General features: G+C 53.0%; 48 protein-coding genes (1 of these 48 only partly in view). 7 read left to right on the top strand and 41 right to left on the bottom strand.

The window, feature by feature from the left end; translation table 11 throughout:
* Window positions 1-131: 131 nt before the first annotated feature.
* From DNH61_RS24120 to DNH61_RS24075, 10 genes are all read right to left on the bottom strand, one after another.
* The gene (locus tag DNH61_RS24120; protein ID WP_111145368.1) at window positions 132-1,583 is read right to left on the bottom strand and encodes an IS1182 family transposase; all 1,452 of its coding nucleotides are present in this window, start codon (window positions 1,581-1,583) and stop codon (window positions 132-134) included.
* A 161-nt stretch (window positions 1,584-1,744) separates the two neighbouring features.
* A complete protein-coding gene (locus DNH61_RS24115; RefSeq protein ID WP_111149371.1) occupies window positions 1,745-4,051 on the bottom strand; it encodes a thiamine pyrophosphate-dependent enzyme in 2,307 nt (768 codons plus the stop codon).
* 45 nt (window positions 4,052-4,096) lie between these two features.
* A complete protein-coding gene (locus DNH61_RS24110) occupies window positions 4,097-5,098 on the bottom strand; it encodes a 2-oxoacid:acceptor oxidoreductase family protein (protein WP_111149370.1) in 1,002 nt (333 codons plus the stop codon).
* A 126-nt stretch (window positions 5,099-5,224) separates the two neighbouring features.
* Entirely contained in the window at window positions 5,225-6,283 is a 1,059-nt protein-coding gene (locus DNH61_RS24105; RefSeq protein ID WP_111149369.1) for a phosphotransferase, read from the bottom strand.
* Complete coding sequence (locus tag DNH61_RS24100; protein WP_111149368.1) at window positions 6,280-7,029, bottom strand: SDR family NAD(P)-dependent oxidoreductase; 750 nt, start codon at window positions 7,027-7,029, stop codon at window positions 6,280-6,282. Before DNH61_RS24100 ends, DNH61_RS24105 begins: the two co-directional genes overlap by 4 nt.
* 212 nt (window positions 7,030-7,241) lie before the next feature.
* Window positions 7,242-8,882 carry an APC family permease gene (locus tag DNH61_RS24095; protein WP_181438846.1) on the bottom strand — a complete coding sequence of 547 codons (1,641 nt, stop codon included), beginning with the start codon at window positions 8,880-8,882 and terminating at the stop codon, window positions 7,242-7,244.
* A 99-nt stretch (window positions 8,883-8,981) separates the two neighbouring features.
* Complete coding sequence (locus DNH61_RS24090; RefSeq protein WP_111149366.1) at window positions 8,982-9,275, bottom strand: hypothetical protein; 294 nt, start codon at window positions 9,273-9,275, stop codon at window positions 8,982-8,984.
* 45 nt (window positions 9,276-9,320) lie between these two features.
* Entirely contained in the window at window positions 9,321-9,881 is a 561-nt protein-coding gene (locus DNH61_RS24085; protein WP_245948308.1) for a response regulator, read from the bottom strand.
* 64 nt (window positions 9,882-9,945) lie between these two features.
* Window positions 9,946-10,452, bottom strand: coding sequence for a GNAT family N-acetyltransferase (locus DNH61_RS24080; RefSeq protein WP_111149365.1), 507 nt, complete (start codon window positions 10,450-10,452; stop codon window positions 9,946-9,948).
* On the bottom strand, window positions 10,449-11,174 hold the full coding sequence (locus DNH61_RS24075) for a phosphonate ABC transporter ATP-binding protein (RefSeq protein WP_111149364.1): 726 nt from the start codon (window positions 11,172-11,174) through the stop codon (window positions 10,449-10,451). Before DNH61_RS24075 ends, DNH61_RS24080 begins: the two co-directional genes overlap by 4 nt.
* Window positions 11,175-11,321: 147 nt before the next feature.
* On the opposite strand from DNH61_RS24075, the gene DNH61_RS24070 reads away from it, so the two are divergent.
* Window positions 11,322-11,543 carry a hypothetical protein gene (locus tag DNH61_RS24070; RefSeq protein WP_111149363.1) on the top strand — a complete coding sequence of 74 codons (222 nt, stop codon included), beginning with the start codon at window positions 11,322-11,324 and terminating at the stop codon, window positions 11,541-11,543.
* Between the two features lie 77 nt (window positions 11,544-11,620).
* On the opposite strand, the gene DNH61_RS26535 is transcribed toward DNH61_RS24070, so the two are convergent.
* Window positions 11,621-11,758 (bottom strand): hypothetical protein, encoded by a 138-nt coding sequence (locus DNH61_RS26535; protein ID WP_181438845.1) that lies wholly within the window; start codon window positions 11,756-11,758, stop codon window positions 11,621-11,623.
* Window positions 11,759-11,885: 127 nt separating this feature from the next.
* On the opposite strand from DNH61_RS26535, the gene DNH61_RS24065 reads away from it, so the two are divergent.
* Window positions 11,886-12,620: an HAD family hydrolase gene (locus DNH61_RS24065; RefSeq protein ID WP_111149362.1), complete on the top strand. Its 735-nt coding sequence runs from the start codon at window positions 11,886-11,888 to the stop codon at window positions 12,618-12,620.
* A 52-nt stretch (window positions 12,621-12,672) separates the two neighbouring features.
* Here DNH61_RS24065 and DNH61_RS24060 read toward each other — a convergent pair whose 3' ends face one another.
* The 13 genes from DNH61_RS24060 to pdhA form a co-directional block, all read right to left on the bottom strand.
* Window positions 12,673-13,554, bottom strand: coding sequence for a pentapeptide repeat-containing protein (locus DNH61_RS24060; protein ID WP_245948307.1), 882 nt, complete (start codon window positions 13,552-13,554; stop codon window positions 12,673-12,675).
* A 62-nt stretch (window positions 13,555-13,616) separates the two neighbouring features.
* Window positions 13,617-15,917, bottom strand: a complete 2,301-nt coding sequence (locus tag DNH61_RS24055; RefSeq protein WP_111149360.1) for a type IA DNA topoisomerase — start codon at window positions 15,915-15,917, stop codon at window positions 13,617-13,619.
* Window positions 15,918-16,051: 134 nt separating this feature from the next.
* The gene (locus DNH61_RS24050; protein WP_111149359.1) at window positions 16,052-17,041 is read right to left on the bottom strand and encodes a hypothetical protein; all 990 of its coding nucleotides are present in this window, start codon (window positions 17,039-17,041) and stop codon (window positions 16,052-16,054) included.
* Between the two features lie 288 nt (window positions 17,042-17,329).
* Entirely contained in the window at window positions 17,330-18,478 is a 1,149-nt protein-coding gene (locus DNH61_RS24045; protein ID WP_111149358.1) for a glucosaminidase domain-containing protein, read from the bottom strand.
* A gap of 61 nt (window positions 18,479-18,539) precedes the next feature.
* Window positions 18,540-18,872: a hypothetical protein gene (locus tag DNH61_RS24040; protein WP_111149357.1), complete on the bottom strand. Its 333-nt coding sequence runs from the start codon at window positions 18,870-18,872 to the stop codon at window positions 18,540-18,542.
* A gap of 111 nt (window positions 18,873-18,983) precedes the next feature.
* On the bottom strand, window positions 18,984-20,471 hold the full coding sequence (locus DNH61_RS24035; RefSeq protein ID WP_111149356.1) for a glutamate synthase subunit beta: 1,488 nt from the start codon (window positions 20,469-20,471) through the stop codon (window positions 18,984-18,986).
* Window positions 20,472-20,826: 355 nt separating this feature from the next.
* Window positions 20,827-21,321, bottom strand: a complete 495-nt coding sequence (locus DNH61_RS24030) for a dihydrofolate reductase (RefSeq protein WP_111149355.1) — start codon at window positions 21,319-21,321, stop codon at window positions 20,827-20,829.
* Window positions 21,322-21,342: 21 nt separating this feature from the next.
* Window positions 21,343-22,137, bottom strand: coding sequence for a thymidylate synthase (gene thyA / locus DNH61_RS24025; RefSeq protein ID WP_111149354.1), 795 nt, complete (start codon window positions 22,135-22,137; stop codon window positions 21,343-21,345).
* Between the two features lie 42 nt (window positions 22,138-22,179).
* The gene (locus DNH61_RS24020) at window positions 22,180-22,686 is read right to left on the bottom strand and encodes an acyl-CoA thioesterase (protein ID WP_425452309.1); all 507 of its coding nucleotides are present in this window, start codon (window positions 22,684-22,686) and stop codon (window positions 22,180-22,182) included.
* Window positions 22,687-22,821: 135 nt separating this feature from the next.
* On the bottom strand, window positions 22,822-24,237 hold the full coding sequence (gene lpdA / locus DNH61_RS24015) for a dihydrolipoyl dehydrogenase (protein WP_111149353.1): 1,416 nt from the start codon (window positions 24,235-24,237) through the stop codon (window positions 22,822-22,824).
* Window positions 24,238-24,241: 4 nt separating this feature from the next.
* The gene (locus tag DNH61_RS24010; RefSeq protein ID WP_111149352.1) at window positions 24,242-25,558 is read right to left on the bottom strand and encodes a dihydrolipoamide acetyltransferase family protein; all 1,317 of its coding nucleotides are present in this window, start codon (window positions 25,556-25,558) and stop codon (window positions 24,242-24,244) included.
* A gap of 51 nt (window positions 25,559-25,609) precedes the next feature.
* Entirely contained in the window at window positions 25,610-26,587 is a 978-nt protein-coding gene (locus DNH61_RS24005) for an alpha-ketoacid dehydrogenase subunit beta (protein WP_111149351.1), read from the bottom strand.
* Between the two features lie 20 nt (window positions 26,588-26,607).
* On the bottom strand, window positions 26,608-27,675 hold the full coding sequence (pdhA, locus tag DNH61_RS24000) for a pyruvate dehydrogenase (acetyl-transferring) E1 component subunit alpha (RefSeq protein WP_111149350.1): 1,068 nt from the start codon (window positions 27,673-27,675) through the stop codon (window positions 26,608-26,610).
* A gap of 280 nt (window positions 27,676-27,955) precedes the next feature.
* Here pdhA and DNH61_RS23995 point away from each other — a divergent pair, with 280 nt between their 5' ends.
* Entirely contained in the window at window positions 27,956-28,696 is a 741-nt protein-coding gene (locus DNH61_RS23995) for an alpha/beta hydrolase (RefSeq protein WP_111149349.1), read from the top strand.
* Window positions 28,697-28,720: 24 nt separating this feature from the next.
* Here the strand turns inward: DNH61_RS23995 and DNH61_RS23990 are convergent, their stop codons facing one another.
* Window positions 28,721-29,200 (bottom strand): low molecular weight protein-tyrosine-phosphatase, encoded by a 480-nt coding sequence (locus DNH61_RS23990; protein ID WP_111149348.1) that lies wholly within the window; start codon window positions 29,198-29,200, stop codon window positions 28,721-28,723.
* Complete coding sequence (locus tag DNH61_RS23985; protein WP_111149347.1) at window positions 29,197-29,898, bottom strand: trimeric intracellular cation channel family protein; 702 nt, start codon at window positions 29,896-29,898, stop codon at window positions 29,197-29,199. Before DNH61_RS23985 ends, DNH61_RS23990 begins: the two co-directional genes overlap by 4 nt.
* A gap of 168 nt (window positions 29,899-30,066) precedes the next feature.
* Here DNH61_RS23985 and DNH61_RS23980 point away from each other — a divergent pair, with 168 nt between their 5' ends.
* Window positions 30,067-30,705, top strand: coding sequence for a thiamine diphosphokinase (locus tag DNH61_RS23980; RefSeq protein ID WP_111149346.1), 639 nt, complete (start codon window positions 30,067-30,069; stop codon window positions 30,703-30,705).
* 46 nt (window positions 30,706-30,751) lie between these two features.
* On the opposite strand, the gene DNH61_RS23975 is transcribed toward DNH61_RS23980, so the two are convergent.
* Window positions 30,752-32,746 (bottom strand): endonuclease MutS2, encoded by a 1,995-nt coding sequence (locus DNH61_RS23975; protein ID WP_111149345.1) that lies wholly within the window; start codon window positions 32,744-32,746, stop codon window positions 30,752-30,754.
* 482 nt (window positions 32,747-33,228) lie between these two features.
* Here DNH61_RS23975 and DNH61_RS23970 point away from each other — a divergent pair, with 482 nt between their 5' ends.
* Together DNH61_RS23970 and DNH61_RS23965 are read left to right on the top strand one after the other, a co-directional pair.
* The gene (locus tag DNH61_RS23970) at window positions 33,229-33,711 is read left to right on the top strand and encodes a PH domain-containing protein (RefSeq protein WP_111149344.1); all 483 of its coding nucleotides are present in this window, start codon (window positions 33,229-33,231) and stop codon (window positions 33,709-33,711) included.
* Window positions 33,698-35,275, top strand: a complete 1,578-nt coding sequence (locus DNH61_RS23965) for a PH domain-containing protein (RefSeq protein WP_111149343.1) — start codon at window positions 33,698-33,700, stop codon at window positions 35,273-35,275. The genes DNH61_RS23970 and DNH61_RS23965 overlap by 14 nt, the downstream gene beginning before the upstream one ends.
* On the opposite strand, the gene DNH61_RS23960 is transcribed toward DNH61_RS23965, so the two are convergent.
* Window positions 35,240-36,019, bottom strand: coding sequence for an MBL fold metallo-hydrolase (locus DNH61_RS23960; RefSeq protein ID WP_111149342.1), 780 nt, complete (start codon window positions 36,017-36,019; stop codon window positions 35,240-35,242). The two genes, DNH61_RS23965 and DNH61_RS23960, sit on opposite strands and share 36 nt — an antisense overlap.
* A gap of 197 nt (window positions 36,020-36,216) precedes the next feature.
* Here DNH61_RS23960 and DNH61_RS23955 point away from each other — a divergent pair, with 197 nt between their 5' ends.
* Entirely contained in the window at window positions 36,217-36,708 is a 492-nt protein-coding gene (locus tag DNH61_RS23955) for a C40 family peptidase (protein ID WP_111149341.1), read from the top strand.
* A 40-nt stretch (window positions 36,709-36,748) separates the two neighbouring features.
* Here DNH61_RS23955 and DNH61_RS23950 read toward each other — a convergent pair whose 3' ends face one another.
* The 13 genes from DNH61_RS23950 to DNH61_RS23890 all read right to left on the bottom strand — a co-directional run.
* Window positions 36,749-38,107 carry a HAMP domain-containing sensor histidine kinase gene (locus DNH61_RS23950; RefSeq protein ID WP_111149340.1) on the bottom strand — a complete coding sequence of 453 codons (1,359 nt, stop codon included), beginning with the start codon at window positions 38,105-38,107 and terminating at the stop codon, window positions 36,749-36,751.
* The gene (locus DNH61_RS23945) at window positions 38,104-38,802 is read right to left on the bottom strand and encodes a response regulator transcription factor (protein ID WP_111149339.1); all 699 of its coding nucleotides are present in this window, start codon (window positions 38,800-38,802) and stop codon (window positions 38,104-38,106) included. The genes DNH61_RS23950 and DNH61_RS23945 overlap by 4 nt, the downstream gene beginning before the upstream one ends.
* A gap of 96 nt (window positions 38,803-38,898) precedes the next feature.
* The gene (locus DNH61_RS23940) at window positions 38,899-40,455 is read right to left on the bottom strand and encodes an ABC-F family ATP-binding cassette domain-containing protein (protein WP_111149338.1); all 1,557 of its coding nucleotides are present in this window, start codon (window positions 40,453-40,455) and stop codon (window positions 38,899-38,901) included.
* Between the two features lie 154 nt (window positions 40,456-40,609).
* Window positions 40,610-42,268 (bottom strand): serine/threonine-protein kinase, encoded by a 1,659-nt coding sequence (locus DNH61_RS23935; protein WP_111149337.1) that lies wholly within the window; start codon window positions 42,266-42,268, stop codon window positions 40,610-40,612.
* A gap of 99 nt (window positions 42,269-42,367) precedes the next feature.
* On the bottom strand, window positions 42,368-43,384 hold the full coding sequence (locus tag DNH61_RS23930; protein ID WP_342771479.1) for an SAM-dependent methyltransferase: 1,017 nt from the start codon (window positions 43,382-43,384) through the stop codon (window positions 42,368-42,370).
* Window positions 43,384-44,166 (bottom strand): ABC transporter ATP-binding protein, encoded by a 783-nt coding sequence (locus tag DNH61_RS23925; RefSeq protein WP_111149335.1) that lies wholly within the window; start codon window positions 44,164-44,166, stop codon window positions 43,384-43,386. The genes DNH61_RS23930 and DNH61_RS23925 overlap by 1 nt, the downstream gene beginning before the upstream one ends.
* A gap of 19 nt (window positions 44,167-44,185) precedes the next feature.
* Window positions 44,186-44,530: a cyclic-phosphate processing receiver domain-containing protein gene (locus tag DNH61_RS23920; protein WP_111149334.1), complete on the bottom strand. Its 345-nt coding sequence runs from the start codon at window positions 44,528-44,530 to the stop codon at window positions 44,186-44,188.
* A 28-nt stretch (window positions 44,531-44,558) separates the two neighbouring features.
* Window positions 44,559-45,404: a deoxyribonuclease IV gene (locus DNH61_RS23915; protein ID WP_245948306.1), complete on the bottom strand. Its 846-nt coding sequence runs from the start codon at window positions 45,402-45,404 to the stop codon at window positions 44,559-44,561.
* A 7-nt stretch (window positions 45,405-45,411) separates the two neighbouring features.
* The gene (gene mutM, locus DNH61_RS23910; protein WP_111149333.1) at window positions 45,412-46,230 is read right to left on the bottom strand and encodes a DNA-formamidopyrimidine glycosylase; all 819 of its coding nucleotides are present in this window, start codon (window positions 46,228-46,230) and stop codon (window positions 45,412-45,414) included.
* Between the two features lie 52 nt (window positions 46,231-46,282).
* Window positions 46,283-47,113 carry a TIGR01457 family HAD-type hydrolase gene (locus DNH61_RS23905; RefSeq protein ID WP_111149332.1) on the bottom strand — a complete coding sequence of 277 codons (831 nt, stop codon included), beginning with the start codon at window positions 47,111-47,113 and terminating at the stop codon, window positions 46,283-46,285.
* Window positions 47,113-48,198 (bottom strand): Gfo/Idh/MocA family protein, encoded by a 1,086-nt coding sequence (locus DNH61_RS23900; RefSeq protein ID WP_111149331.1) that lies wholly within the window; start codon window positions 48,196-48,198, stop codon window positions 47,113-47,115. The genes DNH61_RS23905 and DNH61_RS23900 overlap by 1 nt, the downstream gene beginning before the upstream one ends.
* Window positions 48,195-49,478 (bottom strand): ribonuclease H-like domain-containing protein, encoded by a 1,284-nt coding sequence (locus DNH61_RS23895; protein ID WP_111149330.1) that lies wholly within the window; start codon window positions 49,476-49,478, stop codon window positions 48,195-48,197. Before DNH61_RS23895 ends, DNH61_RS23900 begins: the two co-directional genes overlap by 4 nt.
* A protein-coding gene (locus tag DNH61_RS23890) for a DEAD/DEAH box helicase (protein ID WP_111149329.1) crosses the window boundary here: on the bottom strand, window positions 49,475-51,023 show its 3' portion. It continues 737 nt past the right edge of the window; 1,549 of the gene's 2,286 nt are visible here — the last part of the coding sequence; its start codon lies off the right edge, out of view; its stop codon occupies window positions 49,475-49,477. The genes DNH61_RS23895 and DNH61_RS23890 overlap by 4 nt, the downstream gene beginning before the upstream one ends.

The following is a 51,023-nucleotide window of genomic DNA, read 5'->3' as shown; positions in this document are numbered from 1 at the left end:
GGAGGGCACTGAAAAACCAAGCAATTTTCTTCACGCGGCCACATTTAGGTGTACAAAGAAGGCATCTGTCCGAAAATTCGGTGCAGATGCCTTCTTCTTTAATCTGTTTGTCTGGGATTTACGAGGCATCCTCAGTCCGCTAACTTCAATATCCGTTTGAGGTTTACGGCAAATATGGTCATAGCCCCTTGCAGCTGCATGCCAAGCAGACCCGAGGATGTGGCGACATCAAACCCGTGTCTATGTTTAAGTTCACTATTCTTTGCTTCAATCTTGTAGCGTTCCTTGGCTTTTGCTTTGAAATACTCTGTCTCTTGAAAGGCCATCTGTTCGGCGTGTTCATCAGATTTCAGGCTGACAGAGTAGGTTTTTGTCTTTGCTCCCTCTTTGTAGCAGCCTTCCCTGAGCGGGCAGCGCTTGCAGCGCTCGACATCGAAGTAGTAAGTATCCACCTGATTTTTGCCTACACCTTTCTTGCCTTGCCGAGCTTTGCGGACTGCCATATGCCCTGCCGTGCAGACATACATGCTGGCATCTTTGTTGAACAGAAATTCGTCTTCTTTCTTTCGGTTCCCCTGCGTAATGAGCGGGTTGAGTTTCGACACGAGCGCAATCTCGTTGCTCTTGGCATAGACCAGGTTGTCCTTCTCGGAATAGGCGGCATCGCCGATGACGGTGCTCACCTGCATGCCGGCCGCTTGGCTTTTCTCAATCAGGGTTTGTAATTGCTTGCCGTCATTCTTCTCGCCAGTCGTAATCACCGCTGCCGTAATAATTCTTTCTTCAGTCAAGGCCAGATGCGTTTTGTAACCGAAGAAGGCGGAGTCTGCACTCTTGTGGCCTATGCGTGCATCCGGATCTGCCGCCAGACGAAGCTGCTCGACATCATCGTCCACGGTCTCTTTCAGGAGATTCAGAGGTTCCGTAATCTTCGGCAGCTGCGCAATTCCTGACTCTGTCTCGACGAAGGCAATAAGTTTGTTACAGTAGGCAATTTCATCTTCCAGCACATCGTTTGTGTTCTTGGCCGGCATGCGGACTTTAACCGTTTCGTCCACAGCATACACGGCCTTCCGCAGCTTCTTGGCCCGATCTTGCAGGATTTCACGCGGCGATTTCTGGTTGTAGCGTGCTTTCGTGTGGGTGGCGTCTACGATAATGGACTTGCTCTTCAGGATTCCCTTCTCGATGGCAAGCTCTACTGTCTTGCCGATCAGCATGTCCAGCAGGTTCATGTCCTTCAAGCGCAGCTTGCGGAACTTCGTCAGGGAACTGGACTCAATGATCGGATCTTCCGGCGCCATATCTAGAAAGAACTTGAACGAAAGGTCGTACCGTGAACGTTCCACAATGTCTACATCTGACAGCTCGAAGATCGCCTTGAGTAGCAGATATTTAAACATACGGATCGGATCTATGGCATTTCGACCGTTGTTCTGACAGTACTTGTCTTTCAGTTCCTCGTATATAAACGCGAAGTCCACCAATTCGTTGATCTGACGCAGCATATTGTCTTTGGGGATCAACATATCGTACAGCTTGGCATATGGACTAAGCATCAACGTTTGTTGCTGCCGAATCATTCGCTCACCCGCTCTCTGTGATACCTTAATTATAAACGAGAAAAGGTACAGTCTCCTCAATTTCTTGAGTGTGACTGTACCTTTTCTATAAAACGGACTTTTTCAGTGCCCTCCATAGCAGGGCGGGTTTTCTATTGCTGTTTATTTTACCATGTTAACGATTATAAATCCGGATGCTCATGTCTCGCCTTCAGCCGCCGCCAGCGGCGTTCCACCTCTGTCTCGAATGCCTTCAAGGTGTCCGCATGCTCCGGCTTGGTCAGATGCCTGGTCTTGCCCATATGCTTCAGCCAGTCAGCAAGCGGTATCCGCTTGTTCTTGTCCTCAGGATCATAGGTAATGGCTGTAATCCCATGCTCCACCTCGTAGAGCGGGAAGAAGCAGCTGTTAACCGCCTGATCAATCAAAGTCTGGCCAATCTGCTCCTCGGAGAGCCAGTTGAGCGGGCAGGCAATGAGCAGCTTGCCGTATACCAGGCCTTCATGCTGGGCATAGTACTGGGCTTTCGCCGCCTTCTTAAGCAGATCCTGGGGTGCGGACTCCGCCCCGGTAAATACATAAGGGATATTCGTCGCAGCCATGATCTGCGCCGTATCCTTATGCTGGAAAGCCTTGCCCCCCTGCTGTGCGCCAACATTCGAAGTGGAGGTCCGATGACCGATGGGGGTGGAATAAGACAGCTGGGCTCCTGTATTCATATAGCCTTCATTGTCATATTCCAGAATGATCATCCGATGATTGCGGAGCGCAGAACCGATGGCTGAACCCATGCCAATATCCATGCCGCCGTCGCCTGTTACCATTACGAAGGTAAAGTCATCCTTCAGGCCCAGACCATCCAGCTCGCCCCGCCGTTTGCGTTCCCAGAACATCTCCACGACCCCAGACAATGTAGCCGCACCATTCTGGAACAGGTTATGAATGTAGGTTGCCTTGTGCGACGAATATGGAAAGCCGGTCGTGACCACCATTGCACAGCCGGTCTGGTACAGCGCAACAATATCTCCTTCAATCCCCTTGAAGAACAGCTCAAGTCCAGAGAATATCCCGCAGCCCGGGCATGCGCCATGGCCCGGAGCCAGCCGTTTCGGCTTATTAGTCAACTGACGGACCGGCGGCACCTTCACCTTCAGCCTGCCGCTCTCTTCTTCAGTGCTGACTGTAATAAGGCCGGTATTCAGATCTTCCGGCCTCAAGGGTTCCAGCAGCCGCTTTGGCGCCTTCTCCCAATTCCCTGCCGTGTGTCCATAATAGTCAAAGGGGCGTTCCACATAGCCGCTCTTCGCCGCATCCATCGCCAGCTTGAAGAACTCATGACCATCCTCGGCGTAGAAGTCCTTGCCTCCCAATCCGTATACCCGGCTGATAACGAGTGTGGTACGGTTGCCGTGCGTAAAGAGAGCTGCTTTAATTTCATGCGTCATGTTGCCGCCATGCCCCCCGTAGGAGTCAGCGCGGTCTCCTACGGTTACAGCCTTGACGTTACGGAGCGCCTCGGCAATCTCCTTCTCAGGAAAAGGACGAATCATATTGGGCGCGATGGACCCCGCCTTAATGCCGCGGGCGCGCAGCTGATCCACGACATCCTTCATAATCTCGGAGGCGGAATTCATCATGAACACCGCGACCTCGGCATCGTCCATCCGGTACAGATCAAGGACCGGGTAATCGCGGCCGGTAAGCATCCGGTATTCACGGCGGATACGGTCGAACACTTCACCGGCTTTATACATGGCAACTGACTGCTGATAGCAGTTGTTAATATAGTCCGGCTCATTCATATAAGGCCCGACGGTTATCGGATTGTTCCGGTCCAGCACATGAGCGAAGCCCAGCGGCGGCTGTTCACCGACAAACCGCTGCACATCCTCACGGCTCGCGAACGTCTGTACCCGGCGCTTCTGATGGGAAGTGAAGAAGCCGTCAGAGGCAACCAGAACAGGAAGTCTGACCTCGGGATCTTCAGCCAGCTTGAGCGCGATCAGATTCATATCATAGACAGCCTGAGGGTCCCGGCACATCAGAACCGGCCAGCCGGTATTCAGCGCGTAGTAGAGATCGGAATGATCGCCGTGAATGTTGAGCGGCCCGGATACCGAGCGGCACACCAGGTTCATCACCATCGGAAACCGGGTTCCCGATTGAACCGGCATCTGCTCCAGCATGTATAAATAGCCGTTCGAGCTTGTTGCGTTGAAGACTCGTCCGCCGGCTGCAGAAGCCCCGTAGCAGATGCCTGCGGAGCTGTGCTCCCCATCAGACGGAATAAGCTTGATATCATGCTTGCCTGCCGCCTTCATAAGATCCAGATACTGCGCTACTTCTGTTGAAGGCGATATCGGAAAGTAACCCATGACATGATAATTAATCTGCTGAGCGGCATAAGCCGCCATCTCGTTGCCTGATTCATAAACCATCCGCTGCTCCACGGTCCCTGCCGAAACCTCGCGTTCAATCTCCATGGCCATATGACCCACCCCGTTTCCTCATTATGCCTGCCAATTGAATCCGCCTCATGCGTAACGAAACCGCTGCAATGTCCGGTTCGCAAGCGCGTAGTCCCCGACTTCACGCCGGGAGCTCAGTGCATCTGTCGGACAGGCTGTTACACATTTGAGGCAGCCCTTGCAGTATTGGTAGTCGATCCCCTGCAGGAACATCTGCGGCCGGCCCTTCTTGTCCGGCTGCTCCTTCCAGACGAAGCAGAGGTCCGGACAGGCGGTATCACAAGCTGCACAGTGAATACAAGCGGAAGCATCAAAATGCGGAAGCATGCCTTGGCGGGATATGCTCAAATCCTTAAACAGACTGTTCCCAGGGTTCGTAATCATGCCGCCAAGCGGCAGCGTATTATAGCCAAGAACCGGAATATCCCATCTTACCGGCTCAGGCATCGCCTCACCTGCCGCGAGCGAGAAGACGGTCGTGGTCACCTCGTCGTAGCCCCTGTTAAAGGTACGCAGAGCAGCCTCCACCGCTTGCGGGTATTTTTTCTCGAGCGATTTGCGGATGATGCCCCGCATATGGTCCGCATCGAGAAAGGAGCAGAGCCTGAACAAAGCCCCCAGCATGGCCATGTTCACCTTGTTGCGCTCTTCCAGGGCGATCCCCGTCGCATCAACAACAGCCATGCGGCCGGCTGCCAGCTTCAGATTCTCCTTTAGCTGAGCAGCAGCTTGGGCACTATTGACCAGCACAATGCTGTCCGGATAAGCGCCGCTTACAACATTAACTGTCTTGGCCAGATTCTCGTGAAAGACAGCCACAATATGCGGACGCTCAACCGGAGTCGTATCCCTGATGTTGACGTCCAATTCACAGAAACGGATATGCGCCTTAACAGGCGACCCCTTCTTCTCCGATCCGTAAGAAGAAAAGCTCACCCCATTGTATCCGCTTCCAACAACACCTGCTTCAGCCAGCATTTTACCGGCCAGGTTGGCGCCCAGCCCGCCGATCGATTCCAGTCTGATTTCGAAGAAACCAAGCTCATTCGTTACAGGCAGCTTTGTCATGATACAACTCCTTTACTGGAACATGTATCAATATAGAAACGATGATTGTTCCACCTAATTGGTAATTTTCTCCTCAAGAGTATACCAACCACAGTCGGCATACCCTATGGAAAAAATCACAGACAATCACCGTAAACACTGCTCCAGCAGCCTGTCCAGCTGCTTCCTGTGGCTCTCAACCCAGCGGAACACAGCCCCTGCCTTCCAGGTTTGCTCCGTCCATACAGAGAGCCCATCGATATTATTCGACAGCCTTACGGCAAAATGCAGCCAGACATCTGCCATTCTCAGCTTGATAAGATCAGGCAGACACCGCAGCTCGGCACCTGTAAATCTGCGGGCAGAACCAACGCCCTCCACGAACAGTTTGATCTTCTCTAGAGGGTCTCCGCTCTTCTTCTCCCCGATAAAATCGAGCATCGGAATTGCGGCTTCCATGACGGCCGTGTCGCGAGTGGCAAATTCAAAGTCAAGAATGCCGGTTATATTGTTCCCGTCCGCAACGGCATTCGTGAAATTTACATCACCGTGAATCCACTGCTCGGGAAGCTGCTTGATGTCTGGAAGCTGCTGCTTAAGCCGCTCCACCTCGGCGCAGACATATTCGACTTCACTTCGAACACTGCTTGCAAGCCCTCTGGTCTCAGCGAGGTTGATTAATGTATCCGCTGTCCAGTCAGCATAACTGTCCGCCAGCTCATAGTAAGGCTCGTACACCGGCCTGCTGTCCGTCCTGATATCCAACATCGCCAGCGACAGAAGACCGACAGCCCTTCCGAGTCCCGCCACATGGGAAAAGCAGTCCGGGTTCGGCCGCTCACCGTCTATAAACTCGTACAGCGCAGCCAGCTTGCCTTCCGGTGACCGAGTTACTGTCGAACCGATGCTGTTCATAACAGGCACAGGGACCTTAAGAGGGAAGGTGCCGCTAAGCGCACTTAATATGTCATGCTCCAGCTGCACCTTACCTGCATCGCTATGATTCTCATATACGCGGAGCACATAGCGCTTGTCACCGGCAAAGATCATCCGGGTCGTATTGTTCATCCCGCTTTCCCGGTGTTCACAGCGCCAAGGCTCCCGCCAGTTATACTGCTGTAGAAAGACGGCGAACCGATCCTGCTCCTGGCAGGTCTGGCCGCCGTCCAGCTGCTTGCTCTCCATCTCTCGCTCGCCCGCCTTCATGTTTCGTAAATCATCTTCCTGGTCATGCCGCCGTCTACAATTAAATCGGTTCCTGTTACAAAATCATTGCCCGGGTCCGTTAAATACAAGCAGGCCCGCGCGATATCAGCTGGTCTGCCGACCCTGCCAGCCGGATGCTGACTATGATCGACTTCCCGCAGCGCTTCGTAATCCTCAATCTCAATCCAGCCGGGGCTAATCGAGTTGACCCTGATCCCGTCTTGACCAAGGGAGGCTGCCAGGGCATGGGTGAGAGCCGAAATACCGCCCTTCGACGCTGCATAAGCTTCCGTGTCAGGTTCTGACATGATAGCGCGTGTAGAGGATATATTGACGATTGATCCGCTCGCACCTGCTCTCCTCAATCTTGCTGCCGTTTCCTTGGCGCACAGGAATGCCGCCCGCAGATTCACATTCAGCACACTGTCCCATTCGGCCACCGTCAAATCCGTCAGCGGCTTCGTGATCCCGAAGCCTGCATTATTAATAAGCGTATTGACTAACCAGCCCTGCTTGTCCAGCTCCAGAAACAACTCTTCTATGTCCTCAGGCCGCTGCAGATCGGCCGGTAAGACCATAAACTCGAAAGCCTGACCATGCCTCATGATCTTCTGTTCCAGCCCTGCACACAGGTCCTCAAGATCGGTAGCGGCTACACGCCAGCCGGCCTGTATATAGGCTTCCACAAGCACGGAGCCGATGCCGCCGGCGGCGCCTGTGATCAGCACAGTTCCCTTGCCAGTCATTCCCGCATTCCTCCCTCTTCCTTCGTCGTTCCTTTGTCATTTACTTGACCATATTATAAGCGGCCCGGAACCTGCTGGCAAACCGGCACAGCTCTATAACGTGCCTTCAGCTTCCATCAGCTTCTGTCGAGCCGCCCCCAAGATATTCGTCGATTACGAAATGTTTCTGCTGATTTTTGCGCTTCCCCGGGAAATACAAGCGGGGAAATTAACTAGCTGAAATAGATATAATTCCGCTCTTCCGCCAGCAATCTGCTTCGTTCAGGTACCGACCGTGAAGCTCTGTGAACTCCCCGCCCGCTCTTCCTCCCGGCTCCCAGTGCAGCAGCTGTCGCGCCGGCTAGACAGATAAAGAGCATATAGACCACAGACATCCCGCCGATCCAGCAGGATACAGCTAATGCGGTTCCACACCACAGCAGGGCGGCAGCGGCGATCGGCCGGCTCCATTTCCCCATATGGAAACTGCTGCTCTCAGACCGACCAGCAAATCGCAGCAGATGCAGAAGCATTAACAGGCCATAGGCACTGTAGCTTAAGCCCGTCGTGCAGGCGGTTATCATCATGATCGTTTGGAGACCGAATCCGCCATCGCTCAACATGACAGCCAGCATAAGAGCTATAATAACGGAACCGCTTATTAGGATGGCTTTTACCGGCGCATGAAATCTGGACGAAACCTCTGAAATTCGGGAGGCCGCCGGAGCTGCACGATCCCTTGCCATAGCGAACAACAGGCGGGAAGAAGCGAAGATGCCGTTGGATCCGCATACCCACAACCCATAGAGGGCAGCTACGGCAACGACTGACTGCAGAGCAGTCCCCAAGCCGCTGAAGCTTCCAATGGTGGCGGCAACAGCCATAAGATCCGCATATCCCGCCATCCCCAGAACCGGGTGCATCAAGGCCAGCATGCAGAAGATGAAACAGACAAACCCGAATATGTATTGGTAGGAGACTGACAAGAACATCGACCACGGGACCTGCCGCCCAGGGTCCGTTGTCTCTTCGGCTGCGTAGGCAGCCGTGTCAGCTCCAAGAAACATTCTCATCAGAAGCAGCAGCGCTGCAGCGCCGCCGTGTAAACTAATCCCTTCCCCATTTTCTGCCGCTTGGAACAGCCGCCCTGCGTCGATCCGGTCGATATCACCCAGCCACACGACAAGCGTGACAACCGTAAGCACGGCAGCCGTCTGTATCCAGATCCCCGCCGCGGGCAGGCGGGATACCGCTGTTGAGCTTCCTATATGGCAGACCACCTGCAGAACGGTAAGCAGAACAGCGATTGCAAGCATGCACGCAAGTCTCCAGGAGCTTCCAGCAATAGCAGGAACCAGATTCGCAATAAGCAAGGCTGCTGCACCATTGGCGACCACCACGAGCGTCATCTGGCCGCCCAGCAGCAGCCAGCCTGTTACATTTCCGGCCCAGCTGCCAGCAAGCTTCTTAGCCCAGTGATACGGCCCTCCAGCGAGCGGACAAGCTGAAGCAAGCTCCGCCTTGGCCGTGCAGAGCATGACGGCGAAGAAAGCAGCTATCGGCCACCCGAAGCCAAACCCGGCAGGACCCGCATAGCTCAGAACTGGTCCCAGACAGATAACAGCACCGCCAAGAACAGACATTGAAGAGAACGATAGCCCAAAGGATGACAAGGCCCCAATTCTTCGATTCAGTTGCTGAGGGTAGCCCATTCGGTTAAGCTGCTGTTTATCTTCAATAAAACGGATATATAAGGGAGTGCCGCCCGGATGATGGTCCCACCCTGATACGCGGCTCCCGGCCTTCCAGCCGATTACGGCAATCACAATACATACAAATGCAAAAACAAGAAGCCCTGTCAACGTAATCCCCATAGCTTCCACCTCCATAGCGTTAGTCTATGACAGGTGAAAGCTAGAAAGACTACTGACAGGGCAGAATAGCGATCCGCTCGTTACGTGTTATTAGGACATTTACAACAGGCCGTATCGCTGAATGTATAACGTTAGCGCGCATGCAGCTGACCAAGCGAGTGCATTCAGGAAAAGTCCCTGCCAAACAGCAGCTGCCGCCTGACCACGCAGCGTTATCCAGTTAACTGCAGCAACAAGTCCGGTATAACCGGCAGCAATCAGGATGCCGAATATCTGGTCGATCCGTTCAGCAGGCTGCATAAATCCGTAGACCAGCAGGACTACGCCTGCCAGTACATACGGAAATATCAGCCCAAGCGCCGCATTGGCAGCTATACCTGCCCATTTGCTCATCAACGGTCCACCCTTCTCCGCTATCATCCCCGATTGCTGCCCGCCTTAACGGTCAACTACCTGCAGCTGCTGCAGCACATAGCGGCGCAGCTTCTCAATATCAAACGGCTTCGTAAAAAATTTCTCCACACCCAGCTTGCGTGCCGTTTCAACCTTATCTACGTCGCCATACGCCGATATCATGACGGTCTGCACATGCGGGTCCATCCGGCGTATTTCCTTCAAGGCTTCCAGGCCATCCATGTCGGGCATCTTCAGGTCAAGCAGCACAAAGTCAACCCGGTGGTCACGAAATTGTTCGATTGCCGTCTTGCCGCTGGATGCTTCATGTACGATCAGGCCTGATGATTGGAAGACCTCAGCCAGCAGCATGCGGATGGCCGCCTGATCATCCACGATAAGAATGCTTGGAGGGCCATCCGTATTTCCTCTGCCGGAGCTTGGCGAAGAGCCTGCGGTCTTGTGGCCTTTGGACGCTTCAGCTCCCCGCTCTCTAATCAGCCGCTTGCTTCCTTCTTTTATACGATTTTTGTTAGTTATATATAGCAGTAATCCTATGATCGTGACAGCCATTACTGTCAATACGAGGATAAGGTAGGTGTCCATGCAGCCGCTCCCTAATGTCAGATACCTAACTTTATTCGACAGTGACCGTCAATTTCCCTTCTTCTTAGCCTTTATGATCATGCAGTAACATTCTCATATCAAACCAGGCAATGCCCCCGTGCCGTGAGGATGATTCACCTAGATACTCAAATCCAAGCTGTTCGTAAAAAGGGATCAGGTGCTCCTCGCACATCAGAATGACGGATGCAAGCCTGTCTGCCACAGCCTGATCAACGATTTGCCGCACCAGCAGGCTGCCGATCCCCTGCCTCTGGCTGTCTGCACTCACGGCCACTGTCAGTACGCAAAGGTTCGGACCTTGCCCATTCTCCAGATGACTCCCCTTCATATCATCCGAGCTGGTATCCTCCTGGAAGGTCCTTATGCCATTGACAATGCCGGCCAGTCTGCCGGCCTTCCATGCACCCCAGAAATACCCGGGATATCTGTCCAGCCGGTAACGGAACGCTTCCAGCGTTGCAGCTGCTTCCTCTGTATAGGAGGCCGCTTCCAGCCTGTACGCTTCCTCAAGGGAATCCTCCGTCATCCGCCGCAGTTCATAGCCGCTCACAGCATCATCTTCTCCCGCTGCATCAGTCGTCTGCCGGTTATGTCAAACACGATGTCTCCTCCGTTTAAACCGACCAGCCGGTCTGCGAACCGTTCCGCCCAGTCTGCCTGTGTAAGCACGGTCACAATGGTGATCCCCCGGGTGCTGCACAGCGCTTTCAAATCCTTCAGGATGATTTCCGCTGAATGAGGGTCCAGTCCAGTGACCGGTTCATCTGCCAAAATTACCTTCGCTCCGTGGACTAAAGCCCGGGCGATCGCCACCCTCTGCTTCTCGCCTCCGCTTAGATGTTCGGCTTTGGTGTGCGCCTTGTCCAGCAGGCCGAGCTTTTCCAGTACGTCCATGGCTCCCATATAGTCGTCATTACGGACCATACCCGTCAGCATACGCCACCATGGCGTTTGATGCCTTGTGCCGACCAGAACATTCTTCAGTGCCGACCTGTTCGGATTCAGCATAGGCGATTCCGCTAGGTAGGCAAATTCTCGCCTGACTTTCATTTTCCCGGCCAAGCCCTTCTTACGGACATCTACGCCATCCAGCTTATAGCTGCCGCTGCTCCACTCCTCCTGCATAGCCATGCATTTGAGGAGCATCGATTTACCGCTGCCGCTCCCGCCGAGCACTGCAATGAATTCACCGGGATGCACCTGCAAATTAATATCATCCAGCACTTTCTGCCCGGCCGGCAGCTGCTTGGTCAGATGCTCGATTTTGATCATGTACGTTCCCCTTTTCTGATGCTTCTAACCAAATAGTTTAAGGGAAAAAAATAATACTTTCCACACGAACAAATGTTTGGTATAATAAGGAAGGGAACAAATGTTCCTGAATTCATTCATTTCTTACCTATTCGGAGGTGTATGATCATGCGCAGCTGCGAGCATTACAGATTTATCGAGCGTCATCGGCCTTACCGGGATTTAACTTTCAAGTTCTATTCAGACGGGGCTTTAACCATTATAGACAACAATGCGGAATCGGTCGTAACCCCGAAGGAACTGAAGGGTGAGAGCCTGGATTTCTATGTACGCAAGAGAATTTCCTTCATTAAGAACGATCTAGCTGCCAAGAAGCAAAAGTACGCTTAATCAGCCTGCTCACATAGAACAAAAGCAAAGAAGGGATCGTTGCATCGATCCCTTCTTTACATATAGTCTTCCATCGACTAGGGTAGCTCTTTCTCGATATTGTTCAAATTAGGCGGCCGGTCGGCTGCTTTTTTAGGCTTTAGAGTGATCGCTTCCTCTTTCATCGACTTCATGTTCTGCTGATGCTTGATCTCCTCACTGCGGTTATAAGGCATGTTCGGTTCACCTCCACCGCCTCATTATGCAGCAAACCGGGGATGTTTATGCGAATTGACGGATACAGTGAAGTGCGGTAGATTGGAGACGAGACATGGCAGGATGTACAGACAAAGGAGAGACCGTATGAAACAGACGATTATGTTCGATTTAGACGATACGCTAGTGCACTGCAACAAGTACTTTTACCTAGTCATTGACCAGTTCGTGGATTTGATGAAAACGTGGTTTGCATCACACCCGCTTACCACCGACGAGATCCGTGACAGACAGACAGAAATCGATATTGCCGGCGTACAGACCTCCGGCTTCAAGAGTGAGCATTTCCCGGAATCCTTCGTCGAGACTTACCGCTACTTCGCTGGGCTGTATGGACGCAAGACCAATCCAGCTGAAGAGGATAACTTATGGAAGCTCGGCCTGTCGGTCTACGAGTCGGAGACCGAGCCTTATCCTTATATGGAAGAGACGCTGCTCAAGCTGCAGATGGCCGGCCATGATCTGCATCTCTATACGGGCGGGGAACCCCTCATTCAGTTCAAGAAGATCGAACGCTTCCAGCTCGAACGATACTTTGATGAGCGCATCTATGTCCGTCAGCATAAGGATATTCAAGCGCTCGAGTCCATCGTTAGCGAGCAGGGCTTCGACCGCGATAACACCTGGATGGTTGGAAACTCCATCCGGACGGATATTGTCCCCGCTTTGACAGCTGGCATCCATGCCATCTATATCCCAACGGAGACCGAGTGGCAGTATAATATTGTCGAAATTAATGTGGAGCCGAAGGGACAGTTCCTGACCCTCCAGCATCTGCCCGATGTACCAACAGCCATCAATGAATACGCAGCCGGAAAATAATGCTCGCACACGGCCTTATCAAGCCGCTATTCTGCGCTGCTCCCATGCCAGGTCACCGGCGCTCAGCGCCGCTGGCCCAGTGGCTGGGTCTTGACAGTGATGGCGGAAGCTTGGTCCCGGCATCCCCTTTAGCCGAATTAACCTGTCCCTGTACCAGGAAGAGACTTCCTGTTAGATCGGCACCCCGGATATCAGCATCCCGCATATCTGCTCCTATCAGATCAGCCCACCGCAGATCAGCTTCCCTTAAATCTGCCGCTATCAAGTAAGCCCCCCGCAGGTTCGCACCTCTTAGGTCGGCCCCCTTCAGCTTGGCGCCAACCAGATCCATTCCCCTGCTGTAAGTCTTGCGGCGGCCTGAGGAGCTTTTGGTTAACCGTGCCGCTTCCGCCCGTACAAACTCGCTTGTCTTAATTAGAAGCTCATTCACTTCAGCGCGGTGGGACACTACATCTATACCGTTAATGGAATCGGCATCCAGTTGAGTGAGCCGTTTCGTCTTGCCCATCATGTCTTGAAGTGCTGCATGTATAGGACGAGCCGGCTCACGAGTCAAGGCGTCCGCCAAGTACCACAGCATTTCATGAAGCTGCCGCATGACAGGGAACACTTCGAACATCAGCTTAGCTGATTCCGGCGCCTGCCGCCAGCTGCGGCTTTTAAAGGTAACCTGCGACACCTGCTGACCCGCGCCAAAGCAGTCATAGACCGTGCAGCCGCGGAAGCCCAGATCCCTTAGTCCGGCATGAATGCCGCAGCGAAAATCCTCCTGCAGGCTGCCGCACGGACTGCCGGCGTCCTTGTCCATCGCAAAGTCAGCCGAAACGGCAAACGGCAGTGAAACGCAGCACAAGCCGAAGCACTGCTCACAATCAGCCTTCAACAAGCTCTGGTAATCACCGGCCCCTCCGGAAGCCCTATTATAATCAGACACAACCATTCTCCTCGTTTCTTCTATTGGTCAGGCACTGCCGCGACAGGCCAGGGTTTCACTGTTCAGGAATCCAGCATTGTTGTAATCCTGCCGCTCTCCCTGTCTTCGAGAATCAGCTTGCCTTTCACTTCTGTCTGCCCGCGCTTGAAGGACAGCTTGCGTGTTTCACCTTTCTCCACCAACGAAGCCGCCATCGAAGCGGTTATCGTCTTGCCTTCAAATCCCTTCCAGATCACGAATGTACAGCCTTCTCTGTAACGGCTGCAGCCAAAGCCTCGCTTGCCTTCTATTAAAGTGCCGCCACAGCCGGTCCGCGGACAAGCAGGAAGCGTCTGCTGCTTCTTCCCGCTCTCCTTGGCTGCGCGTACAGGCTTAACGGCCGCTGGCCCGTCTCCTGTTGTCGAAGGGGTGGCTGCTGCCCGGGTATTCCGGCCGGTGCCGGCGGCTGCCCGGGAGCTTCTGGAGCCTTTGCCCGACTTGCGGCGTTCCCGCTCCTCCTTGAACACTTCAGCCGATGATGGCAGCTGGCGGCTGACCTTCTCAACGACCATGGCGGCAAAGCGCTTGACATTATCCATAAATTTCTCATCGGATGCTTCGCCTTTGGAGATTTGATGAAGCCTCTGCTCCCAGCGGCCGGTCATTTCCGGTGAAGTCAGCACCTCTACCCCTGCATCCCGGATCAGCTCAACAGCCGCAATGCCTTTGGCCGTAATATCAAGCTTCTTGCCGGCGAGTGTAATATAACCGACCTGCTTCAGCCTCTCAATTGTGGACGCTCGTGTAGCCGGTGTGCCAAGACCGGTATCCTTCATGGCCTCACGCAGCTCGTCATCCTCGATTGACCTGCCTGCACCTTCCATCGCTTTAAGCAGCGTACCCTCAGTAAATGACTTGGGCGGCTGTGTGGACTTCTCTGTTATCTCTGTTTTCCGGCATTTTACCGGATCCCCAGCTCGAAGATTGAAGCCTCCGTCCAGGATTAGTGTCTCATCCTCGGCCTCGTCTGCTCCGTCATCCTTCTTGCGCTTCCCGCGCCCCTTCGCCGGTTCCTGTCCGGCATCGGGAAGGACGATCTTCCAGCCCAGCTCAACGAGCTCCTTGACCTTCGTCTTAAAGGTTTCCTCTTCAACGGCGGTAAGCAGCTCATGATGCCGGTATACAGCTGGCGGGAAGAAATGCGAAAGAAACCGCCGGACAACCAAGTCGTAAATCTTCTGTTCGTCCGCAGACAGATTTCCGGCTTTCTTGGCTGTAGGCAAAATCGCATGATGATCCTCTACCTTGGAAGGATTACAGACCGCCTTATTCCCTTTATGCACTCTGCCTTGATCCGCCTGTCTGGCCAAGTCACCGTAAGTTGTGCCCGACTGCAGCATTTGCAGCGTCTTGTGCATGACCGGAATATTTTCCTCTGTTACATAGTTGGAGTTAGTACGCGGGTAACTGATGACTTTGTGCTTCTCATAGAGAGCCTGAGCTATATCAAGCGTCTTCTTCGCGGAGAAGCCGTATTTCCCATTCGCTTCCCGCTGCAGAAGCGTCAGGTCATACAGACGGTAAGGATACTCCTTCTGCTCGTTAACCTCATAGGATGCCACCCGGCCTTCTTTGCCATCTACCTTGGCAGCAAGCGCCTCTGCTTTCTCCTTGTCAGTCAGCCGGTCGCCCTGCCACAGTCCCCGGTAGGCGGTTTCCCCCGATTTAAAATGCCCGTGCAGCAGATAGTAGGTTTCCGGCTTGAAATTGGTAATCTCTTGATAGCGGTCGTAAATAAGCGATAGTACAGGTGTCTGTACCCTCCCTACCGACAAGAGAGCACGGTGCCGTATGGTAAATGCTCTCGACGCATTCATTCCGATCAGCCAGTCGGCTTCACTTCTTGCTTTGGCAGCACGTGTCAGAGGTTCATAATCCGCATCGCTCTTCATTGCTTCGAAGCCCTTGCGTATCGTTTCGGGCGTCAGATCGGATATCCACAGCCTGCGAACCGGCTGCCTAAGCTTCAGATACCTGGCAATCAGATGGAAGATCAGCTGTCCCTCCCGCCCCGCATCGCACGCGTTGACCATGTCGCCGCACCGCTTGGCGAGCTCCCCGATCGTCTTCAGCTGATCCTTAGTCCGGGGGTTAGGCCACAGCTTGAAGGTATCTGGGATAATTGGCAGGTCATCGGCATTCCAGCGCTTGTAGCGCGCGTCATACTGGTCTGGCTCTGCCAGTGATACCAGATGGCCAATGGCCCAGGTAATAATATACCGTTCTCCTTCAAGGTAGGTACGGCGATTTTGAGCCTTCGGCTCGATTACAGCCGCAATCGTTCGGCCCATATCCGGTTTTTCGGCAATAATCAGTGTTTTCACAGCAGCTGCACTCCATATCTCAAGAGATTCCATAATATATTTTATGTAAACATATGATAGGATCCATTCTATCAATCAATCTATCATCCGCTCTATTACCCACCCGTTATTATACCACGTTAATTAATCTTCTCCTATCCTATTGTCCGTGATACTGCTGTCATAAGCTCCGGAATCCACCTCTTCTCCTCCTCGATATACTGCCGCAGCAGAGATTGAGAACGGTTCAGCAAAACCTCATTTCCCGATAGATTAAACTTGGTCAAGAGATTCCGGATGGCCTGAATGGCATTCTTCTGTGTCATGGCTGTCCGAAGCAGCCGGTTGTCCGCATCAAGCTGAAGCCGCAAGTTCATATATTGGATACGGCTCGCCATAAGCTCACTTCTCTCCCAAAGCAGTTGGAAGGGTCTGAGATCCGCATGTGTGCCTTCAACAAGCCTTAGCAAATCTGCGGGCAGCTGTTCCAGAGCAGCGACTCCGTACATGCAGTTATCACTCTTGTTATAATGAAACGTATCCTTCGCATTCAGGTAAGCGTCAAGCAGGAAGTACACCTGTTCAGCGTTGAACTCGTCCTGCATATTCATATGCTTACTAAAGAGATAAACCTGATCAGCGAACTTCCCTTGTGCGTATGAGCTCCGAAACGCCTGCTCCAGCTCGTCAAAGCTGCATACGGCATGTTCATATCTTCCATCCTTGAAGTGATCAGCAATATGCACGATATTCTGCCGCTCGTCATAGCCAAACAGGAACAGCTCATGGACAAAATGATGCTTCTGGTGCAGGGGCGAGGCTGATAAGTAATATTGGTCGGCACTTAGCCAAAGGTAGGTATCCCGTTCAAGCTGCTCCTTAATAAAGCCAGAAAGGGATGAATCGCTTGTCCCGATCATGGATTTGGGTATACAGAAGGCGTCCACCCAAGGGCAGTGATGATACAGCAAGCGGTGAGTATCAAAGAAGTAGGTCTGATAGGAATTGAACCGCACGATCTGTATAAAATGATTCATTACCCAGCTCCACGCATTCTCCTCAGGTCCAATTAATGAAAGGAGACTCGCATAGAGATTATACGTATTAAGAGCCGGCTTCTTCATGGACAGCAGTTTTGCAGACATTGTAGTGGACACAGCCTTTCAGTTACGGAATCTGTTGCTTCTTCGCCAGCTTATCGCAGCAGGAACGTACAGACTCGGCTTAATGGAACCCGCTTGTGTCTCAAAGAGGCTTTAGAACTTCTCTTATAAGGTAAGGGAAAGTAAAGTTTAGACACAGCAAAAAGCGCAAAGATCCGTTTCAAATCCATGCATGCCTGGCATAGCACAACAGGATTGAAAGAGCCTTCACGCTTCTGATTTTGATAACGCTATGTATGTATGAATTATTGCAGAGAGTCGATAGTTCAGCTATTCCTGAACAAAAGCCTGCATGCTTGCAAAAATACTAGTGACACCTTTATGCCAATTAGGGTCTTCGGCATACTGCCGGTTAAGCCAGCGGATCGGCTCCACATTGTCCGGCTTGTCCCTGCTTAGCCGAACGATCGTCCGGGCAGCAATAGCCGCAGAGTCGCTTATGTCCGTGTTAAAGTCCTGCCAGCTGTGGTAGACGTTAAACGGATTATTGGCAATTTGCAGCGCACTCTTGTTCGTGTGAGGCACAAAGCCCTGCTCCTGCCCGGTTATGGCAAACAGCAGCAGCGGATGAATATCGAACACCTGTGCCGCATTTATGATCGCTTCAAAATAAGGAGATTCAGCCAGCAGTGACGATCTCTTTTTCAAGTACAGCTTCAGCTTTTCCTCGTTAACGAGCGTATACCGCAGACCAGCAGGCAGTTCATTGCCTTTATAATAGCTGGTCGGCGCCGGATACACTGGACTGTCGATTGCCGTTGGGGAGTCGTCAACTGTCCCCGGTTTCTTGTCCAAATCTTTCACGGGGCTGTTCCAGCCATATAGCAGAGTAATTAAACTTAAGCCTGTAAACAACAGCAGGAAAAATGCAGTGACAGCAGCAGACTTGCCTGCCCGGATGGATTTTGTGATCCCGCCTGTTTGTACCGGTGACAAATCATCGTTATTCCCCGCTGCTTGCGCTTCCGCTGTTGCTGCCACCTCTTGGAGCGGTTGACTAACATGGCGCCAGAGCACCTCGGGGTCTGTTGATGTTTGTAGAAAATCACGAAGATTGTGCAGGAGGTGCCCTGCTGACTCTTCTGAAAGGTTCACGCCCGATTGCTTGACCAACCATCTGCGTAAAGGAACATCCACTACCTCTTCTGCTATGGGCAGCTTCAAAGCTGCGGCTAATACGTCTCCCGGTCTCACTGAACGCTGCTCTGCCGCGACCACGCTGCGGATAAGGATATCAGCAAGCTCCTGCTTGCTCGGAACTGGCAGTTCCGGCAATTGAAGGTATATCGCCCTCTTGATAGCATCGGCTATAATGTCCGCCTGCCGGGAGGGTGGCAGTTCTTTATACTTACCCCGGACATATCGTCGGATATTTCCGATCTCCTCCATCGTTAAGATGGAGGCTTCATCCTCAGCCAATGTCCCTTACCTCCCGCGTCCGCATATCCGATGCCTCATGTCGTGTCTTTATTTTATCCCATTAAACTTCCTGTCCGGATACAAGCTGTGCAATCCTGTCCTGCATAGCATGCGTTTGAATGAACTTCGAAAGCTGTTCCTTCTCCTTAAACGTGAACTGGTACTCGCAATCGATCCCTTCATCCTGGGGAACGACCTGAACAATCATGCCTTCCAGATTCGTGATAACCAGAGCGGTTAAATCAATCAAGTCGCTGGGAATCTCAGCACTCCCGGCAGCCAGATCGAACCTCAGCTCAATATCCACCCACTGGTCCGAACGTACTTCAATCCGTACCGGTACAAGACTGGTCAGCTTCAGCTCAGTAATCGTATCAGATCCATACTTAATCACACCTATTGCCTCCTTTAACTTTACTCCATCATAACATGACCTGCTGTAAAGTCAGAAAAAAGCGCCTTACGGCGCTTCTTAATCTGACTGCTGCTTAGCAGCTTGTATTCATTAAGGCAGGATCGAGGATCCCATCAAATATTTGTCTACTTCGCGTGCAGCTTCGCGTCCTTCGTTAATCGCCCAAACTACAAGGCTCTGGCCGCGGCGCATATCGCCTGCCGCAAATACTTTATCCACATTAGTCGTATACTTGCCGTATGGAGCTTTGACGTTCGTACGGCGGTCCTGGTCCAGACCAAGCTGTTCAACCAGCATGTTCTCAGGTCCTTCGAAGCCGACTGCGATCAGCACAAGATCCGCCTTCCAAACCTTCTCAGTGCCTGGAATTTCTTTATAGATCTTGCGGCCGGTCTCATCAACATGACGCTCGATATTGACGGTGTGAAGCTCGGTCACGTTACCGTTCTCATCGCCAACAAACTTCTTGGTCAGCACGGAGAATGCACGCGGATCTTCACCGAAGATTGCTTTGGCCTCTTCTTGGGCATAATCCAATGTATAAACATTCGGGAATTGCGGCCAAGGATTAGTAATCGGATCACGCTCCAGTGGGGCCTTCGCATGTGTACCGAACTGGGTTACGGATTTGCAGCCATGGCGAAGCGCTGTAGCTACGCAGTCCGTACCGGTGTCGCCGCCGCCGATTACAATAACATTCTTGTCTTTAGCGGAAATATAATTACCGTCCTCCAGATTGGAGTCCAAGTAGCTCTTGATCGTTGCGTTAAGGAAATCCATTGCCGGATAGATGCCTTTGTTCTCACGGCCTTCCATGCTGACATCACGCGCCTTCGTTGCGCCGCCGCACAGTACGACTGCATCAAACGAATCAACCAGTTCTTTGGCTGCAATGTCCTTGCCGATTTCCGTATTGGTTACGAAGTCAACGCCTTCTGCTGCCAGCAGATCAACACGGCGCTGAACGACCTTCTTATCCAGCTTCATAGTCGGAATGCCGTATGTCAGCAGTCCGCCAATCCGGTCGGCGCGCTCATATACAGTCACCGAATGGCCGGCTTTATTAAGCTGAGCCGCACATGCCATGCCTGCAGGACCGGAACCGACAACAGCTACACGCTTGCCTGTACGTACTTCCGGCGGCTGAGGAACAACCCAGCCCTCATCAAAGCCTTTATCTATAATAGCCTGTTCAATTGTCTTAATCGTAACCGAGTCACCGATCAGACCTACCGTACACGACCCCTCGCACGGAGCAGGACATACACGTCCAGTAAATTCCGGAAAGTTGTTCGTCTTGTGAAGACGGTCAAGCGCTTCCCGCCACAGTCCGCGGTAAACAAGGTTGTTCCATTCTGGTATCAGGTTATTAACCGGACAGCCCGAAGCTCCTCCGGCCATCTCTACTCCTGTATGACAGTAAGGCGTACCGCAATCCATGCAGCGAGCGCCCTGTGTGCGAAGCTGATCCTCCGAGAAATGCTTGTGAAACTCTTCCCAATCCTTGATCCGCTCAAGCGGATCGCGGTCAGCCGGCAGCTCCCGCTTGTATTCCATAAAACCTGTTGGTGTCGACATGCTCACAGTTCCCCCTCTAATTGCTAGTTACCGTAACTACCCTCTCAATAAACTATAGTAGGAAATCCGGATGAATTCAATGAAAAAAACCATCCAGCACTCTATTTACAAAATCTATTATATAGATTATTAACGACATAACCGGATATCTCTGCATCCTAAGCGGCTATGCATGGCTATACATTTATATCTAATTATTATACCATTTTCGACATGGCATTGTGTACCCGGCACCGCTTGCAATTTTTGACGCTTATAATAGAACATCCTAGCATTTTGACAAGGGAACGATAATGGATTTTCCGTATAATCATTTGCACTTTATGGCATATGTTCGTGAATCAACCACTCACATTTATTCCTTGCCGGATCGTCTTGTGTAAGTATTGAAATGAAATGAATATGCATGACGATCATCCGCAGGATGATAAGCACTTTCGGTTAGCGCCCATTCCTCGGCAGGAAAATCAGGGAAGCGGGCATCCCCCTCTACCTCGGCATCCACCTCAGTAAGCAGGATAGTGTCTGCGTGAGGCAGGAGCTGTTGATAGATTTCCGCTCCCCCAATGACCATGAGATCATGGCTGCCGTATTTGTGAAGCGCTTCGTCCACCGAATGAACAACCTGACAGCCTTCCATATGAAAATCCTTGTTACGGGTCAGTACGACATTCGTCCGGTTCTTGAGAGGCCCGTGGAACGATTCCAGCGTCTTCCGTCCCATCAGCACCGTCGTATTCAAGGTTGTCCGCTTGAAAAAAGCCATATCGTCGGGAAGCTTCCAGGGCAGATCATTATCTGCCCCGATAACCCGGTTGCGCGCCATGGCGGCAATCATTGTAATCGTCATGTGCGTCCCTCCTGAATCGTTCTATACCGATACCTTCGCCTTGATGGCCGGGTGGCTGACATAATCGACAATTTCGAAATCCTCGAACACATAATCGAAGATAGAATCCGGCTTACGCTTGATCACAAGCTTAGGCAGCGGATAAGGCTCGCGCGTCAACTGAAGCTTGACCTGCTCGATGTGATCCTTGTAGATGTGTACATCTCCGCCGGAATAGATGAAGTCTCCGACCTCAAGATCACACTGCTGGGCGATCATATGGGTTAACAGCGCATATTGGGCAATGTTGAAGGGAAGCCCCAGGAAGGTATCCGAGGAACGCATCGTCAGCATGCAGGACAGCTTGCCTGCAGCCACATAGAACTGGAATACGAAGTGGCACGGAGGCAGCTTCATCTGATCGATCTCCGCAACATTCCAGGCGCTTACAATGTGTCTTCGGGAATCAGGATTATTCCGTATGGATTCGACAACCTGAGCGATCTGGTCGATTTTCCGGCCATCCGCCCCCTGCCAAGCTCTCCACTGCGAGCCGTATACAGGCCCGAGTTCGCCATTCTCATCCGCCCATTCGTTCCAGATGCGGACGCCATTTTCCTGAAGATAACGAACATTCGTCTCGCCCTTAAGAAACCACAGAAGCTCGTGAATGATTGACTTCACATGCATTTTCTTCGTTGTTACAAGCGGAAAACCTTCCGACAGATCGAAGCGCAGCTGGCGGCCGAAAACCGAATACGTGCCTGTCCCCGTGCGGTCTTCCTTCTCAATGCCATGGTCCAAGATATCCTGAAGCAGATCCAGATAGTTTCTCACCTTTACACCTCACACACAGTATCTGTCGTATTATTGTATCATTTAAACCCCGTTTTGTCGCCGTTCCAGCTTACGCTTGCGTCTGAGCTCATAGCGCTCAGGGGCCGATTTATGCAGCTGAATTTCCTCTTCGGTCTCCGGAACCACTGCAGGTACAGCAGCCGGCTTGCCCTGTTCATCAAGCGCCACGAAGGTGAGGAACGATGTTACCATCGTCTGCCGGTCACCGGTGTACATATTTTCGGCCTCTACCTTCACATAGATCTCCATTGAGGAACGGTGGGTCCATGTGACGAAGGCTTCCAGCTGGATGACTTCGCCGAGCCGGATCGGGGCCAGAAAATCCAGACTGTCGCTGGACGCGGTAACCACCTGCCTTCTGGCATGCCTGAGACCCGCAATAGCGGCGATCTTATCGATATACTCCATCACCTTGCCGCCGAACATTGTGCCGTGATGGTTGGTATCCTCGGGAAAAATAAGCTGCGTCATAATGGATCTGGAAGCGCTGCACGGCTTGCTCACCGGCTGCTCCATCACTTCTGCCATATCGGCTCCTCCTTCTTCCCTCTGCCTCTTGCCTGCTTTTACCTTGGCTTATGTGCTTTCAGTTTGCAAAAAGAGGCCGCCGCAACATGCGGCTGGCCTCCCATACATTACGGATAAAGCTCCGGTAATGGTATCTTATTTTACAATTGTGTGAATCGGATGGCCAAGACCTACTTCAGCCGCTTCCATAACGATCTCGCCAAGCGTAGGATGACCATGGATCGTCAGGGCAAGATCTTCCATCGTAGCGCCCATCTCAATCGCAAGACCAAGCTCAGCGATCATGTTGGAAGCTTCCGCACCCGCAATTTGAGTACCGAGGATCAGGCCGGTATCTGCGTCAGAGATGATTTTCACGAAACCGTCTGTAGCATTAAGGGAAAGTGCACGGCCGTTGATATTGAACGGGAAGCGTCCAATCTTCACATTGTAGCCTTTCTCCTTCGCTTCCTTCTCGCTGTAGCCCACGCTCGCGCACTCAGGATCAGCGAATACAACAAGCGGGATGCTCTTGTAATCGATCTTGCTTGGCATACCCGCAAGCGCCTCAGCTGCAACCTTCGCTTCATAAGTTGCTTTATGAGCAAGAGCAGGACCGGCAATGATATCACCAATTGCGTAGATGTGCGGGATGTTCGTACGGCACTGGTCATCTACTTCAATATAACCGCGCTCATTCATCTTGATATTAATCAAGTCGAGGCCAAGCTCGCCATCTGTGTTCGGACGGCGGCCAACCGTAACCAGCAGATAATCAGCTGTAACGGTCTTCTGTTCTCCGTTCACTTCATAAGTGAGCGTTACATCCTTATCGGTCTGTTCAGCCGATTTGGCCATTGCGTTCGTATGAATCTCAACGTTCTTGTCCTTTAGCTTCTTCGTAACAAGACGGGACATATCCGTATCGAAGCCTGGAAGAATCGTATCGGAGCCCTCAATAACCGTTACCTGGGTACCGAACTTCGAGTACATCTGGCCAAGCTCAACGCCGATATAGCCGCCGCCGATTACAATCATGCTCTTAGGCAGCTCAGGCAGTGACAAGGCTTCCGTGGAAGAGATGATACGTCCGCCATAAGGGAATGCCTTCAGCTCAATCGGACGGGAGCCGGTAGCGATAATACAGTTCTTGAAGCGGTAACGCGGCGCTTCCTGGTCGTTAAAGACGCGCGCTTCGTTCTCGTTGATGAACATAACTTCACCGCTGAAGAATTGAACCTTGTTGCCCTTCAGCAGCTGTCCTACACCGCCGGTCAGCTTCTTGACAACGCCATTCTTGAACTCCTGCACTTTGTCCCAGTGAACCTTAGGCTCACCAGCTTCGATACCCATGTCAGCTGCATGAGCAATAGACTCATATTGATGAGCTGCAGAGATCAGCGCTTTGGATGGAATACATCCAACGTTCAGGCACACGCCGCCAACATACTGGCGGTCTACACACAATACGGATTGACCCAGCTGGGCCGCACGAATGGCGGCCGCGTATCCCCCTGGACCTGCACCAATGACTAACGTATCAATATCAAGAGAAGCGTCTCCTACTACCATGATATTACACCTCCATAATGAGAAGCTCAGGATCAGCCAGAAGCTGCTTGATGTAGTTCATGAAATTCTGGGCAGTTGCGCCATCGATCAGACGATGGTCGAAGCTTAGTGACAATGCCATAACAGGTGCGGCAACGATCTCTCCGCCTTTGACAACAGCCTTCTCCGAAATCCGGCCTGTTCCGAGAATAGCAACCTCTGGGAAGTTAATGACCGGTGTGAAGAACATACCGCCGGCAGAGCCAATGTTCGTAATCGTCATGGTGCTGCCCTTCAGCTCATGCGGAGCCAGCTTGCCGTCACGGCCGCGGGTTGCCAGATCGCGAATTTCATTGGCCAGCATCCAGATGCTCTTGCGGTCCGCATCTTGAACAACCGGTACAATCAGACCGTTATCTGTGTCAGCGGCAATACCTACGTTGTAGTATTTCTTGAATACAATTTCCTGTTTCTCTTCATCGAGCATAGCGTTCATGATCGGGAATTCACGAAGCGCACCAACCAGAGCCTTCACGATAAATGGCAGATAAGTCAGCTTGACACCCTTCTTCTCTGCAACCGGTTTGGCTTTGGCGCGAAGCTCTACCAGCTTCGTTACATCCACTTCATCCATCAGCGTAACATGCGGTGCTGTGTATACAGACTTAGACATAGCACCAGCGATGATTTTACGGATGCCCTTGAACGGAACGCGCTCTTCAGGACGGTCGCCCGTCGCAGTAGTCACATGAGCCGGCTTCGCTTCACCCGCACCCTTCGCTGCTACTGCAGCCGCATCTTCAGCAGGCTGTTGTCCGCCGCCAGCTGCGAACTTCGTTACATCCTCACGTGTGATACGGCCGTTCTTGCCGCTGCCCTTGATCTGAGAAATCTCCACACCCTGCTCACGTGCATATTTGCGCACGCTTGGCGTAGCCAGTACAGGGCCTGCCTGTTCGGCTTCGGATTTGTCAGGCTGCTCGTTAGCTGCAACCGACTGCGGCTGAGCTTCCTTTTGAACTGCGTTGTCCTTCGTCTCCGGCAGCTCAGTCTTCTCCTGGCCTTGGGAAGTCTCTGGGAGCGCCTGTTCAGGAACGTCGCCTTCCGCGTCAATAATCGCTACCACTTCACCAACATGGCATACCTGACCGTCCTTCACCAGAACGTCCAGAACCTTGCCGTTAACCGGACAAGGGACCTCAACGATCGCCTTGTCATTTTGTACTTCCATGATAATATCTTCGTCCGTTACCGTGTCGCCGGCTTTAATGTTGATCTTGATGATCTCGCCTTCATGCAGGCCTTCGCCGAGCTCAGGGAAGCGGTATTCAAATTTAGCCACCTGGAAAACCTCCTTATCGTATTACGCGGCACCTTGAATGAGGTGCTGTTATTAGAACTCCAGTACTTTGTTAACCGCTGCGATAACGCGCGCAGGGCTAGGCAGCCAAGCATCCTCAATCTGGGCAAACGGATAAACGGTATCCGGACCTGCAACACGAAGAACAGGAGCCTCCAGGTGCAAAATGGCTTTCTCGTTGATTTGTGCAATAATTTCAGCGGCTGCGCCTGCAGAACGCTGCGCTTCCTGCACCACGATAACGCGGTTCGTCTTCTGGATGGAAGCTACAATCGTATCGATGTCAAGCGGCATCAGGGTACGAAGGTCGATTACTTCTGCCTTTACGCCCTGCTTCTCAAGCTCATCAGCAGCCTTCTGCGCAGTATGGACCATCATGCCGTAAGCAATGATTGTAACATCGCTGCCTTCACGGACAACATTTGCTTTGCCGATCTCAACCGTATAAGCCTCTTCCGGCACTTCTTGACGGAAAGCATGGTACAAGTTGAGGTGCTCCATAAAGAATACAGGATCATTGTCACGGATAGCTGCAACAAGCAGACCCTTCGCATCATAAGGGTTGGAAGGTACGATTACCTTCATGCCCGGCGTTTGAAGAGCAAGGCCCTCCAGAGCATCAGTATGCAGCTCGGCTGCTTTAACGCCGCCGCCGAACGGGGTACGGAATACGATTGGCGAGTTGTAGCGTCCGCCTGAACGGTAACGCATACGAGCGGCCTGGATGAACATCTGGTCCAGCGCTTCGAAGATGAAACCAACGAACTGAATTTCCGCTACCGGACGGAAGCCTTGGATACCCATACCGACAGCCATACCAGCAATAGCAGATTCCGCAAGCGGTGTATCAAATACACGGTCTTCGCCGAATTCCTTCTGCAGCCCTTCCGTTGCACGGAATACGCCGCCTACTTTACCGACATCCTCACCGAATACAAGTACGTTCGGGTCGTTCTTCAATTCCACGCGCATTGCGTCGCGGATTGCTTCTTTCATATTCATTTGAGCCATGATCGCTTGTTCCTCCCCAATTATTCAAAATCGGCCTTTTGCTCTTCAAGGTACTTCGGCGTCGTTTCGAACATGGAGTCGATCAAGCCCGCTACGGTCATCTTCTCCGCTGCTTCTGCTTTCTTGATATGCTCGTTCACGGTCGCCTTCGCTTCTTCCTTAACCCGTGCTGTATCCTCTTCCGACCAGAGTCCCTTCTTCTCGAGGAACTTGCCGAAGCGGATAATTGGATCCTTCAGGCTCCATTCGCCTTCTTCTTCCTTCGTCCGGTACTTCGTCGTGTCATCAGCCATCGAGTGTGGACGGAAACGGTACGTCAACAGCTCGATCAGCGTTGCGCCCTCTCCGCTGCGTCCGCGCTCAGCCGCTTCTTGAACAGCCTTGATAACTGCAAGCACATCCATGCCGTCAACCTGTACGCCCTTCACCCCAGCCGCTACAGCCTTGTGAGCGATCGAAAGCGCTGCTGTCTGCTTCTCGAAAGGAGTCGTAATCGCATAACGGTTGTTCTGTACACAATAGATAACAGGCAGCTTGTATACGCCGGCGAAGTTCAAGCCCTCGTAGAAATCGCCCTCGGAGGAACCGCCGTCACCTGTATAAGTAATTGCAACGCGCTTCTCGCCGCGTTTCTTGAACGCCATGCCAACACCGGTAGCGTGGAGAATCTGTGCACCGATGATGATTTGCGGCATAAGTACATGTACATCCTCTGGAATCTGTCCACCATGCTGGTGACCGCGGGAATACAGGAACGCCTGATACAGCGGCAGACCATGCCATACCAGCTGCGGCATATCACGGTAGCCCGGACATACGAAATCATCCTTGTTCAGTGCATACTCACTGCCGACCATTGATGCTTCCTGGCCGGATACAGGAGCGTAGAAACCGAGACGGCCCTGACGGCCGAGGTTAACGGCACGCTCATCCCAAGTACGGGTGAATACCATGCGGTACATAATTTCCTTCAATTGATCATCAGTCAAGTTCGGCATAGCATCCGGATTGACAACTTCACCTTCAGGTGAAAGGACGGTAAGCGGTGTAACCGGCTCCGTCTGCACTTCATATGGCAGCTTGCTCATTAGATCGTTCACCCCATCTAAATATTTGAAATCTTACTGGCCTCTGTTATAGAATTATTATAAACCTGTTCATTCGTTTTGGTCAAAGAAAAATATGATAAAACTCATATGTTTCTTTGCTTTTTCACGCTTTTCCGGGCAAAATGTTTGTATAACAGAGACAGCAATGATGTAGTACAGATTAATACAACATCCATAATCGCCGTCGCCGCGCCAAGACTTACCTACTTTGTTTACCCTCAAGCGCAATAATCCATTCAATTACAAAGGAGAATGTTTCATGACGAATACTCCCCATGTCAAACGAACGATCATTAAAGAAACCGTACCGAGCCAATTGCTCGCAGAGGGAGAGCGAAACTTACGAATTATGCTGCCCCCTGGTTACAATGAAGTGTTAAGCTACCCGGTCATCTACTGTCAGGACGGTGAAGACTTCTTTAATTTTGGACGTATCGCCACGCAGGCAGCCAATATGATCGCCGAGGGCGAAATTGAACCGCTGATTATTGTAGGCGTAGATGTGGACAAGAAGGTTCGCACTGCGGAATATGCCCCAGATGGCGAACGTCACGAGTCTTATGTACAATTCTTCGCTGAAGAGCTTGTCCCGTTTATTGAAGCGCGGCTGCCGGTCAGACAGGAACCAGAGCATATTCTGATTGCCGGGGAATCCCTCGGCGGCAGTGTGTCCCTGCATATTGCCCTGAAGCATCCAGCCAAATTCCGCAATGTCCTCTCTCTGTCCGGCGCCTACTATCCGGCATCACTTGAGGTATTGGAGCAAGCGGACTCACGGATTGTGCAGAACTTGAAGCTCTATATGACAATCGGACTACAGGAGAACGCTTTCGAAACCGACCGCGGCATATTTGATTTCGTCGCCTTGAACCGGGAGGCCAGGCAAATTCTTGAATCCAAGGGTGCCAGACCCGAATATATCGAGCGTGACGGCAAGCACCTGTGGGGCTTCTGGCAAAAAGATGTACCGGGGGCACTGAAATGGTTCTTTCCCGAGTAAGTTCACGCTGATCTCACCCCAGGTTCATGCCCGTCCCAGATGATGATCTCTCATAATCTGCGCTAGAAGGGCCCGGCAGCCTGTATGAACCAGATCGTATACTTCCTGAAAATTCCCTGTGTAATAAGGGTCGGGTACATCCTCCCCCTGCCGGCCTTCCACCAGCTCCATGAAACGGAACAACCGCGCGGAGCCGGCAGCTTCACGCAGGGCTCTGACATTGCGTTCATTGCTCGCATCCATACAGATAACATAATCAAAGCTGTCCAGATCGCCCGCCGTTACCTGGCGGGCTTTCATCCCTTCATGGCGGATGCCCAGGCCATCCAGCAGCATTCTTGTTCCCTCGTGCGGGGGCTTGCCGATATGCCAGTCACCCGTGCCCGCTGAATCGACTTGAATGAATTCGTCCAGACCGGCCTCTGCCGCTTGATGCCTCAGGACTGCCTCTGCCATAGGAGAGCGGCAGATATTGCCTAAACAGACAAACAGCACACGAATCAATGCATCTCCTCCCTTCTCTTCTCGTCGCTAGCGCCAGGCAGCTCCGCAGGTGAAATCTGGTGCGTCTGGTGAACCGACTCCGACATGGCATACTTCAGCGAACGACGCGGAAGTCTCCACTTATAATGCACTGACAGCATCCGGAATACCGTAATAGTGATAAATAATACCAACAGCTCCGCTGTCCGGTGGACCCAGCCAAGCCCAATCACAACACCGGCTGCCATTGCCCATACGGCATAAATCTCATCCCGGAGCACTAGCGGCTTGCGTCCCGCAAGCACATCCCGGATGATGCCGCCTCCTATCCCTGTCATGACAGCTGCCACCATAACCGCGGCGAGCGCATGCCCCTCCTGTGTGGCATAAAGTGCGCCCTGAATAGCAAAAGCCGACAAACCAATCGCATCGAAAAATGCTTCACTTCGGCGCCAATGCTGTATCCAGCCTACCGGAAGAATAAAAGCGACAGCCATCGCTATAATTGCCGTCTTTAGAAGAAACCCCTGACTCCATAAGGTGGTAATCGGCACCCCGATCAGCAGATTCCGCACCACCCCTCCGCCAAAGGCTGTCACCAGACCGAGCACGAATACACCCAAAATGTCGTACTCTTCCTCCATCGCAACGATTGCGCCGGAAACGGCAAAAGCGATCGTTCCAATCAAGCTGAAAACACTGAAAATGTCCCAATCCAAGGTATGTGCCCCCCGTGTTTCTCTATGGTGCTGCGCGCAAATGATGTGCGCTTCCTAAGAATGCCCCCCCTCATTGTAGCGACCCGGATTAAGGCACGCAACCTTATTTTGGGTTATACTATTTGGACAAGTTAATGGACTGATAATCAGGAAGGAAGAACGATCGCTATGCAACCACGCGTACTAATTTTTTCCGGCGGGCGTCTTGGCCCCTGGGCTCTCCAAGCAATCCGTCAGGACGATATTCTGATAGGGGCAGACAGCGGAGCCCTCTTCTTAATCAATAACGGCTATACACCGCATCTTGCAATCGGAGACTTTGATTCGGTTACGGCTGGCGAGTTCGAGCTCATCCAAAGCCGGAGCCGTAAGACAGAAGCCTGTGATCCGGTTGACAAGGATTATACCGATACCGAGCTTGCCATGATCAGGGCGCTTAGCTTCCAGCCCTCCGAAATCCGGTTCATCGGTGCGCTGGGCACCCGCTTTGACCACTCTATCGCCAATATTCATCTGCTTGTGAAAGCTAACGAAGCCCGGGTCCCCGCCGTCATCGACGATGCGCATAATGAAATCCGGCTTACGGATGCCGAACTCGTCATCCGCAAAGCCGGATTCGATCAGGTATCGCTGCTGCCCTTAACACCGGTTGTTACCGGTGTCACACTTGACGGCTTTCAATACGGACTTACCGATGCAGTGCTGGTAATGGGCCAATCCCTGGGAATCAGCAACATCCTGCTGAAGGATGAAGGCGTCATCTCTGTGAAGAGCGGGATGCTGCTGGTTATTCAGAGCCGGGACTAGCGGCCCGGCTGTAGACTACACCGTCTCCGTACGCTAACTAAATTAGCTAATCCTCTGCAGGCGTGATGATTTCCATATCTGGGTCATGCCTGCGGCTCATCTGCTTGCGCTTCTTCCGGTTCTCTACCGATTCGAATACGATGTCCATGTCATAGTCAGCCGGGTACAGATGCTCCCGGGCGATCCGCAGCGACAGCCGCTTGTGATTAAAGGTCAGCTTGCGGTCCCTGAACTGTACCACGACCTCCCCTTTGCTGTCGGCCGGTTTATACACAATTCCAGTTTGCTTCAAGGGATGAATATAGACGCAGTCTCCCTGCTCAAGCGGGCGGGCTGATGACGTTTTAGCTGAATCTTGATACAGGCCCTCCCCATCCTCATTGCCTGTGCCTGATTCCCTAGCCGGCTTCCCCGCATACTTACGTTTGAGGGCTGGCGGCTCAGCCGTCCGGCCAACCTCATGTCCCAGCACTCGAGAACAACTTCCTGCTCCCATCCTCTCACCAGCTTGCCTTATCCCGGCCGCAGCATGCTGCTCCGCCCTAGCCACCAGCTTCTCGGGAATTCCAAACTTGCGGGCAATGGCAAAGGCGAAGCTGCTGCCTGCTTCACCAACCTCTAGCCGGTACAGCGGCTGCAGCGTCTCAGGATCAAAGGCCATCCGGGCATTACGGCAGCCGGGCGTGCGCCGGGCGAATTCCTTGATCTCGTTAAAATGGGTGGTTGCCGCAACGACAGACCGGCGTTCCAGAAGCTCTTCCAAAATGGCCAGCGAAAGCGCGATGCCTTCTCCCGGGTCGGTTCCGGCCGCCAGCTCATCCATCAACAGGAGGGATCGCTCATCAGCATGGCGCAGCATTTCGGCGACATTCGTCAGATGAGCGGAGAAGGTGCTGAGCGAGTGCTCCAGACTCTGCCCATCTCCAACATCGGCAAGTACCTGTGTGAAGATCCCTGCACGACTCCCCTCTTCCACGGGAATGAGGAGCCCCGACTGTACCATGAGGGTCAGCAGACCGATTGTTTTGAGCGCAGCCGTCTTGCCGCCTGTGTTAGGCCCTGTAATCATCAGCTGACGATAATCGAATCCGATTTCTACTGTAATAGGAACTGCAGATGGACCGAGCAGCGGATGCTTCGCTCCAAGGAAGCTGAGTACCGGTTCATCCGCCACATCAGGCGCCGTACCGTTCATCAGTACGCCGAGTCTACCCCTTGCAAAAATATAGTCATAAGCAGCGAGAACCTCCCTGTTAAGCCGGAGTGAATCTGCCGACTCCTCTGCCAGCCCGGACAGAGCGGCCAGTACGGCTGTCTCCGCCCTTGCTTCATCCTGCTTTAGGAAATCCCATTCACCTTGGACGTGAGCAAGCTCCTCCGGTTCAATGAACAGCGTCTGCCCGCTTGAAGACTGGTCCCACACGGTACCTGGCACCTGCTTGCGAAACTCCCTGCGGACCGGGATCACATAGCGCCCGCTGCGGCGGCTTGAGATCGGATCCATCACATAGCGGCTGTACTTGTTCATGGCCTGGTCGAGCCGGCGTTTCAGCTGCTCTTCCACCAGTCCCAGCTTGCGCCTGATCTTGGCCAGCTCCGGACTTGCCTGGTCTGTGATTGCTCCGTAACGAATACAGCGCTCAAGCTCCTGCCGCAATACCTTGCATTCATCCAAAGTTGCAGCGTACCCGCTGATCGTAGGGGCTGCATGCTGCTTGGACTGCATATAACGCTTCATCTGAGCGACTGACGTCAGCCACACGGACAGCTGGGCAAGTTCTGATTCCTGATACAGATACCCCGTTCCCAGCAGCTCCATGAAGGCTTCCATGCCTTCCATGGCGGATAAGGGAATGCTGGCACCCAGCCGAATCAGCTCGGCCGCTTCTTCTGTCTCTCTGAGCAGTGCGGTCACCCGGCCGAAGCTTGCTGATGGCACGGATTCCTCGATTAGCGCCCGGCCTGCATGCGAGGCTGCCTCCTCCATCAGCATCGCCTTGATCTTGTCATACTCCAGCTTGCTTAACGCGGAATGATTCATGTTACTCTCCTCCTCGAACAACAGTTCTTATTCATAAAAAAAAGCAGGACAGAACGTATGAACGTTCCATCCTGCCGGGTTTAGGCGCTGCTGCACAGGCCCTTTAGCGGACACAAAAAAACCGTGCCGGTAAAGAGCACGGTGAATGCGCCAAAGAGCGGTCTCAGGCGGAAATCATCATGTTCTCAACTCATGGAGCGGATGAAGAACAAACTGATAACCGCATATTGAAACAGACCTGTACTAACCCTACAGGCTGGCCAATAACGCGTCAGCAAGTTCAAACCGCTTATCCAATTACGAGTTAAGAACAACCACCAACATATAACATTCCCCTTATTCCTGAGATATCCATATATTAACTGACTTGCTATTCGGCGTCAAGCGCTTGTAGTCCCAATAATCGCGGAACGTCTGCGGCATTACGAACGTACTTGTGCTATAGTAGTGAAGGAAAATTTTCCTGGGAGTGATGCACACATATGGTAATTCATGATCCGCAGCAGCGCATTGATGAGGACGCGCTCAAGGCCTGGCGGCTCGGGGCCTGGATTGCAGCCGCTGTTTACACGGTTATTATTGGAGTACTGATATTCCTGACCATCCGTTTTGACTGGCCGTATTGGATTGCAGGCGCAGCCTTTCTTATTGCGGCAGTAGTCGCATTGTTCGAAATCGCCTACATACCCGTTTGGCGCTGGCGCCGGTTTCGCTATGATGTCAGCGAGCACGAAATCGATCTGCTGCACGGCCTGATTATACGGAAACGGACGATTATTCCAATGGTGAAGGTTCAGCACGTGGATACGAAACAAGGCCCTCTGCTTCGCAAGTACCAGCTTGCCGCGGTAACCTTCTCCACAGCTGCCGGGAGCCATGAGATCCCGGCCCTGCTGGAATCCAAGGCGGAGCAGGTCCGCAACCAGATTGCGAAGCTGGCGAGGATAACGGATGAAGAAATTTGAGCCTGGTACACATCGACTTCATGCCGTCTCGATCTTCTTCTTCACATTCAAATTTGTCAAGGACCTTCTGTACCCCCTGCTCGCTGTCATTATTTCAACGATTGTCCGCGGGGAAATCAATTTACTGTGGATTATTGGCGGGGTTGTGGTGCTTGTGACCGGCTCGGCTGTACTCGGCTGGCTCTCCTGGCTTCGGTTTACCTACCGGATTAGCGATGATATTCTGCATGTCCAGCATGGGCTGTTTGTCCGAAAAAAGCTGTATATCCACCGAGAGCGTGTGCAGTCTTTTGACATGTCGGCCGGCGTGCTGCACCGGATATTCGGATTGTGGAAGGTGCAGATCGAAACAGCCGGCGGCTCCAAGCCTGAGGCCGTGCTCTCCGCTGTATCGACAGAGGAATCTGAGCGGCTGCGAGAGGCACTGTATGGAAAGGGCCGCGGGGGACAAAGTGATCCTGCTGCAGACACGGACGAAATAACATCAGAAGAGCATCATGCAATCGGCCCGGCTGAAGCACAGGCCTCTGGCAGCTTAAGCACATCTGAACTGCTGCCAGCTCAGACAACCATCCAGGCTCAGCCTGCTGAGCCGCTGGCATCCATTCGGATTCCGTTGCGTACTCTTCTTATGTACAGCGTGACTTCCGGGCGGGTCGGAATTGCTCTTGCTGTCATTGCAGCGGCTTATTCGCAGATCGACGATTGGCTCTCGGAATCCTTTGACATCTGGAACTTTGTTATGAATTCACTTGGCGCTGCCTCGTTAATATGGGTCGCAGCCGCTCTGCTGTTCCTGGTATGGCTGTTCAGCGCAATTATGACGACGATCCGGGAATACGGCTTCACCCTGCTGGCGGATGAAGGGAAGCTCACGACTCAGAAGGGACTGCTGGAGCGCAAGCAGGCATCTATTAGCTTAAAGCGAGTACAGGGATTACATTTCAAGGAAAATGCCATCCGGCGTGCGCTTGGCTATGCCAGCGTTCATGTTTATGTTGCCGGATCTACGGAAAAGTACGAGCAGTCCTTCCTGCTCTTCCCTATGATACGCAGGTCTGAGCTGCCCGGGCTGCTTGAACAGTTTTTGCCGGCCTACCAGCTTCCTGAACAGATACAAGGGCTTACGCCGCGTGCTCTTCCGAGCTTTCTCACCATTCCGGTCCTGACAGCAGCCGTTATCACAGCCGCTGCTGTCCTGTGGGTACCTGACGGATACGGACTTTTCACAATCGCCCTGCCTTTCATCGCTCTATTATGGGGCTGGCTGCGGTACAGACAAACTGGCTGGTCGGTTGACGATGGCATGCTGACGATCCGGCATGGCAGCTTCAGTACGCACCACTCCATTGTCCCGAAACACCGGGTACAGTGGCATGCGCTCGCGACCAACCCGTTTCAGAGAAGGAAGCAGCTGGGCACACTAAGTCTTGCCCTCGCTTCGGGCCTGATCTTCGTGCAGCTGAAGATTCGCCACATGCCATGGACACAGGGCGCTGAGCTGATGGGCTGGCTAAGACGCAGTTCTTCAGCCAACGGGAAGAGTCATACCCGTATGGGATAACCTGACATGAGCCGGCAGGGAATAATCTGCATTTAGATCAATATCATGCGACATATGCGTAAATACAGTCATAGCGGGCTTTAATTGGTCAATTAACTGTAAGGCCTCTACGATGTCATACACCGAACGGGTTGGATAGGGATACGGTTCCTGATAGAAGCTGGTGCCTAGCACCAGCAGATCCAACCCTTCCATCGGTTTCAGCTCCGAAGCGGACAACCCGATTGAATCCGAGCAATACACCCATGAGTATGCAGAGACGCGGTTATCGAACCGGTAAGCGTAAGCATAGCCATTCTTCCCGTGATTCACCCTCCACGGCATTGCCAGCCAGTCTCCGAACTTCACACCCTGATCGGCCTCATGGCGGTCAATATGATTTTTTATCCACGGAAACCGCGCATCAATGTCTGCTATCACTTCGGCAGGCGCAAACATTTGGCCCCGCTTATTAAGCCACCGGCAAGCATCCGCCCACTCCACCAGTCCTCCAATATGGTCAAAATGAGCATGCGTAACAAGCACCCGGTCCACGTCCTTCAAATTGGCAGCCTCCATCTGCTTGCCCCAATCCGGTCCACAGTCAATTAAGGTATGGCCGCTTCCCTTATCCTCAATATGAAGGAGCGACCGCAGCCTCCTGTTTACGCCGCTTGTTCGCGCTTCCTCGCATACCGCACAATCACAATATACACGAGGCACTCCCATTGTATCGCCAGTTCCCATAAACGTAATCGCTGTCATTGAATCACCCTCTTACCAAAATTAATAAATTCTCATGCAATTCTCATTAAGCAGCACTAAACCGCTTGCTTGCTGGATTCTGTTTCTCTCTGGAAAAATCTATGATACTTCGAATCTGATATAGTGAATCTAGCAGAGATGACTAACATACTACCTATTATTCTCGAATGATAGCAGAAAAGGAGTTCATCAACGTGATGATTCAGCATAAGATTTACCGCAAAGTAATGACTATCGGCCTATGCGCCGCTATCGGATTCTCAGCCCTAGGCTTCACCCAAGCTGATCAGGCTGCAGCAGCATCCACAACAAATGGCGATAAGATTATTGCGACCGGCAAGAAGTATCTTGGTGTCAAATACCGTTTCGGAGCGCCTTCTGGCGTCACATATGCTTTTGACTGTTCTTCCTTTACCCAATACGTCTACAAGAAAAACGGCGTCAAGCTGCCCCGCACCTCTGCACAGCAAGCAACGAAGGGCAGTAAGATTGCTAAGTCCAATCTGAAGAAGGGCGATCTCGTCTTCTTCAAAGTTCCGGGTCGTACCGGCAATAAAATCGGACATGTCGCTATTTACGCAGGCTCGAACAAGATTTTGCACACCTACGGCAAGGGCGGGGTAACCTTCTCCAAGCTGGATTCTTCGTATTGGAAGAAAAATTATGTAACCGCACGAAGGGTAATTTAAACATATAGTCAGAAAAAACAGCTGAACGGCTTGATGCCGTTCAGCTGTTTTTTTTCGGAAATTGAAGAGCGATCGTTGTACCTTTGTCCGGTTTGCTGAACACATCGATATGACCATCATGAAGGTCGACAATCCGCTTGGCAATCGACAAGCCGAGTCCCACACCGCCTGTAGAACGGCTGCGGGCTCCATCAACCCGGTAGAACCGCTCGAACAAATGCGGAATTTCATGCTCAGGAATCCCTATACCCTTATCGGATACCAGAATACGGACCATATTTTTCGTATGGCTGATTGTAATGTTGATCGGTTCTTTGCTGTACTTGATTGCATTATCAATCAGGATAACCATTAGTTGACGGAACTTGTCCTTATCTGCCGTGAGCCGAACCCCTCCGCCCTCAGCATGAATACGGATAGGCCGGTCAAAGGTCTTCTGAAGCATAGACGAGAGCTCGTCCACCAGCTGTACAGTATCGAAGGTTTCCAGCTTCAGCCAGTCTTCCTGTTCAGCCTCAGCCAGCGTCAGCATGGATTTGATCAGCTTCTGAAGCCGTTCGGACTCCTTCGCGATGGCTTCAATCGCTTCATCCCGGATCGTCGTGTCATTACGGCCCCAGCGCTTAAGCATGCCTGCATAGCTGCTTATAACCGTGAGCGGCGTCTTCAGCTCGTGAGAGGCATCGGCAACAAACTGCTTCTGACCGGCAAATGTACGGTCAAGCCGCTCAATCATCTGATTGAAAGCGCGGATCAGCTGCAGCAGCTCAGCCGATTCTTCCTTGCCCTTGAGCTCCATTCTTCGAAGCTTCCCGCTGCGGTCAATCTCGCGCATGGTCTGTACCATCGTCTGAAGAGGCGCAGTCAGCCTGGAAGTAAACCAATAGGTGCCGAAGATGGCGAAGAAGATCGCACCAAGACTCGTAACCGACAGAGCAGCGACCAGAACCTGAAGATAGCTGTCCAGCAGATTGAGCTTCCGCATAATCTCTACCATACCCACAACATTCAGATCCTGATAGATCGGCACCTTCATATACAGAACACGCATGCCGCTGATATACGTAATTCCCGATTCATGTGTCCGTGTAAATTCTACCGGCCGCTCCAGGAGCTCCTTGTCACTGCCCTGTTGATTAATAATATTGCCGCTCGGCTCAACAATCCGGATGACTTCGTTAACGTTATAGAATTCATTCAGCAGCTTCGGATCTGTCAGCCGTCCAGGTGTGCTGATCTTGGCATTCTCAAGCAGCAGACTGATCTTATTGGCCACAAGCTGCTCTTCACTTTGAGTTGTGATCCTAATCACAAAGAAATAAACGAAGATGTTGAACAGAATCAGAATAAAGATGAGCCAAAAAATTGTAAAGAGAGTGAACCGTTTGCGCAGTGTCATGCATCCGGCTCCTTCAGCATATAACCGACGCCGCGAATGGTATGAATAAGCTTATAGCGGAAGCCCCTGTCAATCTTCTGTCTCAAATAACGGATATAAACATCAACCAGATTGGTTTCTCCGATGAAATCATAGCCCCAGACATCTGACAGAATTTCTTCGCGCGTCTTCTCGCGGTTCTTGTTCTCGGCCAGATACACCAGCAGATCAAATTCACGCGGCGTCAGCTCGATCGCCAGCTCCTTGCGGAACACTTTGCGGGTTCGCAGCTCGATGGTCAGCTCGGCCGCCTTCAGAACGTCGGCACCTTCGCTATCCTTCGATTGCTGCTGGAAGATCCGCAGAAGATTGCGTACCCGGGCCAGCAGCTCCTCCATTGCAAAAGGCTTGGTTATATAGTCATTGGCACCAGTCTCAAAGCCGCTAACCTTATCAGGCACTGTATCACGTGCAGTCAGAAGAACGACAGGAATCGGATTGCCTGCGCTGCGCAGCCTTCTGAGCACCTCGATCCCGTTAATGCCGGGAAGCATAACATCCAGCAGCACCAAGTCCCATTCTCCGGAGGAGGCCATCTCAAGCCCTGTCCTGCCATCCTCTGCACGTCCTACTTCATAGCCTTCGTGCTCCAGCTCAAGCTGAAGAATGCGGGCAATGCCCTCCTCATCTTCAATTACGAGCAGCCTTTCACTCATCTTGTTCACCTGCTTCCTGTTTGCCTCACAGAATTAATATACCGCCTGCCGAATATCTGACGCAGGATATACATTACGATTACCCGGTAACCAGCATTAATTGGCTGTCTGCCGCGACCAGGCTTCGACATCCCATACCTTCGTAACCCAATCCTCATAAAAGTCAGGTTCATGGGATACCAATATGATTGTCCCCTTATAGGACTGAAGAGCTCTCTTCAGTTCGGCCTTAGCCACAACATCCAAGTGGTTGGTCGGCTCGTCGAACAGAATCCAGTTGCTCTCACGAAGCATGAGCTTGCATAATCTCACCTTGGCTTGTTCGCCGCCGCTCAGCTGATTCAGGTTGCGGGTAATATGCTCATTCTTCAGGCCGCAACGTGCCAGCGCAGCCCGAACCTCATGCTGGTTCATATGCGAGAATTCATTCCAGACATCATCAAGCGGCGATATTGGCTGTCCCTTGACCTCCTGCTCGAAATAAGCCGGATGCAGATAATCACCACGGTATACTTTGCCGTCGAGAGGCTGAATTTTGCCAAGCAATGTCTTCAGAAGCGTCGATTTGCCGACACCGTTCATCCCGACAATGGCGATTTTCTCGCCGCGCTCAATCAGTACATCCATTGTTGGCAGCAGCGGTTTGTTATAACCGATGACAAGGCCGGTGGCCTCTACGATCGTCTTGCCGCTCGTACGGGCTTCCTTAAACTGGAATGTCGGCTTCGCAGCTTCTTCCGGACGGTCGATCCGCTCCATACGATCAAGCTGCTTCTCACGGCTCTTCGCCCGGCCGGAGGTCGAATATCTCGCCTTGTTCCGCTGGATGAAGTCTTCCTGCTTCTTGATGAATTCCTGCTGCTTCTCATAAGCATCGATATGCTGGTTCTTGTTCATCTCCGCCATCTGCAGGAATTTCTCATAGTTAGCCGTATAGCGCGTAAGCTTGGCAAACTCCAAATGATAGATCACATCCACCACTTCGTTCATGAATCCGGTATCGTGGGAAATCAGCATGAACGCATAAGGATAATTACGCAGGTAATTCGTCAGCCATGTAATATGCTCTTCATCCAGATAGTTGGTCGGCTCGTCAAGCAGCAGGACAACCGGCTTCTCTAGAAGCAGCTTGGCAAGCAGCACCTTGGTGCGCTGACCGCCGCTGAGCGATGCAACGTCGCGTTCCAAGCCAATCGCATTCAGGCCCAGACCGTTCGCCATCTCTTCCACTTTCACATCTATCATATAAAAATCGCCGATTTCCAGCGCTTCTTGGATTTCACCCATACGCTCAAGGAGCTGCTCCAATGTATCCGGATCTGCCTCGGCCATCTGCACGGCTATATCGTTCATTTCCTGCTCCAGCTCAAGCAGCGGCAGGAAGGCATCCTTCAATACATCCCGGATGGTATGCCCGGGTGTCAGTGCTGTATGCTGATCGAGGTAACCATAACGGATCTTAGGCGTCCATTCCACTCGGCCGTTATCCTTAAGCACCTTGCCGGTCAGAATGTTCATCAAGGTAGACTTGCCGGCGCCGTTAGCACCTACCAACCCGACATGCTCGCCTGCGAGCAGACGAAAGGATACATCTTTGAAGAGAGTCCGTTCTCCGAAATTATGTGACAGTTCTTCTACTGTTAATAAACTCATTTCTCAAGCTCCAATCCATAATAGATCATCAAATAGGCCGCAAATGCCACCAGGCAACATTGTATCACAACTGAGCGAGAAAATCCCCCGGTGCTGCAAGATACCAGCCAACAATCTATTCGCGGCAGACCTCACCGTAATCATGCCAGGCGGATCACCACTGGGTTTCGGCTTGATAGGAAACAATCCTCTCCAGTACGGGACGAAGCGCGCTCTCAATGGCTGTACGCCATTTGCGGTGCTCGGTTGCCCATTTCCCCTTCCACTGCCATTCCAGCCATTCCTGAACCGGCAGATGCTCCAGAACAGCTACCGGCGGCTCCCCCATCGCGGACAGCCATTCACTGCGCCCGGCAAAACGAATATCCTTATTCGCGATCCAGTAAGTGGCCCTGTTATGAACACTTCTGTAGCCGCATATCTCGCGCCACTTCGTCAGCCGCCTGCGGGTCCATCTGGCCATGCAGGGATCGGCTACCATCAGAAGGATATCACACTTTCCCGGCCACTCTGAGGCGGCCTGCTCCGTCCACGCAGAAGACAAATCGAGAACTGGCGTGCATGGCTCGCCCGCTTGGAAGGCCAGACTAAGCCCTTTCATCAGCTCCGGCTGATCCAGAACGGCTGAGAGCCGTCCTGTGCCGCTCCCCCCCGAATCGGGACAAAGCGTATGGAACCAGCACTCCTCCTCCACCCATCCTGTATATCTCATATCAAGCGGCCTGTAAACAGATCTCCCCCTCTCCCCGGCCTCTTGCTGCCTCCGGCTTCCATCCAGCAGCATATAAGCTTCAGGTTCAAGAGCAGGATGTTCGATATAGATTGCCCGATGGCCGGAATCGCCAAGAAGTCTTGCGATATTGACGGCGGTATAGGTCCCTCCCGAACCGGAAGCCATAGAGACCACACCAACAAGCGGAACTGCCCGTAGTTCGTACCTGACCTGCTTGCGGAACGGCATCTGCTGGTCACTTCCGCCAGCAATATGCAGCAGCAGTGCTGCCAGCTCAGCGGCTGATGATGGCCGCATGCCGGGATTATGCTGCAGCAGCCGGTTCAATAAGTCGAACACGGCATCCGGAAGTTCAGATGAAAGCTGCCGCCGTTCAGCGGTTCCTAGACCGCTTGTCTGCAAGTTGGGAAGGCATCCGCCGCTCAGCATATAATAGAGGAGCGCCCCGACACTGTACAGATCACTGCGCGCATCGGTCTGACCTGAACTGCCTCCCTGCTCCGGTGCAGCAAATCCTGGTGTGCCGAGCTTCGTTGTATCCTGCTGCTGATTATGCTTTACCAGCCGGGAGATTCCAAAATCAATCAGTCGTACAAAGCCTCCAGAATCCAGCATGATATTGGAAGGCTTAATGTCCCGGTGGATGATGGGCGGGTCCTGCTCATGCAGGTATTCCAGCGCTGAACACAGCTGAGAAGCTATATCTACAGCCCGATGCAGCTCCATCCTCCGGCCGCTTCGTTCGAAGAATGCCGCTACCGTTTCTCCCTCTGCAAAATCCATCACCAGTACAGCCGGAGAGCCGGAAGCGTGATCGCTTGGAAGGTAATCCATGATCTGCGGCAGACGCGGATGATTGATCCGCATCAGCACAGCGACTTCCGCGTCGATGCTCTTCTCTGTGCTGATGGACATGGGAAGCAGCTTCAAAGCTCGCTTTTTGCCGCCAAGCCTCAAATCTGCCGCTGCATAAACGGTACCCATCCCTCCTCTGCCTACCAGTGCTTGTATTTCGTACCGGTCTGCAATGACATCCCCTGCTGATAGACTCCAGCTCGTGCCCCTATTATAAATATCCATCTATACAACCCTCCAGATTCCGATGTTTGTCCGATAATACAAAAGAATCCCGGTCTGATGCCTGGGCATCAAACCGGGATTCTTTCCCGAATGGTACTGCTATATCTTGTTTAAGTATAACGTAATTTCATCCCGGTTGTGAAACAATTGTTTGGCTTTGAGCAGCTTGAAGGACGATTCCTCCAGCTTCCGGATCACGTCCCGGATCGTCTGCAGCGGCTTGCGGTGCATCAGCTTGATCGTAATAATGGCCGTGCCTCCCCGCTCAAGAGATGCCTGCAGATCCAGTACCAGCTTCACCATCAGCATCGGACTCCAGCTCATATCGCATACCAGCAGATCAAAGGTGTCGGGACGAAACTTGACTTCCCCGGCATTCTTCTTGAAATAGGCAAGCCTTGGATGATCCATTAGAGAGGGGTGCAGATCGGCAGGATCAACCGCCGTAACCGCACAGCCGCGTTCAAGCAGCAGTGATGTCCAGCCGCCAGGAGCCGCCCCGATATCGAGCGCTTCCTTGTAATCCTCAAGATGAAGGCCAAATGCCCGTTCCGCTTCCAGCAGCTTGAATTTTGCCCTTGAGATCTGTTCCTCCTCCCGCTGAAAACGAACGGCTCCGCCCGGCCAGTCCGACAGCAGCTCGCCAGGGGTTCCCCATCCCGCCAGCAGCTCTTCACCCGCGGCGTAGATGGACAGAATAATATCCGGGTTCTGCATAACCGGCTCACTGTCCAGTTCATCCAGCACGGCATCCAGAACACCCTTGGTGTCCGAGGCGGTATAATGATAGGGACTCGACGCGCTGCGCCGGATATGAACCGCCGTCCGTTTGCCGCTGAACACCGGCTTTGCGTTGCGTACCAGCTCGGAGAGATGGTTCAGGTCATCCGCATTCCCCTCAATGGTAACTGTCCGGTCAACAGGCTGAATATGCCGGAGGAAGATCGGCTCTTTGGCCTGAATGGCCTCCAGCATGGCTTCTCGTTCCAGGTCGGTCTCAATAGTAAATATTTCACCAGCAGCAATCTGCTTCACGGCCTTTACATCAAAGAGCCGCCGCAGTTCTTCCAGTGCGTAGTTCGCGAATCCGCGATTCGCCGTGCACAGCCAACGCATCAGCCTGCATCTCCCTTCGGGGCTACCCGGATCCATGGCCGGTCATGCACCCAATCCACTTCAACCGGCAGCTCGTATGCCGAACCCAATATATCGCCTGTCAGCACTTCCTGCTTAGGACCGGCCGCCGCGATGCTTCCTTCATGAACTAATGCTACATGAGTAAAGAGCGGTATGATTTCTTCGATATGATGAGTAACGTAGAGAACGGTCATATCCCGTTTGCCAAGCTTGTTCAGGTCATTCAGCAGCTTCTCCCGTTCGTATAGATCGAGACCCGCACAGGGCTCGTCCATAATTAACAGCTCCGGGGATGACATAAGCGCTCTTGCAAGCAGCGCCTTCTTGCGCTCGCCTTGGGAGAGTGTACCGAACGGCTGGCTGCTTAAGTGGCCGATCCCAAAGTCCTCAAGCATCGCCTTCGCCTTGCGGATGACCGCCGGTTCGATCTCCTGGTAGAAGCGGAGAAAGGCATATTCGCCTGTAGCGACGATTTCCCAGACGGGATCGCTTAATGACATTTTCTCAATAACAGACTGGCTGATGTAACCGATACGCTTCCGCACCTCTCGCACATCAACACGTCCGTACCGGTGGCCGAGCACATCCACTGTTCCCGAGGTTGGGAACAGATACCCGGTGATCATCTCCAGAATGGTTGTTTTGCCCGATCCGTTCCTGCCGAGAATAACCCAATGCTCGCCCTTATTAACCTGGAGATTCACACCGTCCAGTATTACCCTCTCGTCACGCTGCAAGACCAGCTGCGATAAAGATATCATCGTGTTGTTCACCTTACCTTCACTTATTGCTGCTTGTGCGCCCTATCTCTTCAATCAGCGAATCCGGCATCGGCCCGTTAACGAGCAGGACGTCCTTGGGGGCTCGCTCCATTAAAGCCGCATACATCTGCATCCGTCCAGACGGGCTGGAGGTGTGCATGTAAATCCGCCGCGGAAACCTGCCTGTCTCCAGGATGTGGCGTACAACCTCCATACCGTTTGGCTCTCCGTATCCAAGCTCAAAGTCCAGCGATAACAGATCGACATCCTCCGAATCGAGCAGCAGCTTGCATTCCTCTGCATTCCGCGCAAGAGCGAACCCTGCCGGACAACGCCTGTAATCATCCAGGTAAATATGTATCAAGCCTGCACCTCCCAAGCATTCCATCAATCTAATCCAGGCCGAGCAGATTAGCAACCGTAAGCAGCTGCTTCCTGTGGGGATAGCCCTCTGGCTCAGGCGTCTCCAAAATCAGCGGTACACTGCGGATTTCCGGCTGCGCGAGCAGCCAGCGAAGATTATCCTCACCAATCATTCCCTGTCCGATTGCTGCATGGCGATCCCGGCGGGACCCGCTTTCGTACATGGAGTCATTCAGATGAATGGCAGCAAGGTGGTCGAAATACTCCAGTTCCCTTGCTTTGTCCATCCAGCTCTCGCCGTTAGCCCTATCCCAAACCCCGCTTGCAAACAGGTGGCAGGTATCCAGGCAAAAGCCAATTTTCTCCGGATAACGGCTAAGGCTGCGGATCTGTACCAGCTCGTCGAAAGTCGTACCCATCGGCGCATGGTCACCGGCCTGATTCTCGACTAGAATCTTGGCCGAGCCCGTCCATTCCTTTAGCACGCGGTCCAGCGAGGCAATAATATGCCGGTACCCCTCCAGAATATCAGGCCCTTTATAGATTCCAAAATGAACAACCGTGCCCAGAGACCCGCAGGCTTCCGCAATTTCCAGATCATTCAGCAGCGATATCGCAGTTCGCTCAGCATGATCCGACTCGGGGGCAAATGCCAGGTTGACCGGATAAGGAGAATGGGCAATCGAAGCCATCCCATGCTCCCTGCAGTAAGACGCGCAGCGCTCCGCTTCCCTGCGGTCAAGCTCCTTCACACCGAGAGAACGGGGATTCTTGGGAAAATACTGATAGGCCAGGCCGCCAAGCCCTCTTGCTTCTTCCGCTGCGCCCTTAAACCCGCGCTTAATGCTGACGTGGCTGCCAATCCGCACCTTCACCTGTCACTCACCCTTCCTGCTGGCAGTTAGGGCAGTAGAAGACTTTGCGGGATGAGAGCTCTTCCTTCACAATAGGCGTACCGCATTCGCGGCATGGCTCCCCTTCACGGTCATAGACGAGGCAGTTCTCGTTATAGCCGCCCGTAAGGGTGTCTCCCTTGAACAAAGGCATCTCCATATAGCCGCCAAGACGGGCCGCATGATAGAGCACTTCCTTCATGGCGCTGTACAGCTTCGTCCATTCTTCGTCTGTTAATCCGGGGATTGCCCGGTCAGGACGGATACCAGCCTTGAAGGCCATTTCATCCGCATAGCAGTTGCCAATGCCCGCGATGACCGACTGATCAACCAGCGCTGTCTTCAGCTTCCCCTTTTTCTTGGCAAAACGGGCTCTGAACAGCTGCTCGTCCATTCTTTTGTCAAATGGCTCCGGGCCAAGCTCCGCAAGCTTCTTATTGGTTTCCTTGGCTGTCAACAGATGCAGATAGCCCAGTCTCAGACCGATGAAATGCAGCGTGCCGGCCGCAAAATGCACAGCCACCTGCACACTTCTGTCCGGCTTATCTTCTTCATGAGCACCCCAGTACAGCAGTCCGCCCAGCATCAGATGCAGCAGCAGACGGTTTCCGTTATCCAGGTGAAAAACCAGGTGCTTGCCCCGCTGCTCTACAAACAATACCGTGCTGCCGACGGTTCCAGCCGCAAACTGCTGCTCGTCCACATTTATAGACTTGCTTCTAGTCACTTCTACTCCCGTAATCCGGGCCCCCGCAATTTTCTCTGACAGCAGACGGCGGTACGTCTCCATCTCCGGCCATTCCGGCATGGGATCAACCTCTTTCTCTCTAACCGTATCGTGTGGTTGTTGTTATCCTTACTCATTTCCTGAACAGGGTCGATATATACGAAATTAGTTCATGCAGATCGCCGCAAATATGATCCGGCTCAGCGCCCGCCTGCAGGCGAAGCGTCTCGTAATTGTCCCGGTTCGTAATACCTGTCATAACCAGCAGTGAGCGGCAGCCCGCGTTATTCCCTGCTGCGATATCAGTCGCCAGATTATCACCGATGACTAGTGCGTTCTCTGCCGAGATTCCCAATCGCTGCAGCGCAACATTCATTAATATAGGAGAAGGCTTGCCGATCACGACCGGTTCGGCAGCGGAGGCAGCCTTAATCATGGCACCGATCGAACCGGCGCCAGGGATGAAGCCGCCTTCAGACGGCAGCAGCAAATCCGGATTTGTCATAATCGAGCCCGCCCCTGCGCGGATCAGCCGGACAGCCTCGGCCACCTTATCGTAAGTCAGCTGCCGGTCTATGCCCTGCAGAACATAATCCGGGCTCTGGTAATCCACAGCAAGACCGGCTCCCCGCACAGCTTCGAGCAGACCTTCTTCACCTATAACGGCCACCTTGGCACCGGGCTTCTCACCTGCAATATATGCCGCTGCCCCTTGGGCACTGGTACATACGTCATCAGGCTCAGCTGGTATCCCCATCGCCTGCATGCGTCCCGCCACGGTTTCGGGTGATGCCGAAGAATTATTGGTGACGAACAGATAAGGCAGTTCCAGCTCCTTAAGCAGCCGGATGAACCGGTCCGCTCCGTCAATCATCACAGGCCCGTGAAACAAGGTGCCGTCCAGATCAATCAGCAGCCCCTGCGGCAGTGCCTTCTGTTCCTGTTCCGAGCTGCAGCCAGCCATCAGCAGTTCCGCCCCTTCAGGACCTGATCGATCCAGTATTCAACAGCAAGACCATCCTGCAGGGTTGGGGCAAGCTCCGCAAAGCGGTCCTCGCCGGCACACCTCAGCACGTAGTGATGCAGGGCCGCAAAATGCGTGTCTACTGCAAATCCCATCGTAGCTTTCTCATCCGGCAGCAGAGCAAGCGTTGCGGGTACCGGCAATGCCGGTGTGCCACCGCTAAGCAGATGGACCGCCGGAACAGCCTGCCGCTCCAGATCGCAGGTGATGCTGCCTTTGGAGCCGACGATCTGGATATCGAATGCATCCGATCCATAGGCGATTCTGGACACTTCAGCCATGCCGCGAATGCCTGACTGCGTCTGATAATGCATAATTGCCCAGTCATCTACATCTACTGCTGCCATACCTTCGCCGCTGGCTGCCTTACGCTCGCCCACGAACGTAAGGGCCTCTCCCTTCACACTGGCAAAGTCCCCGAACCAGTGACGGATCATATCCAGCACATGCACGCCGAGATCCGTAATCGCTCCGCCGCCTGACATTCCGCTCTCGAGACGCCAGCTTACCGGCCGCTCCGGATTCAGGTAACCGGATCTGCGGTACGATATCTTGCACTGCAGGATATCACCGATTATGCCTTCGCGGACAAGCTCGCGAATACGCATCACAGCAGGATGATACCGGAAGGTAAAAGCCAGCTGATAGGGCAGCTGAGGCTGGGTCTCTGTCAGCTGGACCAGAGCAGCAGACCGTTCATATGTATCTGCGAGAGGCTTCTCGCAGTAAATTCCTTTAAGATGGCTCACCGCCGCTTCAGCATCCTCCAGATGCCGAGCATTCGGTGTGCAGATATCGAAGACGTCAACCTGAGGGTCGGCAGCAGCCTCCATGATAGAGTCTGTTACATTCCGGAAACCGATCGCGGCTGCTTGGGCCGCATGCCGCTCAGGCGAGCGGGTAACAAGCGTGTCCAGCACTGGTACTACAGGCAGCTGCTTCACAATAGGCAGCGCCCGCAGCGCAGTCATATGTGTTTTGGCTATATTGCCAAATCCAATCATGGCAAAACGAATTTCTTTCATGCATGATACCTCCCGGCTTTTCTGCGCAGCCGTTCCATCCGCTTGCGGATTGCATCGACCTCCGAGCGCCGCTTCGGATCGTTGCGGTACAGGCTGAGCCGCTTCATGGCAAGCTCAAGCGCATGCTCCGTATAATGAAGCGCCCGTTCATAATCCTTGGATCGGTGTTCGAAGTACATGGCCAGTTCAATATGTGCTTCATTGACCGGCAGCTGCGATTGTTCGGCGCTGTTAGCGGCCTTCTGCCACAATAGCACAGCACGCTGCCAATTTCCACATTTCTTGTCCCGTGCTGCCAGCGGCAGACACCAGGATGGTGAAGGATCCCTATTGGTGAGCCTGTCAAACAGCCGCTCCGCCTCTTCCTTCATTCCCATTCGTTCCAGCCACAGCCCGGTACGGAGCAGCTCCTCGGACCCTTCCGGGTATTCCAGAGCGGTTCCGAGCCCGCCGCCGAGCAGCAGGCCGAAGCGGACAGCCAGACATGCCAGTGCCAGCATATCAAGCTCATTATGGGTGAACACCTCCGCCAGCGGTTCGGGATCATTGTCAGACAGAAACCGGAAATAGCGGGCAGGTGCCTCTGAGCCAGGCAGATCGTTCACGCGGAAGATTCCCAAGCGCTCCTCCTCTACATGACTGAGCCGGCAGGAAGCCAGCGTATTGCGCCAGATGCTTCTCGAAGGATGGAGGAAATCCAGATGCTTCGGGTCGGCCATAGTACGTCCCAAGCCGTTCATGATATACCGTCCTGCCAGCACAGGCCAGTCGAAGGTTCTGCCGTTATAGGTCGCCAGGTACGAATGCCGCTCGACCCGCTGTTTCAGGTGAGCCAGCATCGCCCGCTCTTCCGCCGGATGACGGATGAGCAGCTGTTCAATGACGAAGCTGTCCTTTTCCACATAAGCAATGCCTGTCATGAAGGGTACATTGCCGGTTCCTACGCCAAGCCCTGTTGTCTCGAGATCAAGGAACAGAATCTGTCCGGCTGAGATAGCCGGCTGTCCAGGGTGGAAGGCATTAAGCCCTGACGCATACAGATGCAGGTCAGACAGCTGATGGTGACCGTGGCGGTAGGGCAGCGGATATTCCCTGCGCCTTATCAGGAAGCTGCCCCAGTCATTCTGAAGCAGGCGGACCCCAAGCGGCTCCCAGCTGCTGCCGAGCTCTTCTGCATCATCAGCTGGTGCCAAGGTAACGGCTTCCTCCGTCTGCTCCACAGGTCCATTATTCTCCGACAGTCCGCGCAGCTTGTTCATCCGGTCCCTTATGCTGCTCATGACCTTCCCTCTCCCTCCTGAAGAAGTTCCAATGCGTGAGTCTTGCCCATCAGGCCGACTTCCTCAATCGGTCCGACACAAGCCGGACAGCCGCTTATGCAGCCGCAGGTCCGTATCCAGTCCTTGGCGCGCTCAAGCAACTCGTCATGTACGGTGAACAGCCGCTCACTGAGTCCGATGCCGCCCGGATACCGATCGTAGAAGTAGATTGTCGGACGCTGGGTATGGACGGCCTTTACCTGCGGATATACCCGGATGTCCATCGGATCACACATCAGATAGACAGGGGCTATATGCACGAGTACATTGGCTATTCCGAGCAGCGCGAACTGCATATCATTCGTGCCCATGCGCGCGGCCGCCTCTTCGCTGAATGTAAACCAGTAGGCGCTGGTGTGAAGCTCCGCTTCCGGCAGGTGGATCGGTCCTGAACCAATATTCTCATGGGTGCGAAGGCGAAGCTTCTTGAATATCGTCGGCTTCGCGTTGACGGTCACTTCGCCGTACTGCCGAACGATGTCACCGGTCTGCAGCTCCTTGTCCACATGCAGCACCTTAAGCTCCACCGCCATGCTCGCATCCGTGAAATAGTCTACATCCACTTCCCGCACGTAGGCTTTCTTCTCGGGAAAGTCGAGCTTCTCCACCTGATACTGAACGCCTTCATGGATGTATATCGCTTCCTCGTGAATCAGTGTCGGGGCACTGAACTGGTCGACCTCCCCGAGCACACGGCTGCCGCTGGTCATATCAATAATAATAAAATTCTCCTGCGCAGCCGAGCGGAGCGAAATGTTGTGAGCGGGGAAGGACTGATCCATCCAGAACCAGCGGCCCTTCACGTGATGAAGAACCTTCTCCTCAACGAGAAATTCCAGCATGTCCCGAAGGGGCTCCGAGCCGAAGGTTTCATTCTCCTCAAAGGGCAGCTCATAGGCCGCACACTTAATATGGTCAATCAGGATCAGCAGATTATCCGGGTTGATGAGTGCCCGCTCTGGCGGGCGATTGAAGAAGAATTCCGGATTCTGGATAATATACTGGTCCAGCGGGTTGCTGCTCGCCACCATGAACGTAACCGAGCTGCCCTGCCGCCTTCCGGCACGCCCTGACTGCTGCCATGTGCTGGCCACCGTCCCCGGGTAACCGTTCAGCACGCAGGCCTGCAGCTGTCCGATGTCGATACCGAGCTCCAGCGCGTTCGTACTGACGACACCGCGGATTTCTCCGCTGCGGAGTCCCCTCTCGATTTCCCTGCGCAGCTTGGGCAGGTACCCGCCGCGGTACCCGCGGATCGTCTGCGGCCCCACATCCTTGCGGACCAGGTCCTGCAGATACGTCAGCAGCAGTTCAACCCTTACCCGGCTGCGGGCAAAGACAATCGTCTGAACACCCTGCTTCAGCAGCATCGACGCGAGATTCTTGGTCTCCAGCACACTGCTGCGGCGGATGCCGAGCTGCCGGTTCACAACGGGCGGGTTATAGAATACAAAATGCTTCTCTCCCATAGGCGCGCCGTTATTGTCTACAACACGGACAGGTTCC

Source organism: Paenibacillus sambharensis (assembly GCF_003233845.1).
Lineage (GTDB): Bacteria > Bacillota > Bacilli > Paenibacillales > Paenibacillaceae > Paenibacillus_I > Paenibacillus_I sambharensis.
Note: the sequence above shows the minus strand (reverse complement) of the source record. Positions and strands in the feature narration are given on the sequence as shown.

Coding starts and splice junctions, on each gene's coding strand:
- DNH61_RS24120 (WP_111145368.1), bottom strand. CDS start 1,583: ATGATTCGGCAGCAACAAACGTTGATGCTTAGTCCATATGCCAAGCTG.
- DNH61_RS24115 (WP_111149371.1), bottom strand. CDS start 4,051: ATGGCCATGGAGATTGAACGCGAGGTTTCGGCAGGGACCGTGGAGCAG.
- DNH61_RS24110 (WP_111149370.1), bottom strand. CDS start 5,098: ATGACAAAGCTGCCTGTAACGAATGAGCTTGGTTTCTTCGAAATCAGA.
- DNH61_RS24105 (WP_111149369.1), bottom strand. CDS start 6,283: ATGAAGGCGGGCGAGCGAGAGATGGAGAGCAAGCAGCTGGACGGCGGC.
- DNH61_RS24100 (WP_111149368.1), bottom strand. CDS start 7,029: ATGACTGGCAAGGGAACTGTGCTGATCACAGGCGCCGCCGGCGGCATC.
- DNH61_RS24095 (WP_181438846.1), bottom strand. CDS start 8,882: ATGGGGATTACGTTGACAGGGCTTCTTGTTTTTGCATTTGTATGTATT.
- DNH61_RS24090 (WP_111149366.1), bottom strand. CDS start 9,275: ATGAGCAAATGGGCAGGTATAGCTGCCAATGCGGCGCTTGGGCTGATA.
- DNH61_RS24085 (WP_245948308.1), bottom strand. CDS start 9,881: ATGGACACCTACCTTATCCTCGTATTGACAGTAATGGCTGTCACGATC.
- DNH61_RS24075 (WP_111149364.1), bottom strand. CDS start 11,174: ATGATCAAAATCGAGCATCTGACCAAGCAGCTGCCGGCCGGGCAGAAA.
- DNH61_RS24070 (WP_111149363.1), top strand. CDS start 11,322: ATGCGCAGCTGCGAGCATTACAGATTTATCGAGCGTCATCGGCCTTAC.
- DNH61_RS26535 (WP_181438845.1), bottom strand. CDS start 11,758: ATGCCTTATAACCGCAGTGAGGAGATCAAGCATCAGCAGAACATGAAG.
- DNH61_RS24065 (WP_111149362.1), top strand. CDS start 11,886: ATGAAACAGACGATTATGTTCGATTTAGACGATACGCTAGTGCACTGC.
- DNH61_RS24050 (WP_111149359.1), bottom strand. CDS start 17,041: ATGTCTGCAAAACTGCTGTCCATGAAGAAGCCGGCTCTTAATACGTAT.
- DNH61_RS24035 (WP_111149356.1), bottom strand. CDS start 20,471: ATGTCGACACCAACAGGTTTTATGGAATACAAGCGGGAGCTGCCGGCT.
- DNH61_RS24030 (WP_111149355.1), bottom strand. CDS start 21,321: ATGACGATTACAATGATTGCCGCCATGGCGCGCAACCGGGTTATCGGG.
- DNH61_RS24020 (WP_425452309.1), bottom strand. CDS start 22,686: ATGGCAGAAGTGATGGAGCAGCCGGTGAGCAAGCCGTGCAGCGCTTCC.
- lpdA (WP_111149353.1), bottom strand. CDS start 24,237: ATGGTAGTAGGAGACGCTTCTCTTGATATTGATACGTTAGTCATTGGT.
- DNH61_RS24005 (WP_111149351.1), bottom strand. CDS start 26,587: ATGGCTCAAATGAATATGAAAGAAGCAATCCGCGACGCAATGCGCGTG.
- pdhA (WP_111149350.1), bottom strand. CDS start 27,675: ATGAGCAAGCTGCCATATGAAGTGCAGACGGAGCCGGTTACACCGCTT.
- DNH61_RS23995 (WP_111149349.1), top strand. CDS start 27,956: ATGACGAATACTCCCCATGTCAAACGAACGATCATTAAAGAAACCGTA.
- DNH61_RS23980 (WP_111149346.1), top strand. CDS start 30,067: ATGCAACCACGCGTACTAATTTTTTCCGGCGGGCGTCTTGGCCCCTGG.
- DNH61_RS23975 (WP_111149345.1), bottom strand. CDS start 32,746: ATGAATCATTCCGCGTTAAGCAAGCTGGAGTATGACAAGATCAAGGCG.
- DNH61_RS23970 (WP_111149344.1), top strand. CDS start 33,229: ATGGTAATTCATGATCCGCAGCAGCGCATTGATGAGGACGCGCTCAAG.
- DNH61_RS23965 (WP_111149343.1), top strand. CDS start 33,698: ATGAAGAAATTTGAGCCTGGTACACATCGACTTCATGCCGTCTCGATC.
- DNH61_RS23960 (WP_111149342.1), bottom strand. CDS start 36,019: ATGACAGCGATTACGTTTATGGGAACTGGCGATACAATGGGAGTGCCT.
- DNH61_RS23955 (WP_111149341.1), top strand. CDS start 36,217: ATGATTCAGCATAAGATTTACCGCAAAGTAATGACTATCGGCCTATGC.
- DNH61_RS23950 (WP_111149340.1), bottom strand. CDS start 38,107: ATGACACTGCGCAAACGGTTCACTCTCTTTACAATTTTTTGGCTCATC.
- DNH61_RS23945 (WP_111149339.1), bottom strand. CDS start 38,802: ATGAGTGAAAGGCTGCTCGTAATTGAAGATGAGGAGGGCATTGCCCGC.
- DNH61_RS23940 (WP_111149338.1), bottom strand. CDS start 40,455: ATGAGTTTATTAACAGTAGAAGAACTGTCACATAATTTCGGAGAACGG.
- DNH61_RS23935 (WP_111149337.1), bottom strand. CDS start 42,268: ATGGATATTTATAATAGGGGCACGAGCTGGAGTCTATCAGCAGGGGAT.
- DNH61_RS23930 (WP_342771479.1), bottom strand. CDS start 43,384: ATGCGTTGGCTGTGCACGGCGAATCGCGGATTCGCGAACTACGCACTG.
- DNH61_RS23925 (WP_111149335.1), bottom strand. CDS start 44,166: ATGATATCTTTATCGCAGCTGGTCTTGCAGCGTGACGAGAGGGTAATA.
- mutM (WP_111149333.1), bottom strand. CDS start 46,230: ATGCCGGAATGGCCGGAGATGGAGACGTACCGCCGTCTGCTGTCAGAG.
- DNH61_RS23905 (WP_111149332.1), bottom strand. CDS start 47,113: ATGGCTGGCTGCAGCTCGGAACAGGAACAGAAGGCACTGCCGCAGGGG.
- DNH61_RS23900 (WP_111149331.1), bottom strand. CDS start 48,198: ATGAAAGAAATTCGTTTTGCCATGATTGGATTTGGCAATATAGCCAAA.
- DNH61_RS23895 (WP_111149330.1), bottom strand. CDS start 49,478: ATGAGCAGCATAAGGGACCGGATGAACAAGCTGCGCGGACTGTCGGAG.